The 57,271-nt window shown below is 69.7% G+C and carries 51 protein-coding genes (2 of these 51 cut by a window edge); 31 read left to right on the forward strand and 20 right to left on the reverse strand.

Features of this window, described 5'->3' with window-relative positions; translation table 11 throughout:
* Positions 1-989, forward strand: partial view of a YeeE/YedE family protein gene (locus ABD987_RS26350; protein WP_345399152.1) — the 3' portion only. The gene continues 280 nt to the left of window position 1, outside the view; the window shows 989 of its 1,269 coding nt (coding positions 281-1,269); the start codon falls outside the window, past its left edge; its stop codon occupies positions 987-989.
* Positions 990-1,195: 206 nt separating this feature from the next.
* Entirely contained in the window at positions 1,196-2,740 is a 1,545-nt protein-coding gene (locus tag ABD987_RS26355) for a DHA2 family efflux MFS transporter permease subunit (RefSeq protein ID WP_345399155.1), read from the forward strand.
* Between the two features lie 81 nt (positions 2,741-2,821).
* Here the strand turns inward: ABD987_RS26355 and ABD987_RS26360 are convergent, their stop codons facing one another.
* Entirely contained in the window at positions 2,822-4,042 is a 1,221-nt protein-coding gene (locus tag ABD987_RS26360) for an acetyl-CoA C-acetyltransferase (protein WP_345399158.1), read from the reverse strand.
* Between the two features lie 142 nt (positions 4,043-4,184).
* On the opposite strand from ABD987_RS26360, the gene ABD987_RS26365 reads away from it, so the two are divergent.
* The 7 genes from ABD987_RS26365 (at position 4,185) to ABD987_RS26395 (ending at position 11,802) form a co-directional block, all read left to right on the forward strand.
* Complete coding sequence (locus ABD987_RS26365) at positions 4,185-5,138, forward strand: pentapeptide repeat-containing protein (RefSeq protein ID WP_345399161.1); 954 nt, start codon at positions 4,185-4,187, stop codon at positions 5,136-5,138.
* Between the two features lie 91 nt (positions 5,139-5,229).
* Positions 5,230-6,600 carry a cystathionine beta-synthase gene (locus tag ABD987_RS26370; protein ID WP_345399164.1) on the forward strand — a complete coding sequence of 457 codons (1,371 nt, stop codon included), beginning with the start codon at positions 5,230-5,232 and terminating at the stop codon, positions 6,598-6,600.
* Positions 6,601-6,717: 117 nt separating this feature from the next.
* Complete coding sequence (locus tag ABD987_RS26375; RefSeq protein WP_345399167.1) at positions 6,718-8,148, forward strand: hypothetical protein; 1,431 nt, start codon at positions 6,718-6,720, stop codon at positions 8,146-8,148.
* A gap of 143 nt (positions 8,149-8,291) precedes the next feature.
* Complete coding sequence (locus tag ABD987_RS26380; protein WP_345399170.1) at positions 8,292-8,843, forward strand: hypothetical protein; 552 nt, start codon at positions 8,292-8,294, stop codon at positions 8,841-8,843.
* A gap of 107 nt (positions 8,844-8,950) precedes the next feature.
* Entirely contained in the window at positions 8,951-9,616 is a 666-nt protein-coding gene (locus ABD987_RS26385; RefSeq protein ID WP_345399173.1) for a hypothetical protein, read from the forward strand.
* A 6-nt stretch (positions 9,617-9,622) separates the two neighbouring features.
* Positions 9,623-10,594, forward strand: coding sequence for a hypothetical protein (locus ABD987_RS26390; protein ID WP_345399176.1), 972 nt, complete (start codon positions 9,623-9,625; stop codon positions 10,592-10,594).
* Positions 10,595-10,644: 50 nt separating this feature from the next.
* Positions 10,645-11,802 carry a cystathionine gamma-synthase gene (locus tag ABD987_RS26395; RefSeq protein WP_345399179.1) on the forward strand — a complete coding sequence of 386 codons (1,158 nt, stop codon included), beginning with the start codon at positions 10,645-10,647 and terminating at the stop codon, positions 11,800-11,802.
* A gap of 7 nt (positions 11,803-11,809) precedes the next feature.
* Here the strand turns inward: ABD987_RS26395 and ABD987_RS26400 are convergent, their stop codons facing one another.
* Both ABD987_RS26400 and hppD read right to left on the reverse strand, forming a co-directional pair.
* A complete protein-coding gene (locus ABD987_RS26400; protein WP_345399183.1) occupies positions 11,810-12,097 on the reverse strand; it encodes a hypothetical protein in 288 nt (95 codons plus the stop codon).
* Positions 12,098-12,334: 237 nt separating this feature from the next.
* The gene (hppD, locus tag ABD987_RS26405; RefSeq protein ID WP_345399186.1) at positions 12,335-13,531 is read right to left on the reverse strand and encodes a 4-hydroxyphenylpyruvate dioxygenase; all 1,197 of its coding nucleotides are present in this window, start codon (positions 13,529-13,531) and stop codon (positions 12,335-12,337) included.
* Between the two features lie 121 nt (positions 13,532-13,652).
* Between hppD and ABD987_RS26410 the strand changes: the two genes are divergently transcribed.
* Positions 13,653-14,141, forward strand: coding sequence for an Lrp/AsnC family transcriptional regulator (locus ABD987_RS26410; protein WP_345399189.1), 489 nt, complete (start codon positions 13,653-13,655; stop codon positions 14,139-14,141).
* Here the strand turns inward: ABD987_RS26410 and ABD987_RS26415 are convergent.
* The 3 genes from ABD987_RS26415 to ABD987_RS26425 form a co-directional block, all read right to left on the reverse strand.
* Positions 14,123-14,932 carry an MBL fold metallo-hydrolase gene (locus tag ABD987_RS26415; protein WP_345399192.1) on the reverse strand — a complete coding sequence of 270 codons (810 nt, stop codon included), beginning with the start codon at positions 14,930-14,932 and terminating at the stop codon, positions 14,123-14,125. The two genes, ABD987_RS26410 and ABD987_RS26415, sit on opposite strands and share 19 nt — an antisense overlap.
* 88 nt (positions 14,933-15,020) lie before the next feature.
* Complete coding sequence (greA, locus tag ABD987_RS26420; RefSeq protein WP_345399195.1) at positions 15,021-15,521, reverse strand: transcription elongation factor GreA; 501 nt, start codon at positions 15,519-15,521, stop codon at positions 15,021-15,023.
* Positions 15,522-15,718: 197 nt separating this feature from the next.
* Positions 15,719-16,168 (reverse strand): DUF4307 domain-containing protein, encoded by a 450-nt coding sequence (locus tag ABD987_RS26425; RefSeq protein ID WP_378214407.1) that lies wholly within the window; start codon positions 16,166-16,168, stop codon positions 15,719-15,721.
* Between the two features lie 147 nt (positions 16,169-16,315).
* Here ABD987_RS26425 and mca point away from each other — a divergent pair, with 147 nt between their 5' ends.
* From mca to ABD987_RS26460, 7 genes are all read left to right on the forward strand, one after another.
* Positions 16,316-17,218, forward strand: a complete 903-nt coding sequence (gene mca, locus ABD987_RS26430; RefSeq protein ID WP_345399201.1) for a mycothiol conjugate amidase Mca — start codon at positions 16,316-16,318, stop codon at positions 17,216-17,218.
* Between the two features lie 9 nt (positions 17,219-17,227).
* Positions 17,228-17,569, forward strand: a complete 342-nt coding sequence (locus ABD987_RS26435) for a hypothetical protein (RefSeq protein ID WP_345399204.1) — start codon at positions 17,228-17,230, stop codon at positions 17,567-17,569.
* Between the two features lie 632 nt (positions 17,570-18,201).
* Positions 18,202-19,392: a lipid-transfer protein gene (locus tag ABD987_RS26440; RefSeq protein WP_345399207.1), complete on the forward strand. Its 1,191-nt coding sequence runs from the start codon at positions 18,202-18,204 to the stop codon at positions 19,390-19,392.
* 20 nt (positions 19,393-19,412) lie between these two features.
* A complete protein-coding gene (locus ABD987_RS26445; RefSeq protein ID WP_345399210.1) occupies positions 19,413-19,847 on the forward strand; it encodes a type II toxin-antitoxin system Rv0910 family toxin in 435 nt (144 codons plus the stop codon).
* Entirely contained in the window at positions 19,847-20,716 is an 870-nt protein-coding gene (locus ABD987_RS26450; protein ID WP_345399213.1) for a MaoC/PaaZ C-terminal domain-containing protein, read from the forward strand. Before ABD987_RS26445 ends, ABD987_RS26450 begins: the two co-directional genes overlap by 1 nt.
* A complete protein-coding gene (locus ABD987_RS26455) occupies positions 20,716-21,585 on the forward strand; it encodes an SDR family oxidoreductase (RefSeq protein WP_345399216.1) in 870 nt (289 codons plus the stop codon). The genes ABD987_RS26450 and ABD987_RS26455 overlap by 1 nt, the downstream gene beginning before the upstream one ends.
* A complete protein-coding gene (locus ABD987_RS26460; RefSeq protein ID WP_345399219.1) occupies positions 21,582-22,823 on the forward strand; it encodes an acyl-CoA dehydrogenase family protein in 1,242 nt (413 codons plus the stop codon). The genes ABD987_RS26455 and ABD987_RS26460 overlap by 4 nt, the downstream gene beginning before the upstream one ends.
* A gap of 65 nt (positions 22,824-22,888) precedes the next feature.
* Here the strand turns inward: ABD987_RS26460 and ABD987_RS26465 are convergent, their stop codons facing one another.
* The gene (locus tag ABD987_RS26465) at positions 22,889-25,378 is read right to left on the reverse strand and encodes a DNA gyrase/topoisomerase IV subunit A (protein WP_345399222.1); all 2,490 of its coding nucleotides are present in this window, start codon (positions 25,376-25,378) and stop codon (positions 22,889-22,891) included.
* A gap of 30 nt (positions 25,379-25,408) precedes the next feature.
* Positions 25,409-27,460 (reverse strand): DNA gyrase/topoisomerase IV subunit B, encoded by a 2,052-nt coding sequence (locus ABD987_RS26470; RefSeq protein WP_345399225.1) that lies wholly within the window; start codon positions 27,458-27,460, stop codon positions 25,409-25,411.
* Positions 27,461-28,179: 719 nt separating this feature from the next.
* On the opposite strand from ABD987_RS26470, the gene ABD987_RS26475 reads away from it, so the two are divergent.
* From ABD987_RS26475 to ABD987_RS26505, 7 genes are all read left to right on the forward strand, one after another.
* Positions 28,180-32,103, forward strand: coding sequence for a Pls/PosA family non-ribosomal peptide synthetase (locus tag ABD987_RS26475; RefSeq protein ID WP_345399228.1), 3,924 nt, complete (start codon positions 28,180-28,182; stop codon positions 32,101-32,103).
* Positions 32,100-32,768: a BPL-N domain-containing protein gene (locus ABD987_RS26480; protein WP_345399231.1), complete on the forward strand. Its 669-nt coding sequence runs from the start codon at positions 32,100-32,102 to the stop codon at positions 32,766-32,768. The genes ABD987_RS26475 and ABD987_RS26480 overlap by 4 nt, the downstream gene beginning before the upstream one ends.
* Complete coding sequence (locus tag ABD987_RS26485) at positions 32,765-34,033, forward strand: heparan-alpha-glucosaminide N-acetyltransferase domain-containing protein (protein WP_345399234.1); 1,269 nt, start codon at positions 32,765-32,767, stop codon at positions 34,031-34,033. Before ABD987_RS26480 ends, ABD987_RS26485 begins: the two co-directional genes overlap by 4 nt.
* A gap of 207 nt (positions 34,034-34,240) precedes the next feature.
* Positions 34,241-35,170, forward strand: a complete 930-nt coding sequence (locus ABD987_RS26490) for a hypothetical protein (RefSeq protein WP_345399237.1) — start codon at positions 34,241-34,243, stop codon at positions 35,168-35,170.
* A gap of 112 nt (positions 35,171-35,282) precedes the next feature.
* Positions 35,283-36,374 (forward strand): LLM class flavin-dependent oxidoreductase, encoded by a 1,092-nt coding sequence (locus tag ABD987_RS26495; RefSeq protein WP_345399240.1) that lies wholly within the window; start codon positions 35,283-35,285, stop codon positions 36,372-36,374.
* A gap of 15 nt (positions 36,375-36,389) precedes the next feature.
* Positions 36,390-36,995 carry an FMN reductase gene (locus ABD987_RS26500; RefSeq protein ID WP_345399243.1) on the forward strand — a complete coding sequence of 202 codons (606 nt, stop codon included), beginning with the start codon at positions 36,390-36,392 and terminating at the stop codon, positions 36,993-36,995.
* Between the two features lie 47 nt (positions 36,996-37,042).
* Positions 37,043-37,573: a DinB family protein gene (locus tag ABD987_RS26505; protein WP_345399246.1), complete on the forward strand. Its 531-nt coding sequence runs from the start codon at positions 37,043-37,045 to the stop codon at positions 37,571-37,573.
* 26 nt (positions 37,574-37,599) lie between these two features.
* On the opposite strand, the gene ABD987_RS26510 is transcribed toward ABD987_RS26505, so the two are convergent.
* Together ABD987_RS26510 and ABD987_RS26515 are read right to left on the reverse strand one after the other, a co-directional pair.
* On the reverse strand, positions 37,600-38,460 hold the full coding sequence (locus tag ABD987_RS26510; RefSeq protein ID WP_345399249.1) for a LysR family transcriptional regulator: 861 nt from the start codon (positions 38,458-38,460) through the stop codon (positions 37,600-37,602).
* Positions 38,461-38,516: 56 nt separating this feature from the next.
* Positions 38,517-39,173 (reverse strand): cupin domain-containing protein, encoded by a 657-nt coding sequence (locus tag ABD987_RS26515; RefSeq protein WP_345399252.1) that lies wholly within the window; start codon positions 39,171-39,173, stop codon positions 38,517-38,519.
* A gap of 126 nt (positions 39,174-39,299) precedes the next feature.
* Here ABD987_RS26515 and ABD987_RS26520 point away from each other — a divergent pair, with 126 nt between their 5' ends.
* Genes ABD987_RS26520 through ABD987_RS26535 form a run of 4 tightly spaced genes read left to right on the forward strand, consistent with a single transcriptional unit; the run spans position 39,300 to position 42,409 of the window.
* Positions 39,300-39,713, forward strand: coding sequence for a PGPGW domain-containing protein (locus ABD987_RS26520; protein WP_345399255.1), 414 nt, complete (start codon positions 39,300-39,302; stop codon positions 39,711-39,713).
* Positions 39,710-40,876, forward strand: coding sequence for a sensor histidine kinase (locus ABD987_RS26525; protein ID WP_345399258.1), 1,167 nt, complete (start codon positions 39,710-39,712; stop codon positions 40,874-40,876). Before ABD987_RS26520 ends, ABD987_RS26525 begins: the two co-directional genes overlap by 4 nt.
* Positions 40,873-41,679 (forward strand): response regulator transcription factor, encoded by an 807-nt coding sequence (locus ABD987_RS26530; protein ID WP_345399261.1) that lies wholly within the window; start codon positions 40,873-40,875, stop codon positions 41,677-41,679. The genes ABD987_RS26525 and ABD987_RS26530 overlap by 4 nt, the downstream gene beginning before the upstream one ends.
* A 25-nt stretch (positions 41,680-41,704) precedes the next feature.
* The gene (locus ABD987_RS26535) at positions 41,705-42,409 is read left to right on the forward strand and encodes a class I SAM-dependent methyltransferase (protein ID WP_345399264.1); all 705 of its coding nucleotides are present in this window, start codon (positions 41,705-41,707) and stop codon (positions 42,407-42,409) included.
* Positions 42,410-42,473: 64 nt separating this feature from the next.
* Here the strand turns inward: ABD987_RS26535 and ABD987_RS26540 are convergent, their stop codons facing one another.
* From ABD987_RS26540 to ABD987_RS26560, 5 genes are read right to left on the reverse strand one after another with little or no spacing between them, the layout of a single operon-like run.
* Positions 42,474-44,981 (reverse strand): LamG-like jellyroll fold domain-containing protein, encoded by a 2,508-nt coding sequence (locus tag ABD987_RS26540; RefSeq protein WP_345399267.1) that lies wholly within the window; start codon positions 44,979-44,981, stop codon positions 42,474-42,476.
* Between the two features lie 31 nt (positions 44,982-45,012).
* On the reverse strand, positions 45,013-46,017 hold the full coding sequence (locus ABD987_RS26545) for an ABC transporter permease (RefSeq protein ID WP_345399270.1): 1,005 nt from the start codon (positions 46,015-46,017) through the stop codon (positions 45,013-45,015).
* Entirely contained in the window at positions 46,014-46,964 is a 951-nt protein-coding gene (locus tag ABD987_RS26550; RefSeq protein WP_345399273.1) for an ABC transporter permease, read from the reverse strand. Before ABD987_RS26550 ends, ABD987_RS26545 begins: the two co-directional genes overlap by 4 nt.
* Positions 46,957-48,483 (reverse strand): sugar ABC transporter ATP-binding protein, encoded by a 1,527-nt coding sequence (locus ABD987_RS26555; RefSeq protein ID WP_345399276.1) that lies wholly within the window; start codon positions 48,481-48,483, stop codon positions 46,957-46,959. Before ABD987_RS26555 ends, ABD987_RS26550 begins: the two co-directional genes overlap by 8 nt.
* A complete protein-coding gene (locus tag ABD987_RS26560) occupies positions 48,483-49,559 on the reverse strand; it encodes an ABC transporter substrate-binding protein (RefSeq protein ID WP_345399279.1) in 1,077 nt (358 codons plus the stop codon). The genes ABD987_RS26555 and ABD987_RS26560 overlap by 1 nt, the downstream gene beginning before the upstream one ends.
* A 152-nt stretch (positions 49,560-49,711) precedes the next feature.
* Between ABD987_RS26560 and ABD987_RS26565 the strand changes: the two genes are divergently transcribed.
* A complete protein-coding gene (locus tag ABD987_RS26565; RefSeq protein WP_345399282.1) occupies positions 49,712-50,737 on the forward strand; it encodes a LacI family DNA-binding transcriptional regulator in 1,026 nt (341 codons plus the stop codon).
* Here the strand turns inward: ABD987_RS26565 and erm are convergent.
* The 3 genes from erm to ABD987_RS26580 form a co-directional block, all read right to left on the reverse strand.
* Positions 50,727-51,485: a 23S ribosomal RNA methyltransferase Erm gene (erm, locus tag ABD987_RS26570; protein WP_345399285.1), complete on the reverse strand. Its 759-nt coding sequence runs from the start codon at positions 51,483-51,485 to the stop codon at positions 50,727-50,729. The two genes, ABD987_RS26565 and erm, sit on opposite strands and share 11 nt — an antisense overlap.
* Before the next feature lie 181 nt (positions 51,486-51,666).
* Positions 51,667-52,443 (reverse strand): phosphotransferase family protein, encoded by a 777-nt coding sequence (locus ABD987_RS26575; protein WP_345399288.1) that lies wholly within the window; start codon positions 52,441-52,443, stop codon positions 51,667-51,669.
* Positions 52,444-52,500: 57 nt separating this feature from the next.
* Positions 52,501-53,157: a PH domain-containing protein gene (locus ABD987_RS26580; protein WP_345399291.1), complete on the reverse strand. Its 657-nt coding sequence runs from the start codon at positions 53,155-53,157 to the stop codon at positions 52,501-52,503.
* Between the two features lie 185 nt (positions 53,158-53,342).
* On the opposite strand from ABD987_RS26580, the gene ABD987_RS26585 reads away from it, so the two are divergent.
* Positions 53,343-53,747: a helix-turn-helix domain-containing protein gene (locus ABD987_RS26585; RefSeq protein WP_345399294.1), complete on the forward strand. Its 405-nt coding sequence runs from the start codon at positions 53,343-53,345 to the stop codon at positions 53,745-53,747.
* A gap of 275 nt (positions 53,748-54,022) precedes the next feature.
* Here ABD987_RS26585 and ABD987_RS26590 read toward each other — a convergent pair whose 3' ends face one another.
* A complete protein-coding gene (locus ABD987_RS26590) occupies positions 54,023-55,279 on the reverse strand; it encodes an HNH endonuclease signature motif containing protein (RefSeq protein WP_345399297.1) in 1,257 nt (418 codons plus the stop codon).
* Between the two features lie 612 nt (positions 55,280-55,891).
* Here ABD987_RS26590 and ABD987_RS26595 point away from each other — a divergent pair.
* A complete protein-coding gene (locus ABD987_RS26595) occupies positions 55,892-56,329 on the forward strand; it encodes a nuclear transport factor 2 family protein (protein WP_345399300.1) in 438 nt (145 codons plus the stop codon).
* Between the two features lie 9 nt (positions 56,330-56,338).
* On the opposite strand, the gene ABD987_RS26600 is transcribed toward ABD987_RS26595, so the two are convergent.
* A protein-coding gene (locus ABD987_RS26600) for an AAA family ATPase (protein ID WP_345399303.1) crosses the window boundary here: on the reverse strand, positions 56,339-57,271 show its 3' portion. Its footprint extends 108 nt past the window's final position; only the last 933 of its 1,041 coding nucleotides appear in the window; the start codon falls outside the window, past its right edge; the stop codon is at positions 56,339-56,341.

A 57,271-nucleotide genomic window follows, 5' to 3' on the forward strand; every position in this document is an offset into this window, starting at 1 on the left:
GGCTGCGCGCGCACGCACTCCTGCTCGGCACGGCGGCGACGCTCATCGCGCTGATCGCGGGTACCGGATCCGGGCTGTTCGGCAGCAAGCCGGCGCCGACGGCGGGCGCGCTCGGGCTGTCGCTGTTCGTGGGCGCGACGGTCTTCGCGATCGGCATGCAGCTCGGTGGCGCGTGCGCGTCCGGCACGTTGTTCGCGGTCGGGTCGGGGCAGTCGGCGATCGTGCTGACCCTCGGCGGGTTCATTGCCGGGTCGGTGCTCTACACCTGGGCCTACCCGGTGCTGTCCGGCTGGCCGGAGTTCAAGGGCGTGCTGCTCGCCGACCACGTCGGCTGGGCGGGCTCGTGGCTGATCACGATCGCGGTGCTCGCGCTCATCGTGCTGGCTACCAGGGCGGTGCAGCGGCGGCGCACGCCGCCGCCGACCGACGTGGTGCCGACCGCGCGCGGGTTCGCCAGGGTGTTCCGCGGTTCGTGGCCGATGCTCGTCGGCGCGCTCGTGCTCGGGGTACTGGCCGCCGCGGTGTTCCTCGTCTCCGGCGGGATCTGGGGCGTCACCAGCGCGTTCAGCCTGTGGGGCGCGAAGATCCTCCAGGTGTTCGGGCTGCACCCGGAGCACTGGGAGTTCTGGCGGCTCAAGGCGAACGCGACCTCGTTGAACACCACCGTCTGGAAGGACAAGACCAGCCTCACCGACATCGGCATCATGATCGGCGCCGGGGTGGCCGCGGCCGCGGCGGGCGCGTGGAAGATCCACAGCTCGATCCCGTGGCGGACGGCGCTGGCCGCGGTACTCGGCGGGATCCTGATGGGGGTCGGCGCGCGGATGGCGGGCGGCTGCAACATCGGCGCGTATCTCGGCGGGATTTCCGTCGGCAGCCTGCACGGCTGGCTGTGGGGCGTGTTCGCGCTGGGCGGCACCTGGATCGGGCTCCGGCTGCGGCCGCTGTTCGGGCTGGCGAACCCGGCCCCCGCCGACAGCGTCTGCTGACGTGTCCCGCTGAAACCGTCGCGGAAAGCGAGCACGACAGCACACCGCGTGCGAACGCGCAACGTTATTTCTTGCCGCGGGCGAAACTGGTTGGCAGGAGCAAGTTCCCATCGGTTACCCTCGGTGCCGAGAGCAGGGGGATTCCGGGTCTATGCCGGATTTGTGTCTTCACGGGCACTGACATCAATTGGGGACGGTTCTACCGTATGAGTTCGCAAGCTGGCCCGGCCGCGCCCGGCGCCGTCACCGACAAACTCGACCGCGACGTACTGAAGGTCGCGGTGGTGGTCGTCGCGGGCGCCATCATGGCGATCCTGGACGTCACGGTCGTCAACGTCGCGATGCAGAAGCTGATGCTTCAGTTCAACACCTCGTTCGACACCATCCAGTGGATCGCCACCGGCTACATGCTCGCGCTGGCGACGGTCATCCCGATCACCGGCTGGGCGGCCGACCGCTTCGGCACCAAACGTCTTTATCTGCTGGCGATCGCGTTCTTCCTGATCGGGTCGATGCTCGCCGGGATGGCGTGGAACGTCGAGTCGCTGATCGCCTTCCGGATCGTGCAGGGCTTCGGCGGCGGCATGCTGATGCCCGCCGGGATGACGATGCTGACGCGGGCCGCGGGCCCGCAGCGGATCGGCCGCGTGATGTCCGTGATCAGCGTGCCGATGCTGCTCGGCCCGGTCTGCGGCCCGATCCTCGGCGGCTGGCTGGTCGACGCGGTGAGCTGGCGCTGGATCTTCTACATCAACGTCCCGATCGGCGCGATCGCCATCCTGCTCGCGCTGAAGCTGCTGCCCAAGGACTCGCCGGAGCCCTCGCAGCGGTTCGACTTCCCCGGCCTGCTCATGGTCTCGCCGGGTCTCGCCGCGCTGATCTTCGGGGTTTCCCGCATCCCGGAAGCGGGCGGGGTCACGCACCTCGCGGTGTGGCTGCCCGGTCTCGCCGGTGTGCTGCTCCTGGTCGGGTTCGTGCTGCGGTCGGTGCGGATCGCCAACCCGCTGCTCGACATGAACCTGTTCCGCAACAAGGCGTTCTCGATGTCGATGTTGACCATGGCGGTGTTCTTCATCGGCATGATGGGCTCGATGCTGCTGCTGCCGACCTACCTCCAGGTGGTGCGCGGTGAGTCGGCGCTGCAGTCCGGGCTGCTGATCGCGCCGCAGGCGCTCGGCGTGATGATCACGATGCCGAGGGCGGGCAAGCTGGCCGACAGGATGGGTCCGCGCAAGCTCGTGCTGCCCGGTGTGGTCGTGATGGTGCTCGGCATGATCCCGTTCACCATGGTCACGGCGGACACCTCGTTCTGGGTGCTGCTGCCCGGGCTGTTCGTGATCGGGCTCGGCATGGGCCTCACGATGGTTCCGGTCATGTCGGCCGCGCTGCAGCAGCTGGAACTGAAGGACATGGCGAAGGCGTCGACCGCGACGAACATCCTCCAGCAGACCGCGGGCGCGGTCGGCTCCGCGGTGATGTCGATCATCCTGGCGGCGCTGCTGGCCGGGAAGTTCGGCGTCCCGACCAGCCAGGGGCAGATCGCCGCCACCGTGGCGACGCTGAACCCGGCCACACACGACGCCGCGGCGTCGATGGCCTCCGACGCGTTCGCGACCACCTTCGTGTGGGCGCTGGTGCTGATGGCGGCGAGCATCATCCCGGCGTTCTTCCTGCCGAAGAAGGGCCCGGCCGCCGCCGCACCCGCGCCCGCACCGGGCGAGGACACCGCCCCGCCGGTGGTCGTCCACTAGCGACACCGTCCGAAAGGTCCGTGGGGGCCTCCTTGAGGGACCTAGAGTCCCTCAAGGAGGCCCCCACGGACCGTTACGGGATCAGGAGAGGCGTTCGAGGACCATGGCCATGCCCTGGCCGCCGCCGACGCACATCGTCTCCAGGCCGAACTGCTTGTCGTGGTGCTGCAACGAGTTGATCAGCGTCGAGGCGATGCGCGCGCCGGTCATGCCGAACGGGTGCCCGACCGCGATCGCGCCGCCGTTGACGTTCAGCCGGTCGATGTCGATGCCGAGGTCGCGATAGGACGGGATGACCTGCGCCGCGAACGCCTCGTTGATCTCGACGAGGTCGATGTCGCCGATGGACAGCCCGGCGCGGGACAGCGCCCGCTTCGACGCCTCCACCGGACCGTAGCCCATGATTTCCGGCGACAGCCCGGAAACCCCGGTCGAGACGACCCGCGCGAGCGGCGTGATGCCGAGTTCACGAGCCTTCGTGTCGGACATGACCACGAGCGCGGCGGCCCCGTCGTTGAGCGGGCAGCAGTTACCCGCGGTGACCCGTCCGTCCGGCCGGAACACCGGCTTCAGGCCCGAGACGCCTTCGAGCGTGACGCCCGCGCGCGGGCCGTCGTCCTTCGAGACGACCGTGCCGTCCGGGAGCGTGACCGGGGTGATGTCCTTGGCCCAGAACCCGTCCGCGATGGCCTTCTCGGCGAGGTTCTGCGACCGGACACCGAACTCGTCCATGTCCTCCCGCGTGACGCCCTTGAGCCGCGCGAGGTTCTCCGCGGTCTGGCCCATCGCGATGTAGACGTCCGGGACCTTGCCCTCGGTCCTCGGGTCGGTCCAGCTGTCCGAGCCCTGCTCCGCGGTCGTCTTCGTGCGGGCCTCGGCCTCGGCGAACAGCGGGTTGTGCGTGTCGGGCCACGAGTCCGAGCTGCCCTTGCCGAAGCGGGACACGGTTTCCACACCGGCCGAGACGAAGACGTCGCCCTCACCCGCCTTGATCGCGTGCAGTGCCATGCGGGTGGTCTGCAGGCTGGAGGCGCAGTAGCGGGTGACGGTGCAGCCGGGCAGGTGGTCGTAGCCGAGCTCGACCGCGACCGCGCGGCCCATGTTGAAACCGGACTCACCGCCCGGCAGACCACAGCCCAGCATCAGGTCGTCGATGTCGGCCGGGTCCAGCTGCGGCACCTTGTCCAGCGCGGCGCGCACCATCCGCGCCGCCAGGTCGTCGGGCCGCATGCTGACCAGCGAACCCTTGTTGGCACGTCCGATCGGCGACCGGGCGGCGGAGACAATCACGGCTTCGGGCATCACAGACCTCTTCGTCGAGTACTGAAATAAGCGCTTGTTCACATCTTGGGCGCGTGTGGCGCGGGCGACAAGCCGAGCGCGACGCGGAACACGTCCGGAAAACCCGCACGGGCCCGCGCCGGCCCTGGCACAATGCGCCGCCGTGACGAGCCATCGGGTGCTGTCGACGCGGACCATCCTCCTCTGGGGCGCCGGCCTCCTCGTCCTCGCGACGACGGCGGCGATCACCCTGCTCTCGACCCTCGGCGGTGGCAGACCGGAGGACTCCGCGCGGCTCGACGCGCTGCGCACCGCGGCGAACGTCGTCGTCGGCACCGGCGGCGCGGCGGCGCTCCTGCTCGCCGCGCGGCGTCAGCGTTCCGCCGAACTCGACCTGGTGCAGAAGGACCACGACGCGACCCAGCGCCGGGTGACCGAGATGTACAGCAAGGCCGCCGAACAGCTCGGCAGCGACAAGGCGCCCGTCCGGCTCGCCGGCCTGTACGCGCTGGAACGGCTCGCGCAGGAACACGAGGAACAGCGGCAGACCATCGTCAACGTCCTCTGCGCCTACCTGCGGATGCCCTTCGAACACGTACTCGACGAACATGAGCGCTCCGAAGAGAACCGGCAGGAACTGCAGGTCCGCAAGGCTGCGCAGCGCATTCTCATGCTGCACCTGGGGCCGGCCGCCGAGGGCTCGTTCTGGCCGGGCACCGACTTGGATCTCTCCGATGCCTCGCTGGTCGACTTCACTCTGACGCGTTGCCGGATTCGCTCAGTGGTGTTCGACCGAGCGAAGTTTGCCGGCGTGACCGAATTCAGCGGAGCCGTCTTCCTCAGCAAGGCGAGTTTTGAGGGCGCGAACTTCACGGACTACGTCGACTTTTCGTCAGTGGGGTTCCCGACGCTCGTAGCTGGGCAATTTCCTCCCGCCACGGACTTCTCCGATGCGACCTTCAGCGGTGAAGTCGACTTCAGCAGCACTGACGCACACCTGTCCGGCGCTATGGCTCGTACGGACCGGCCTGTACCAGGAGTGTGGCCGCCCGGCTGGATCGAACGGCCGCTGGGCACTGGTGCTGTGTGGTCGGGTGTATTCCGCCACGACGGCTAGGTCATGCTGGGCACTGGAGCAGTCCGCCGCTCGCGTGACCGGCCCCGCCTTGGCTGGACAACGACCGAACCGCTCTGATTAGGCTGTGCGCGTGGATTACGTCGAGCACATCGCCGACCTCGTGGGCAACACCCCGCTGGTCAAGCTGAACGCACTGGCCGAAGGGCTACAGCCGCTCGTGCTGGCCAAGGTCGAGTACCTCAACCCCGGCGGGAGCGTCAAGGACCGCATCGCGCTGCGCATGATCGAGGCGGCCGAGCGGTCCGGCGAGCTGAAGCCCGGCGGCACGATCGTCGAGCCGACCTCGGGCAACACCGGCGTCGGGCTCGCCATGGTCGCCCAGCGCAAGGGCTACCAGTGCGTGTTCGTCTGCCCGGACAAGGTCAGCGAGGACAAGCGCAACGTGCTCAAGGCGTACGGCGCGCGGGTCGTGGTGTGCCCGACGGCGGTGCCGCCGGAGCATCCCGACTCCTACTACAACGTGTCCGACCGGCTGGTCCGCGAGATCGAAGGCGCCTGGAAGCCCAACCAGTACGCCAACCCGCAGAACCCGGAGAGTCACTACCACTCGACCGGTCCCGAGCTGTGGCGGCAGACCGAGGGGAAGATCACCCACTTCGTCGCGGGCGTCGGCACCGGCGGGACCATCTCCGGCACCGGCCGCTACCTCAAGGAGGTCAGCGACGGCCGTGTGCGGGTGGTCGGCGCCGACCCGGAGGGCTCGGTGTACTCGGGCGGCACCGGACGGCCCTACCTCGTGGAGGGGGTCGGCGAGGACTTCTGGCCGGAGACCTACGACCGGGACATCGCCGACGAGATCATCGCCGTCTCGGACGCGAACTCCTTCGAGACCACCCGGCGCCTCGCCCTGGAAGAGGGCCTGCTGGTCGGCGGCTCGTGCGGCATGGCGGTGGCCGCCGCGCTGAAGCTCGCCGAGCGGCTCGGGCCGGACGACGTCGTCGTGGTGCTGCTGCCCGACGGCGGCCGCGGCTATCTCACCAAGGTGTTCAACGACGCGTGGATGTCGTCCTACGGCTTCCTGCCGCCGGACTCCTCCGGCGCCACGGTCGGCGACGTGCTCACGCGCAAGAGCGGGTCGCTGCCGAGCCTGGTGCACAGTCACCCCAACGAGACCGTCGCCGAGGCGGTCGCGATCTTCTCCGAGTTCGGCGTCAGCCAGATGCCCGTGGTCAGCGCCGAACCGCCGGTGATGGCCGCCGAGGTCGTCGGCGCGGTCAACGAACGGGATCTGCTCGACGCGCTGTTCACCGGGAAGGCCCAGCTGGCCGACCGGCTGGAGACGCACATGTCGCCGCCGCTGCCCACGATCGGTGCCGGTGAGCAGGTCGGATCCGCCATGACGGCGCTGGAGGGCGCGGACGGCGCGCTCGTGCTCATCGACGGTAAACCCGCTGGTGTCGTCACCCGGCACGACCTGCTCAGTTTCCTCGCCGGACGGTAGAAAAGGTCTCATCGCGCGGGCACACCGAGGTGTTACCGGCGGTTGACCCGGGTATCCGATAGCGTGTGGCCTGGTTAGAACTTTTTCGTGTCCTCGTCAAGGGGGTTCAAGACCCAAATGAGTGCTCCGCAGCCACCGAACCAGCCGTGGGGTGGCGGCCAGCCACCGCAGGGCCCACCGAGTGGCCCCCAGCCACAGCAGGACAATCCGTTCGGCTCGCCGGAACCGACCCAGGTGGTCCAGCCGGCCCAGCCGCAACAGCCGCAGGGCGGCCAGTTCGGTGACACGCCGGAGCCGACCCAGGTCGTGCAGCCCGTGTCGCCGGGCGAGGGGGGCCAGCCCGCACAGCAGGGGGACGCGAACGCGACCCAGCTGGTGAACCCGGTCGGGGGCGGCGACGCGCCCGGCGCGGACTCCACCCAGCTGGTGCCCCCGGGCTCGCAGCCGCCGGCCATCCCGTACGCCCCGCCGCCGAGCGCGGCCGACAACCCCGCCGCGGTGGGCGGGTTCGGCCAGCAGCCCGGTTACGGGCAGCCGGGTGCCTACGGGCAGCAGCCCGCGTTCGGCCAGCCCGGCCAGCCGCAGCCGGGGCAGCCCGGTCAGCCGCAGGGCGGCTTCGGCGGTCCCCCGCCGGGCGGTGGCTTCGGCCAGCCCGCGCCGGCGTTCGGCGGCGCGCCCGCCGCCGGTGGCGCCGGTGGCAACCAGCTGTTCGGGTGGATCGCCGCCGGGGTCGCGGGGGTGCTCGGTCTCATCGGCACGATCCTCATGATCACGGTGTTCGTGGACCTGTCCGACGTGCCCAGCAGCAGTGACCTGATCAACCAGTGCACCTCCAGCGGCGTCTCCCGCAGTGTCTGCGAGCGCGCGATGGAGTCGCGGGGCAGCTCGGTCGGCGTCCCTGGCCGGGCGTACTTCTACATCGTCATGATCCTGCTCGGCAGCCTCGCGGCGGTCGGCGGTGGCGTGTTCCTGTTCCTGCGGAACAAGATCGCGACCTGGATCCTGGTCGCGGGCGGCGCGCTGTCGCTGCTCTTCTCGATCATCCTGCTCGCCGACCTCGGCAGCCTGACGCGGGCCGTGTTCACCCTGATCTTCGGTCTCCTGGTGGCCGCCGTCGGTGCCGCGGGCCTGGTGCCCGCGACAGCGCAGTTCGTCGGCCTCGGTGGCGGCGCGGGTGCCGCGCCGGCCCCGGGCGGGCCCGCGCCGTTCGGTACGCCGCAGGGCTTCGGGCAGCAGCCGGGCTACGGTCAGCCGGATCCGTCGAGTGGCGGGTTCGCGCAACCGGGTCAGCAGCCCGGTCCGTACGGTCAGCCGCCGCAGGGCTTCGGCCAGCCGGGTGGACAGGACCCGTCCAGTGGTGGGTTCGCGCAGCCGGGTCAGCAGCCCGGTCCCTACGGCCAGCCGCCGCAGCAGCCCGGGTACGGGCAGCCGGGTCAGCCGCCGCAGCAGCAGCCGGGTTACGGCCAGCCGCCGCAGGGCTACGGGCAGCAGCCCGGTCAGCAGGGCCCGCCGGGCGGAGGCTACGGCCAGCCGCCCCAGCAGTGGTGATCCACTAGCGCATCCGTGATGCCCCCGGCCGCCCGGCCGGGGGCATCACGTCTTCATACCGTCCGTCGTTTCCGGTCCGCGGCGGGTTTTCCCGGGCTAGGGTGAGCGCCGTCCTTTTGCACCGCCTGCCCGACGGGGGAGCCGTGACCGGTCCGTACGGATATCCAGCACCACAACCGGGCCCCGGCTATGGAGTCCCCGCACCACGCCCGACCGCGGCGACGGCGGTCATCGCCGGGCTGTTCGGCCTGCTCGCCGCGGTGGCGTCGGGCTACGTGCCGGTCTCCCTGTTCATCGCCCTCCCGTCCGGGCTGAGCCTCGGCGACCTGCCGCCGCTGGTGCTCGCCGGTCTCGCCGGGTATCTCCTCGCCGGGCTGCTGCTGCTCGTCGGCGCGCTGGCGACGTTCTTCCGTTCCACCGCGGGCGCGGTGCTGCTGATCATCGGCACGGTGCTGGCGATCGTGTCGATCCTGCTCGAGCCGCTCGCCACGTCGAGCTACGCGCACTACTTCACCGCGGTCTTCCGCCTGCGGAACTTCGCCGCCATCGACCGCGTCGCGCTCATGGCGCTCGTGCCGCTGACGTTGCTTTTCGCCGTCCTGCCGCCCACGTTCAAGTACCTGCGGCATCGCCCGCAGGCCGCGATGCCGCCCTACGGCGGGCCGCAGGGCCACTACGCGCCGCGCCAGTGGTGATCCGGAGCTTCCACTGGTGAATAACCCACCGCGAAACACTTCTGGCCGGTACGCTCCGCCGGAGGGCGGCCACCGGTCGTGGGTGGCCTGAGCACGAGGGGACCACCGTGTCGTATCCGCAGTACCCGGGACAGCCACCAGGCCAGGGACAGCCGGGGGTGCCGCCGCAGTACCCGCCCTCGGGCGGATATCCGGTGCCGGGACAGCCGCCCGCGTACGGCCAGCCCTACCCCGCCGCCTACCCGCCGATGCCCGGTTTCGTTCCCCCGCACCAGAAACCCAGTGGTGCCACGGCGATCACCGCCGGCGTGCTCGCGGTACTGGGCAGCCTGTACTTCCTGGTGAACGTCATCCTCCAGCTCATCGCCCTGTTCGCCTACCGCTCCCGTAGCGGGGCGTGGATCCTGTACGTCACGACGGGCATCTACCTCGTTCTCGCCGGCCTGTTGCTGATCGGCGGCATCCTGCTGCTCGCCAAGAAGCCCGCGGGCCGGATGCTCACCATCATCGGCAGCGGGCTCGCGCTCGCGCTGGTGGTCCTCGGGATTGTGCTGAGCCTGGTCGGCATGGACAGCCTCCGGCACCTCAACGGCAGTCTCATCGCCAGGGCGGGCGTCAGCTCGCTCGTGCTGATCGTCATCCCGGCCACCGCGACGCTGGTGCTGTCGCTGGTGCGCTCGACCGCGGCGTGGGCCGGGAAGGGCCGGCCCACTGCGGTGTACCCGCCGGGCGGCGCGTACCCGGGCGGCTACCCGCAGCAGTATCCGCACTGAGCCCCGATGTCCTACCCCTATCCGCCGCGCCCGACCGCGGCGCCGTACGGGCCGCCGCCCCGGCTTTCCACCGGCGTGACCGCGATCGTCACCGCCGTGCTGGGCCTCGCGCTCGGCGGCGCCGTCTTCTCGAAGCCGATCGTCGCGCTCATCACGCTGCCGAAGGGATCCTCCGTCGGGGACCTCAGCGGCGGCTCCCTCGCGGCGCTCGGCCTGTTCCTGCTGTTCGGGATCGTCCTGCTGGTGGGCGGCATCCTGGTCTTCACGCGCACCGCGGGCGGGCTGGTGACACTGGTCGTGGGCACCACGCTCACGATCGCGCTCGGCTGGCTCGAACCGCTCTTCTACGGCACGCCGTACGGCCGCTTCCTCAAGCTGACCTTCCAGTTCAGGATCCCGACCGCGTACGGCACGGTCGCCTGCGTGACCCTCGCGCCGCTGGTGCTCGTGCTCGCCGTGGTGGCACTGGTGCTGCGCTCGATCCGGCGTAGGCGTGCCGCGCGAGCCGCCTCGCCGGTGGCCTCGCCGCTGCGGGAGGAGCCCGGCGTACGGGTGTTGCGCACCGGCGCGGCCGGGGTGTGCGCGCTGCTCGCGGCCCTCGGGATCCTGCTGGCGGCGGTTTCCCCCTCGACCTGGCGGCACGCCGGGGTCTTCTGGCTGATCGTGGTGGTGGGTGCCTGGGCGATCGTGCTCGCCGGTGCCGCCTGCCTGTACTCGGGGAAGCGGGCGGCGGCGCTGCTCGTGCCGGGTGGCGCGGTGCTCGCGTTCGTCGGGGCGCTGGTGGAGGTCGGGTACGGGTGCCGTGCCTGGTGGCTGCTCGTGCTCGGACTGGTGGCCTGCGCCGCCGGTGCCGCGCTCCTGAGTCCATACATCGGGATGCAGATCGGCTTCGCGTCGCCGGTCAGGCTGGGTGGTCACACCCCGCCGCAGTCCCCTCACCAGCAGTATTCGCCACCATTGCCACCTCGCCGGTGGTGAAGTTACTCCCACTTACTGGGAATGTCGATCGAGTCTCGTAGCATGGAGTCATGGTCGATGACTACTCCACGCTGGGATTCGAGACGCGTGCCATCCATGCCGGGCAGCAGCCCGATCCGCGCACGGGTGCCGTCATCGTGCCGATCTACCAGACCTCGACGTACGCGCAGGACGGCGTCGGCGGCACCCGCGAGGGCGACTACGAGTACTCGCGCACCGCGAACCCGACCCGGACGGCGCTCGAACAGGCGCTCGCCGCGCTGGAGGGCGGGCGGCACGCGCTGGCCTTCGCCTCCGGGATGGCCGCGTCGGACGCGGTGCTGCGCACCGTGCTGCGCCCCGGTGACCACCTCGTGCTCGGGAACGACGCCTACGGCGGCACGTTCCGGCTGATCGACAAGGTGCTGAGCCTGTGGGGCATCGAGCACACCGTCGCCGATCTGTCCAAAGTGGACGATGTGCGGGCGGCGATCCGGCCGGAGACCAAGCTCGTCTGGTGCGAGTCGCCCACGAACCCGCTGCTCGGCATCGCTGACATCGCCGCGCTGGCCGGTGTCGCGCACGAGGCGGGCGCCCGGCTGGTCGTGGACAACACCTTCGCGACGCCGTACCTGCAGACGCCGCTCGCCCTCGGCGCGGACATCGTCGTGCACTCGACCACGAAGTACCTCGGCGGCCACTCCGACGTCGTCGGCGGCGCCGTGGTGACCAACGAGGACGAGGTCCGCGAGCAGCTGTTCTTCCTGCGCAACTCGGCGGGCGCGGTGCCCGGCCCGTTCGACGCCTGGCTCACCCTGCGCGGGATCAAGACCCTCGCGCTGCGGATGGAGCGGCACAGCGACAACGCCGAGAAGATCGTCCAGGCGCTGGTGAAGCACCCCAAGGTGGCGAAGGTCTACTACCCCGGCCTGCCGGAGCACCCCGGTCACGAGACAGCGGCCAAGCAGATGCGCCGCTTCGGCGGCATGGTGTCCTTCGAGCACGCGGACGGCGAGCAGGCCGCGCTGGAGGTCGCTTCCCGGACGAAGCTGTTCATCCTGGCCGAATCGCTCGGCGGGATCGAGTCGCTGATCGAGCACCCCGGCCGGATGACCCACGCGAGCACCGCGGGCTCCACGTTGCAGGTGCCCGCCGATCTGCTGCGCCTGTCGGTCGGTATCGAGGACGGCCGCGACCTGGTCGCCGATCTGCTCGCCGCGCTGGGCTGAGCGCGGCCTACGGGCGGTAGTTGCCGGGCTGGGCGTCCCCACCGGACGCCTGGCCCGCCGGAGTGTGCGGTGCGGCGGGCAGTTCTTCGCCGTTCACGCAGCCGCCGACCAGCTCGATGTGGTTGTCGTGGCGGATGTACTGTGCGGGCGCGGTGCATCCCGCGCTGTCGACCGTGAACACCGCCGCGCCGGTCAGCGCCGCCGCGGACAGCACACCGGCGACGAGGGGCAGCACGCTGGCGGAGCGGGTCGCGCGCACCGGTCGAGCGGTGTTCGCGTGGTCACCCGATGCCATGTTCGCTCCCTGATCAGCCGTCGCCGCCGCGTCCAGGGTACTCGTCCCGCCCTCGCCTCAGCCCGCATGTCCGGCAAGTGACATCGCCCGCTGTCACGGCACCCCCTCGCCAGCCTGGCGCCGGATCCGGGAGGCGCCGCGGTCGAGCGCCCCAATGTGGCATTGGGTGCGTTGGACGCAGCGAATGTGGCGTTCGGTGCGTTGGACGCACCGAACGCCACATTGGGCGCGTCGCGGTCAGAGGTTGCCGCGGCGCTCCTGCTCGCGCTCGATCGCCTCGAACAGCGCCTTGAAGTTCCCCTTGCCGAAGCCGAGCGAGCCGTGCCGCTCGATCAGCTCGTAGAACACCGTCGGCCGGTCACCGATCGGCTTGGTGAAGATCTGCAGCAGATAGCCGTCCTCGTCGCGGTCGACCAGGATCCGGTGCTCCTTGAGCGTCTCGATCGGCACGCGGACCTCGCCGATCCGCGCCCGCAGCTCCGGGTCGTCGTAGTAGGAGTCCGGGGTGTCCAGGAACTCGACGCCCGCCGCGCGCATCGCGGTCACGGTGGTCACGATGTCGTTGGTGGCCAGCGCGATGTGCTGGCAGCCCGCGCCGTCGTAGAACTCCAGGTACTCGTCGATCTGCGACTTCTTCTTCGCCACCGCCGGCTCGTTGAGCGGGAACTTGACCCGGTGGTTGCCGTTCGAGACGACCTTGCTCATCAGCGCCGAGTACTCGGTCGCGATGTCGTCGCCGACGAACTCCGCCATGTTCACGAAGCCCATCACGCGGTGGTACCAGTCGACCCAGTAGTCCATCTTGCCGAGCTCGACGTTGCCGACGCAGTGGTCGACGGCCTGGAACAGCCGCTTCGGCGCGCCCTCGGGCCGCTTCACCGAGCTTTCGCGCGGCTCGTAGCCGGGCAGGTAGACACCGTTGTAGCGCGAGCGGTCGACGAGGCTGTGCCGCGTCTCGCCGTAGGTCGCGATCGCGGCCCGGCGGATGGTGCCGTGCTCGTCGGAGACGTCGTGCGGCTCTTCGAGGATCGTCGCGCCCTGCGCGCGGGCGTGCTCGACGCACTTGTCGACGTCCTCGGTCTCCAGCGCCAGGTCGATGACGCCGTCGCCGTGCTTGCGGTGGTGATCCAGCAGCGGGGAGTCCGGCTTGACCCCGCCGGTGATCACGAACCGCGCCGAGCCGGACTTCAGCACGAAGGACTTGCGGTCGAAGTCGCCGGTCTCCGGGCCGGAGTAGGCGACCAGCCGCATCCCGAAGGCGACCTGGTAGAACCAGGCCGTCTGGGTGGCGTTGCCGGCGATGAACACCACCGCGTCCATGGACTTGACCGGGAACGGGTCGGTCGACGCGTCGTGGTCGACGAGACCGACGAGCTGGCGGAGCTGGTCGTAGGAAACGTCGTCGAGGGCACCGGGGGAATCGACTGTGGTCATGGTCGAAGCATCCGATCACACGGCAAGATGTGCAATGGTTGCTGTTTTGAGTGGACAATCTGCCTAGTTGCCTCGGGTGACCTGGTGACATCTTGGACAACCTGCGCAGGAGGAAAGTGCGATGCCGGAAAACCTCGACGCACTCGACGCGCGGCTGCTGCTCCTGCTCACCGACGCCCCCCGCCTCGGCGTGCTCGAATGCGCGCGGCGGCTCGGCGTCGCGCGCGGGACGGTGCAGGCGCGGCTCGACCGGCTGACCGAGCGCGGCATCCTCGGCGGGTTCCCGCCCGAGGTCGACCTCGCCGCGATGGGCTACGGACTCACCGCGTTCGCCGTGCTGGAGATCGCACAGGGCAAGCGCGGCGGGGTGGCCGAGGCGCTCGCCGCGATCGACGAGGTCTGTGAGGTGCACGCCACCACCGGACAGGGCGATCTGTTCGTCCGGATGGTGGCGCGCGGCAACGACGATCTGCAACGCGTCATCGACGAGGTGGTCAGCGTGCCCGACGTGCTGCGTACCTCGACGTCGATCGCCCTGTCGACGCCGGTCGCGCCACGGGTGCGTCCCTTGCTGGAACGCACCGCGCGGAGTCAGGATTCGAGCGCGTAGGCGAGATAACGCTTCGCCGAGCGCTGCACGACCTCGTGGCCGTCGGACCGGACGATCGCGTCCCACCACGCCCCGTAGATCGCCTCGAACGCGTAGGGCTCCAGCAGTTCCGCGGCGCGCCGGACGACGCTGGGCCGCTCCGGGATCAGGTTCGGGTAGCTGTACATGAAACCGACGTGGGTGCGGTCCGGCACGACCTGGACGATGTCGCCGGACAGCAGCGCGCCCCGGCCGTGCTCGCCCTCGGGCCAGTGCAGCACCGTGCCGCCCGCGAAGTGCACCCCGAGGTTGATCAGCGTCAGCCCCGGCGCGACCTCGAACGTCGTGCCCGACCACAGGTGGATCGCCGGGTCGGGCCGCCCGATCCACTGCCGGTCCTTCTCGTGCAGGTGGATCGGCGCGTCGAAGGCGCGGGACCACTCGACCATGGTCGTGTAGTAGTGCGGGTGGCTGATCGCGATGCCGGTGAGGCCGCCGAGCGCCTCGACCTGCCAGATCAGCTCGTCGTCGAGATATCCGGCACAGTCCCACAGGAAGTTGCCGGAGGCGGCCCGCACCAGCAGCGCGCGTTCGCCGATCGCGAAGTTCGGGGTCGAGCCGACACCGACGAGCCCGGGTCCCTGCTCCTCGATCCGCGGCACGTACTGCCCGCTCGCGCGCAGGGTCTCCAGATCGGTCCAGCGCTGGCCCGTCGCGGGGACGTACTGCCGTTCGTCCTGGCAGATCGGGCACTCGTCACGGGGCCGCGCGTACTGCGTCCCGCAGGTGGCGCACATCGGTTCGGTACTCACAGTGATGTCCTCCCAGAAAGCTTTCCGGGAGGACAGTAACCGCATTCATGCGCGTCCGGCCATGACCGAACCGGACGCGCATGAAGGCTCAGCTCTCGCTGTAGGGCACGGCCTTCACCAGGGTGACCTTCATGGTCTTGCCGTTGGGCAGCTCGTACTCGCGCTCCTCGCCCTCCTTGGCGCCGAGCAGTGCCTTGCCCAGCGGCGACTCGGGGGAGTACACGTCGAGATCGCCTTCGGCGCCCTCTTCGCGGGTCGCGAGCAGGAACTTCTCCAGCTCGTCGTCGCCGTCGTAACGCACGGTCAGCACCTTGCCGGGACCGGCGGTGCCGTCGTTGGCGGGCGCCTCGCCCACCTTCGCCGAACGCAGCAGCTCCTGCAGGTGGCGGATGCGGGCCTCGGCCTGCCCCTGCTCCTCGCGCGCCGCGTGGTACCCGCCGTTCTCCTTGAGGTCGCCCTCTTCACGGCTGTCGTTGATACGCGCTGCGATGACCGGACGATTCTCGATCATTTCGTCGAGCTCGTGCTTGAGCCTGTCGTAGGCATCCTGGGTCAGCCAGGTCACCTTCGTGTCACTCACGGTCACCATCTCCTCGTTGGGCCTGCCAGGCTTGGGTGTACAAGCCGGCCACCACGCGGAATTCCACTTGCCGCGTGGCTGAGATAAAGGAAAAACACGGCCCGTCCGGGGCCGTGCTGGTGGTTCAGCGTATCACGGCATGACGAGCCGACGCCGGGTTTTCCACGCAGCGCGGGCGTTGAACGCGCGGTTCACTCCGTTGGCCGCTAGGGGCTTGACAGATAGCGTGGTATGTCGTACGAGCAGCCGTAGACGTCCGCGGTGACCGGCGCCCCGATGCTCTTCACCTCGGTGGTGATCCTGCTGTGCTTGGCCCCGGCCTCGACCAGGACTTCCTTACGGCCGCTCTCGGCACCGGACCTGTCGCGGACCCGCACGATGCAGACCCCCGCGCGGTTGTCGTCGTCACGGGTCACGTTGACGGTGATCTCCGCGCTCTCCGGCTTCAGGACGAACCCGATCCGCTCGGCGTCGATCGGCGCGGCGCCGAGGTTGGTGTACGCCACATACGCGACTCCGGCGCCGACGACCAGCGCGATCGCGAGGTACAGCCAGCGGCGCCACGGCCTGGTCTCGCCGCTGCGGGACTTGCCGTAGCGGTCGGGGGGAGGTGTCACGGCGCTCGCGGTGCCGTCCGTTACCTCGCCAGTGCGCAAAACCCGGGCCTCCGGTCGATCCTGTCGTACCCGCGGGGACAATGGAGAGGCGGCCGCGGGCGCGTCCTGCGGTCGAGTATCCGCGCACCGTTCCCGGCGCGCGGAACCGGGGGCAGGAATAAGCGATGATGGAGGGTCGTTCGGAGCATGGTGCGAGCTGACGAACTGACAGACAACGGTCGTAAGCCACGCCTGCGCCTGATGGCGGTGCACGCCCACCCGGACGACGAGTCCAGCAAGGGTGCGGCGACGCTGGCGAGATACTCCGCCGAGGGGCACGACGTCATGGTCGTGACCTGCACCGGGGGCGAGGCGGGCAGCATTCTCAACTCGGCGATGGACCGGCCGGAGGTGCTGGCCAACATGGCCGAGGTCCGGCGCGACGAGATGGCCCGCGCGGCCAAGATCCTCGGGGTGAGCCACCGCTGGCTCGGCTTCGTCGACTCCGGCCTGCCCGAGGGCGACCCGCTCCCGCCGGTGCCCGAGGGGTCCTTCGCGGTGATCCCGCTGGAGGAGTCGACCAGGGCGCTGGTGGAGGTCGTGCGCGAATTCCGCCCGCACGTCGTGATCACCTACGACGAGAACGGCGGCTACCCGCACCCCGACCACATCCGCACGCACGAGATCTCGATGGCGGCCTTCGACGCGGCGGGCGACGCGGCGCGCTTCCCCGACGCGGGCGAGCCGTGGCAGCCGCTCAAGCTCTACTACGTGCACGGGTTCTCCCGCGCCCGGATGCTGGCCTTCCACGCCGCGCTGGAGGAGGCGGGGCTGGAGTCGCCCTACACCGAGTGGCTCAAGTCGTGGGACCCGGACAAGGCGGACGTCATGGAACGCGTCACCACCCGGGTCGAATGCGCCGAGTACTTCGAGCAGCGTGACGAAGCGCTCAAGGCCCACGCGACGCAGATCGACCCGACCAGCCGCTGGTTCGCCGTCCCGCTGGAGCTGCAGCGGGAGATCTGGCCGACCGAGGAGTACGAGCTGGTCAAGTCGCTGGTGGACAGCACACTGCCGGAGGACGATCTGTTCGCGGGGGTCACGGAGTAGAGTGGGCCTATGAGTTTTTTGCTGCCGGCGGTGGCCGTCGCCCCGACGACGGCACTGGTGCTGGCACAGCAGCCCGCCGACGGTGACAAGGGCGGTCAGGGCGAGGACTTCGGCAAGTCGTCCCCGCTCGGCCTGCTGGTGCTGATCCTGTTCCTGATCGCGGTGGCCCTGCTGGTGCGGTCGATGACCAAGCACCTCAAGCGCCTCCCGAAGAGCTTCGACGAGCCCGCCGAGGGCGAGGCCGAATCCGGGACGCCCGAGGCGAAGGACGAAGCGCCCGCCGCGGAGGCGGAAGCCGCTCCCGTCGAGGAGCAGCGCAAGGTCCCCGACAAGGCCGCGAAGGCCGACTGACCCAGGTGAACGGGGCCGACGAGGCTCCCTCCAAAGCTGTCGCACGCTGCCAACGGCCCGTTCGGGACATTCAGCGTCGCGAGCGGGCCGTTTGCGACGATTAGCGGTGCTGTCGCTGAGTTTCGGCGGCCGGATGTGCTGAAGGACGCCTTCGGTGCGCTCAATGCACTGAAGGCGTCCTTCAGCGCGTCCAACGCACTAAAAGCGTCCTTCAGCACCCGGCCCGCCCCGAACAGGCCAACAGCATCGGTCACCATTCCCCTCGCGTCGTTCGGGACGTCCCGCACAGTGCGGGAGCACGAGTCGATCGATCCCGGGGACGCCTTCGGTGCACTCACCGCACCGAGGGACGCCCCTGTCGCACCCAACGCACCAAGGGCGTCCCTCGGCACACCGGCCGCCCGCGCAAGTACTGCCCACCGCGTCGCACAGGCTGGAAAAGCGCTGTGAAGGGGTCCTTCACGGCATTCGACCAGGAGATTACATGCGTGCAGGGATGTATGTAAATCTTGGTGCGCTGACCTGCTGAAACAGCCTCTTCAAGGTCAGGTTCACCGCTGAGAGGGTTGATAAATACAGTCAGGCTTGTATCTTCTGGGTGTCGGTCACGTCCAGGTCGAGGGAGTGCTGCGGTGGCGAACAGGGTCTACGTCGTCGGCGTCGGGATGACGAAGTTCGAGAAACCGGGCCGCCGCGAGGGCTGGGACTACCCGCAGATGGCCAGGGAGTCGGGCACGAAGGCCCTCGAAGACGCGGGTATCGGCTACGAGCGGGTCCAGCAGGCCTACGTCGGATACGTCTACGGCGAGTCGACGTCGGGGCAGCGCGCGGTCTACGAGCTGGGCATGACCGGGATCCCGGTGCTCAACGTGAACAACAACTGCTCCACCGGCTCGACCGCGCTCTTCCTCGCCGCCGAGTCGATCCGGGGCGGCCGCGCGGACTGCGTGCTCGCGCTCGGCTTCGAGAAGATGCAGCCCGGTTCGCTCGGGTCGACCTACGACGACCGCGAGCAGCCGATGGGCAGGCACCTCCAGGCCCTCGCCGAGATCTCCGAGGTGCTGTTCCCGCCCGCGCCGTGGATGTTCGGCGCGGCGGGCCGCGAGCACATGAAGACCCACGGCACGACCGCCGAGCACTTCGCCAAGATCGGCGAGAAGAACCACCGGCACTCGGCGAACAACCCCTACGCGCAGTTCCAGGATGTCTATACGCTGCAAGATATTCTCGACTCGCGGATGATCTACGACCCGCTCACCAAGCTCCAGTGCTCGCCGACCTCGGACGGTTCGGGCGCCGCGATCCTCGCCAGTGAGTCCTTTGTGGAGGAACACGGGCTGGCGGGCCGGGCGGTGGAGATCGTCGGGCAGGCGATGACCACCGACTTCCGGTCCACTTTCGACGGTACGGCGAAGAACATCATCGGCTACGACATGAACGTCCGGGCCGCCCGCCAGGTGTACGAGCAGGCCGGGCTCGGCGCGGCGGACTTCCAGGTCATCGAGCTGCACGACTGCTTCTCCGCCAACGAACTCCTGCTCTACGAAGCCCTCGGGCTGTGTGCCGAGGGCGAGGCGGGCGGGCTCGTCGACGCCGGGGCCACCACCTACGGCGGCAAGTGGGTGGTCAACCCGTCCGGCGGCCTGATCTCCAAGGGACATCCGCTCGGCGCGACCGGGCTCGCCCAGTGCGCCGAGCTGACCTGGCAGCTGCGCGGCGACGCGGAGCGGCGTCAGGTCGAGCACGTCACCGCCGCCCTCCAGCACAACATCGGGCTCGGCGGCGCCGCCGTCGTCACCGCCTACCAGCGCGCCGAGCGCTGAAACTCAAGGGAGAAAACAGCATGGGCCAGATCAGCGCGTCGGTCGAACTCCCCGCCACCCCGGACAAGGTGTGGGCGGAGTTCTCCAACCCGAACAACTTCGAGAAGTGGCTGACCATCCACACCAAGTGGAAGGGGGAGGTCCCCGCCGCGTTCTCGAAGGGCGCGCAGGCGTCCGAGGTGGTCACCATGCTCGGGATGCCGAACACCATCACCTGGACCGTCGACGAGTTCGAGGCACCGGTCAAACTGGTCATCTCCGGCACCGGCATGGCCGGGGTCAAGGTGAGTTTCCGGCTGTCGGTCGAGGCTGCCGGCACGGGCTCGAAGGCGGCCATCGACGCGGAGTTCAGCGGACAGATGATCGTCGGGGCGCTCGGCAAGGCCGTCGAGAAGGACGGCAAGAAGAATCTCGACGAGTCGCTGGAGAAGTTCAAGGCACTGGTCGGCGCCTGATGGCGGACGGACTGCGCTTCGATCCGTCCGGTTTGGACAAATGGACCGAGGAGAACCGGTTCGAGGTCACCCGGGAGCGGCTGGCCGAGTACGCGAGGGCGACCAACGACCCGATCGAGCGGCATCTGGCCGGTGACGTCGCGAGCCCGGTGTTCGCGATCGTCCCGGTGTTCCAGTCGCTGCTGGAACCCGCGCTGGAGGTCGTGCCGCCCTCGTTGTTCGGCAGCGTCCTGCACGGGGAGCAGGACTTCCGGTTCCACCGCCCGATCCGGCCGGGGGACAAGCTGGTCTCGCGCGGCAGGATGACCGGTTACCAGGGCCTGCCGAAGGGGACCAGGGCCACGGTCTACCTCGAAACCCGCGACGAGGACGGCGAACTCGTCAACGAGCAGTACGTCATGTTCTTCGTCCGCGGCTTCGACACCGGCGAGGAACGCGGCGAGCCGGCGCCGGAGCACAAGTTCGACGAGACGCTGCGCGCGGATGCCCCGGTGGGCGAGGTCGGCCAGCACGTCGACGACGACCAGACGTTCCGCTACGGTCCCGCCGCGGGCGACCCGATGCCGATCCACCTCGACGAGGAGATCGCGAAGGCCTCCGGGCTGCCCGGGATCATCGCGCACGGGCTGTGCACCATGGCGTTCACCTCGTGGGCGCTGCTGACCGAGGTCGGATCGTCCGAAGTGGACAGACTGCGGCGGCTCGCCGTGCGGTTCGCGAAACCGGTGCTGCCCGGCCAGGACCTGAACACGACGATCTGGCGTGCCGGATCCGCGGACGGCGTCACCAGCTACGCGTACGAAACCAGGGTCGGGGACACCGTGGTGATCTCCGACGGGCTGGCCGAGATCTCCGAAGGGACAAGCTGATGGGAACGCTGGACGGGCGGGTCGCCGTCATCACCGGCGCGGGCCGGGGCATCGGCCGTGAGCACGCGCTGCTGTTCGCCGCCGAGGGCGCGAGCGTCGTGGTCAACGATCTCGGCGGCGGCAACGACGGCAGCGGCACGGACGCCGGGCCCGCACACGAGGTCGTCGAAGAAATCCGCGCCGCGGGTGGGAAGGCCGTCGCCAACACCTCGAGCGTGGCCGACTGGAAGGGTGCCGCCGAGTTGGTCGGCCAGGCCGTCGACGAGTTCGGCAGGCTGGACGTGGTGGTGAACAACGCGGGCATCCTGCGTGACGCGTTCGTGGCGAACATCGAGGAAGCGCAGTGGGACGCGGTGATCGCGGTGCACCTCAAGGGGCACGCGGCGGTGCTGCACCACGTGGCGGCGTACTGGAAGGCCGCGAGCAAGGCGGGCGAGCCGGTGGCCGGGTCGGTGATCAACACCGCGTCGGCGTCCGGGACGACGTTGCCCAACGCGGGACAGCTCAACTACGGGGCCGCCAAGGCGGGCATCGCGGCGATGACGCTGGTCGCGGCCGAGGAGCTGGAACGCTACGGCGTGCGCGCCAACGCGATCGCGCCGATCGCGCGGACGCGGCTCACCCTGGCGACGCCGGGGATGGGCGCGATCTTCGCCCAGGAAGTCGAGGAGGGCGAGTTCGACGCGTTCTCCCCGGCCAACATCTCGCCGCTGGTGGCGTACCTGGCCACCGAGAAGTGCCCGATCACCGGCAAGGTGTTCGCGGTGCAGGGCGGCGCGATCTCGGAGCTGGCGGGCTGGCACGACGTCAAGACCATCGAGACCGAAGGTCCCTGGCGCATCGACGACATCGCCGCGCGGTTGCCATGATCGAGTGGTCCGAGACGGAACTGCTGATCCGGGACGCGATCCGCGAGTTCGTCGACAAGGAGATCCGGCCCGTGTCCGCGGAGCTGGAGAGCGGTGAGTTGCCGCCCTACGACCTGATCCGGAAGTTCTTCGCCTCCTTCGGGGTCGGCGCGATGGCCGCCGAGGCGCTGGAGAAACAGCTCGCCAGGGCACGGGCGAAGGCTTCGGGCGAGGCGCCGGAGAAGGACTCCGGTGCGGGTGGTGGGCTCGGTGGTCAGGAGTCTCTGGCCCTGATCGCCGCGACCGAACTGGCCAGGGTGAGTCTCGGGCTCGTCGCGTCGATGGGCGTGAGCATCGGGCTCACCGCGCAGACCATCCAGGCGAAGGGCACTCTGACCCAGCAGGAACGCTGGCTGCCAGGGCTGGTCACCTTCGAGAAGGTGGGCGCGTGGGCGATCACCGAACCGGACTCCGGCTCGGACGCGTTCGGCGGGATGAAGACCCACGTCCGTCGCGACGGCGACGGGTATGTCCTCAATGGACAGAAGACGTTCATCACGAACGGGCCGTACGCGGACGTCATCGTCGTCTACGCGAAGCTGGACGAGGGCGACGGCGCCGATTCGAGGGATCGCAAGGTACTCACCTTCGTCCTTGAGTCCGGAATGGACGGTCTGACGCAGGGCAAGCCGTTCAAGAAGATGGGCATGATGTCCTCGCCCACCGGTGAGCTGTTCTTCGACAATGTCAAGCTAGGCCCGGACCGGCTGCTCGGCGAGTTCGAGGAGAGCAGGGGTGGCGACGGGCGGGACAGCGCGCGGGCGAGTTTCACGGCCGAGCGGATCGGGGTCGCGGCGCTGTCGCTCGGGATCATCGAGGAATGTCATCGGCTGTGTCTCGGCTACGCGAAGAGCCGGAGGCTGTGGGGCCAGGAGATCGGGCGGTTCCAGCTGATCCAGCTGAAGCTGGCGAAGATGGAGGTCGCCAGGATCAACGTGCGGAACATGGTGTTCCAGGCGATCGAGGCGGCACGCGCGGGCAAGCCGCCGACGCTCGCGGAGGCCTCGGCGATGAAGCTCTACTCGTCCGAGGCCGCCACCGAGGTCGCGATGGAGGCGGTGCAGCTGTTCGGCGGCAACGGGTACATGGCCGAGTACCAGGTGGAACGGCTGGCCAGGGACGCGAAGTCGCTGATGATCTACGCCGGCAGCAACGAGATCCAGGTGACCCACATCGCCAAGGCGCTACTCGGGGCCTGAAGGTCCAAGTCTCTGAAGGCCACCTTGAGGGCGTTCAAGTTCCTCAAGGTGGCCTTCAGAGCACGTCAGTCGCGTTCGATGAGGTGGCCGACGACGTCCGGGCCGGGGTGGGCGTGGCCGGAGCCGTCGCGGCGCAGGTCGACCTCGGGCAGCTCGACCGGGTCGCCGTTCTTCGCCGCGCCCGCCGGGCGCGGGCCGACCCAGCCCACGGTCAGCCCGGTCTCGCCCTTGAGGAACCGCTGTGCGCGGACACCCGCCGTCGCGCGGCCCTTCGCCGGGTACTCGCTGAACGGCGTCACCTTCACGCTCGCGCCGGTGGCCGTGATGACCATCGGTTCGCCGTGTTCGTCGTCGTCGGTGCGGACGGCGCCGAAGAACACCACCACCGCGCCCTTCGTGCCGAGGTTGATCCCGGCCATACCGCCGCCCTTGATGCCCTGCGGGCGCACGAGCGAGGCCGGGTACTTCAGCAGCGCGGCGTCCGAGGACATGAACGCCAGCGTCTCGTTGCCGTCGGTGAGCCAGGTGGCGCCGACGATCTCGTCGCCGTCCTTGAGCGTGATGAGGTCGAACTCGTCGGACCGCACGGGCCATTCCGGCGCGCACACCTTGACCACGCCGAGCCGCGTGCCGACCGCGAGCCCCGGCGATCCGGCCGCCTGCTCGCCCAGCGGGGCGATGCCGACCACCCGCTCGCCCTTCTCCAGCGGGACCAGTTCGCGCGCGGCCATCCCGCCGCGCAGCGACACCGTGCCCGCCTGCTCCGGGAGCACCGGCAGCGGCAGCACGTCGGTCTTGAACGCCCGGCCCCTGCTCGTGACGAGCAGGACCTGACCGCGGGCGGTGGTATGGACCACCGCGGCCACCGCGTCGTGCTTGACCCGGCCGTTGCGCCGCCGGGCCTCCGAGGACTCCTCGGACTCGGCCGCGGTGCGCGCGACCAGCCCGGTGGCGGACAGGATCACCTGGCACGGGTCGTCGCTGATCTCCAGCGGGCCGGACGGCTTCGAGGCGGCCAGCACCTCCTTGAGGTCACCGTCGATCAGCGCCGTACGGCGCTCGGTCGGGAAATCCTTGGCGACCTTGGCCAGCTCGGTGGACACGACCTTCCGCAGCACCGTCTCGTCGTCGAGGATCTTGGACAGCTCGGCGATCTCCTCGCGCAGCTTGTCCTGCTCCGACTCCAGCTCCAGCCGGTCGTACTTGGTGAGCCGCCGCAGCGGAGTGTCCAAAATGTACTGCGCCTGGATCTCGGAGAGCTTGAACCGCTTCATCAGGCCGTCCTTCGCGGCCTGCGCGTTCTCGCTCTCCCGGATCAGCCGGATCACCTTGTCGATGTTCAGCAGCGCGACGAGCAGGCCGTCGACCAGGTGCAGCCGCTCCTCGCGCTTGCGGCGCCGGTAGCGGGTGCGGCGGGTGACGACCTCGTAGCGGTGCCGCAGGAAGACCTCCAGCAGCGCCTTGAGCCCCAGCGTCCGCGGCTGGCCGTCGACGAGCACGAGGTTGTTGATGCCGAAGGACTGCTCCAGCGGCGTGAGCCGGTACAGGTCGGCGAGCAGCGCCTGCGGGTTGACCCCGACCTTGCACTCGATCACCAGCCGGGTGCCGTTCTCGCGGTCGGTCAGGTCCTTGACGTCGGCGATGCCGGTGAGCCGCTTGGACTTGTTGACCTCGTCGGTGATCTTCTCGATCACCTTCTCCGGCCCGACGCCGTAGGGCAGTTCGGTGACGGTGATGGCCTGCCTGCCGCGGCTGCCCTCCAGGGGGCCGGTCTCGCAGCGGGCGCGCATCCGCACCACGCCGCGGCCGGTCTCGTACGCCTTGCGCACCTCGTCCAGGCCCAGCAGCGTGCCGCCGGTGGGCAGATCGGGGCCGGGGATGAACTCCATCAGCTTGTCGAGGTCGGCGTTCGGATGCGTGATCAGCCAGCGCGCCGCCGCGATGACCTCGCCCATGTTGTGCGGGATCATGTTGGTCGCCATGCCGACCGCGATCCCGGACGTGCCGTTGACCAGCAGGTTCGGGAAGGCCGCCGGCAGCACCGACGGCTCTTCCAGCGATCCGTCGTAGTTGGGCCGGAAGTCGACGGTGTCCTCGCCCAGCTCGCCGACCAGCAGCATGGCCTGCGGCGAGAGCCGCGCCTCGGTGTATCGCGAGGCGGCCGGGCCGTCGTCCGGGGAGCCGAAGTTCCCGTGCCCGTCGACCAGGGGGACGTTGAGCGAGAAGTCCTGGGCGAGACGGACCATCGCGTCGTAGATCGCGGTGTCGCCGTGCGGGTGGTACTTGCCCATCACGTCGCCGACGACGCGGGACGACTTCACGTACGCGTGGGTGGGCCGGTAGCCGTTCTCCTGCATCGAGAACATGATCCGGCGGTGCACCGGCTTGAGGCCGTCCCGCGCGTCCGGCAGCGCACGCGCGTGGATGACCGAGTACGCGTATTCGAGGTACGAATCCTCGATCTCGGTCTTCAGCGGGTTGTCGAAGACCTGTGCGCCCGGCTGGTCGAACGCGGCCGGATCGACGCGGGTGGTGGGAGCCTTGCGGCGTGCCATTAATCAGAACTCCTTGGTAGCACTGGCGAATCAGGCGTCGATGGCTTCGCGGTCGACTCGGTCGGACGACTCGACCAGCCAGTTCCGGCGGGGTTCGACCTTCTCGCCCATGAGCAGTTCCAGGGCCTTCTCGGCTGCTTCGACGTCGTCGAGGGTGATCCGGCGGACCGCGCGGGTGGCCGGGTTCATCGTGGTCTCCCACAGCTCGTCGGCGTCCATCTCGCCGAGGCCCTTGAACCGGGGCACCGGCGTGACGATCTGCTTGCCCGCCGCTTCCAGCTCGGCGTACTTCGTCTCCATCTCCCGCTGGGTGAAGGTGAAGATCGTCTCGGCGTTGCGGCCCTTGGTGACCAGCTTGTGCAGCGGCGGCATCGCCGCGTACAGTCTGCCGTCCTCGATCACCGGCCGCATGTACTTGGCGAACAACGTGATCAGCAGCGTCCTGATGTGGGAGCCGTCGACGTCCGCGTCGGCCATCAGGATGACGCGGCCGTAGCGCATCGTGCTCAGGTCGAAGGTGCGGCCGCTGCCGGCGCCGAGCACCTGGACGATCGACGCGATCTCGGCGTTCTTCAGCGTGTCGCCCAGGCTCGCCTTCTGCACGTTGAGGATCTTGCCGCGCAGCGGCAGCAGCGCCTGGTATTCCGAGACACGAGCCATCCGCGCCGAGCCGAGGGCGGAATCCCCTTCCACGAGAAATATCTCACTTCGCGAGACACCGGTGGTGCGGCAGTCGACCAGCTTGGGCGGCATGGCCGCGCCCTCCAGCGCGGTCTTGCGGCGGGCGGCGTCCTTCTGCTGCTTCTGGGTGAGCCGGACGCGGGCGGCGTCGACGACCTTCTGCAGGACGATCTTGGCCTCGGACTTGGTCTTGCGGTCCTCGGTCCACGCCCTGAGGTGCTTGTCGACGATGCCCTGGATGACGCGGGTGATCCCGGCGGTGGACAGCTCGTCCTTGGTCTGCGAGGTGAACTGCGGTTCGGGCAGCCGGACGTGGATCACCGCGGTCATGCCCTCCAGCACGTCCTCGATGGTCGGCATGTCCTCCTTGGGCTTGAGCAGCCCCCTGGTCTTGCCGATCGCGTCCTGCAGGGCCTTGAGCGCCGCCCGGTCGAACCCGCGCCGGTGGGTACCGCCGTGCACGTTGCGGATGGTGTTGGTGAAGCACTCCACCGTGCGCTCGTAGCCGGTGCCCCAGCGCAGCGCGACCTCGATCTCGGCCTGGCGCTCCACATTGGACTGCATGACGCCGCTGGCGTCGGCGGCGTTCTCCTTGTAGGTGCCTTCGCCGCTGATCAGCAGGGTCCCGCAGACCGGTTTGTCCCCGGCGGGGGCGAGGAAGTCGACCATGTCCTTGACCCCGTTGGGGAAGTGGAAGGTCTCCTCGCTGATCGAGTCGTCCACCGCGGTGCGCAGCACGTAGGTCACGCCGGGGACGAGGAAGGCGGTGTTGCGCAGCTTCGCGCGCACGGCCTCGACGTCGAGCGCGGCACCGGACTCGAAGTAGCGGGCGTCGTACCAGTAACGGATCGAGGTGCCGCTCCGCTCGCCGCGCTTCATCTTGCCCGTGACGGTCAGGCCGGAGCGGCGGGTGAACTTCGCCTTCGGCCCCGGCCCGTCGAAGGTGCCGGGCACGCCGTGCGCGAACGACATCTGGTGGACCTTGCCGTTCTGCTTCACAGTGACGTCGAAGCGGTGCGACAGGGCGTTGACCGCCGACGCGCCGACGCCGTGCAGGCCGCCGGAGGTCTTGTACCCGGATCCGCCGAACTTGCCGCCGGCGTGCAGCCGGGTCAGCACCAGTTCGACACCGGACAGACCGGACTTCGCGTGCGTCCCGGTAGGGATGCCGCGCCCGTCGTCGTCCACCTGCACGCTGCCGTCGGCGTGCAGGGTCACCACGACGCGGGCGGCGTGCCCGGCCACACCCTCGTCGGTGGAGTTGTCCACCACCTCGGAAAACAGGTGGTTGATACCGCGGCTGTCGGTGGAGCCGATGTACATCCCCGGACGCTTGCGGACCGCTTCCAGTCCTTCGAGATGCGTGAGGTCGTCGGCCCCGTACAAGGTCTCAGCAGTCACAGGGGTCGCTCTCCCGGATCGTGGCTCGCGAACGTTGTTCGGGGTGTGGTGTCCAGCGGGACACCGTAACGCAGGATATCCGGCGACCCCGACAGCTTTCGCGCACTCGGTCCCTGGAGTGGCGCGGGACCCGGGGGCGGCCCGCGCCCGGCGGGCGGGCGGCGGCGCGCCGGGAGGGGTGCCGAGGGGGCGCGGGCACACTCGGCCCGACCATCGTCCGGAATTGATCAAGAAGGTGTTACGAAACTTGTTCATGTTCGCTTGAACGGGTCTATCAGTGCTTTCGTGTGAATTTCACAGACACTCTCGGGTGACGCTTCGTAGTTCGGTAAACAGCGGCCAAAAGGGTGATCTCGGGCGGTTAGGGGTCGCCGGGTATGGGGATTGACCGAAAGGCGCGGATCCAGCGAGTTCTTGCTGTACAGGGAAGTTACGAGATGCCAACAGCGCCCCGTGCAAGTTGGTTCTCGCAGTTTGAGAAGAGTTAGCCTGGCGAGCTTGGCTGCCGGGCGAGAGCTGTGGTTACCTGACTGTAACGCCTTCGTATGAAATGGACGACATGCGTGTAGTCAATCCGATGAAGGCGCCTTGACTTGGCTAAAGGGGATTTTCGTGCGCTATTTCTGTGAGTTTCCTGTGGGCGTGGCGTGACGACACTGGAGACTACGGTCCGGGTGTGCGGCGACGCCGCTCCGGCACCGGGAAGACGTCTGCATCACGTGTTCGAGACCACCGCGGAGCGGGTACCTGGCGCGATCGCTGTCGAGCACGAGGAGGATGCGCTGAGTTACGCCGGGCTCGACGTCCGAGCGAACCGGCTCGCCCATGTGCTGCGCGCGCGGGGCGTCGCGGGCGGCCGCCGGGTGGCGATCCTGCTGCGGAGGGGCTTCGACACCTACGCGGCACTGCTCGCGGTCGGCAAGGCGGGCGCGGCGTTCGTGCCGATCGATCCGGCCTCGCCGCCGGACCGGGTGGCCTACATCGCCGGTGACGCGGCGGTGGACCTGCTGATCACCTCGTCGGAACTGGCGCCGAACGCCGGGGAGGCCGCGGCGGCGGGCACCGAGCTGCTCGTGCTCGACCTCGTCGCCGGCGAGCTGGCCGCCGCCCCGGACACCCGCCCGCCGCCCGATCCGGCGGAGGACCCGGCCGCGTATGTGATCTACACCTCCGGCTCCAGCGGGCGGCCGAAGGGGGTGGAGGTCGGCCAGTCGAGCATCTGCAACTTCCTCGACGTCGTCCCCGAGGTGTACGACGTGCGGCCGGAAGACCGCGTGTACCAGGGCATGACGATCTCCTTCGACTTCTCCATCGAGGAGATCTGGCCGACCTGGGCCGTCGGCGCGACGCTGGTGGCGGGCCCGACGGACTCGCGCCGGCTCGGCGCGGAGCTCGCGGACTTCCTGGAGGACAAGCGGATCACGACGCTCTACTGCGTCCCGACGCTGCTGGCGACGTTGCCGCGGGAGCTGCCGGGCATCCGGAATCTGCTGGTCGGCGGCGAGGCCTGCCCGCAGCAACTCGTCGAGCGCTGGGCCAAGCCCTACCGCCGGATCCTCAACACCTACGGCCCCACCGAGGCCACCGTGACCGCGACCTGGGGCGAGCTGCTGCCGGGGCGGCCGGTGACGATCGGGAAGCCGCTGCCCACCTACTCGGCGCTGATCCTCGACGAGGAACGGAATCCGGTCCCGTTCGGGGAGGTCGGCGAGATCTGCCTCGGCGGTCCTGGCGTCGCCCGCGGCTACGTGGGGCGTCCCGAGCTGACCGCCGACAAGTTCTTCCGGCATCCGCTCGCCCGCGACGGCGGCAGGCTGTACCGCACCGGCGACCTCGGCCGTTATACCGAAGACGGGGAAATCGAATACCTGGGCCGCGCCGACGCCGAGGTCAAGATCCGGGGTTACCGCGTCGATCTCGGCGAGATCGAGAGCGTGCTGCTCGCCGATCCCGCCGTCGCCGAGGCGGTGGTCGCGCTGATCGCCCCGCCGGAACCGGCCGACGCCGCCAAGGAACTGGTCGCCTACATCGTGCGCGCCGATGCCGAGGAGCCGCGCGACGAGCTGGTCCACCGGCTGCACGAGGAGCTGCGGAAGCGGGTGCCCGCCTACATGGTGCCCGCCTACCTCGACGAACTGCCCGCGCTCCCGATGATGCCCAGCGGCAAGGTCGACCGGCCCAAGCTGCCGTTCCCCGCCGGCAAACGGCTCACCGTCGCCACCGGCCCGGTGGTCGAGGCCGAGGGCGAGCTGGAGACCCGGGTCCGCGCGGCATGGGCCGCGGTGTTCGGGCTGGAACCCGAGCAGCTGTCGGTGACGGCGGACTTCTTCGCCGACCTCGGCGGGCATTCGCTGCTGGCCGCCCAGGTCGTCTCGAAGCTGCGGGAGCTCGACGCCGGTGCTTCGGTCGCCGTGCGCGACCTGTACGCGAACCCGACCGTGCGCGCGCTGTCCGCGCGGCTGGGGGAAGCGGGCGGGAAACCCGTGACGGCCGCGCCGCGCCCGGCCCCGATCCGGCACAGCGCCCGCCGGATCGCCGCGGCGGGCGGTGCCCAGCTCGTCGCGATCTACCTGCTCCTGCTGGTCATCTGCCTTCCGGTGTCCTATGTGTACACCCAGAACGACGGCCAGGTCTCGGTGCGGGTACTGGTGCAGCTGCTGGTCGCCATCCTGGTCAGCTACCTCGGCGTGCGCTGGATCGTGCCGCCGCTGGTGGCGCGTCCGCTGTCGCTGGGGATCAGGCCCGGCCGGTACCGGTTGTGGGGGCCCACCTACCTGCGGCTGTGGACGCTGGACATGCTGCTGGCGATCGGTCCGCTCCCGGTGCTGTCCGGCTCCCCGATGATGACGCTCTACCTGCGGGTACTCGGCGCGCGCGTCGGCAGGCACAGCACCATCGCGACGAGTTCGATCAGCCTGCCCTCGATGGTCCACATCGGACACGACGTCTCCCTCGGCTACGGCGCGGTGCTGCGGCCGTGGCGGGTGGAGGACGGCTGGGTGACCGTCGCCCCGATCACCGTCGCCGACGGCGCCTTCGTCGGCGCGAACGTGGTGCTGGAACCGGGCACCACCGTCGGCGAATGGGCCGCGGTCGGGGAACAGTCGGTGCTGGGGCAGGAGGAGATCGTCCCGGCGGGCGATCGCTGGTCCGGGTCGCCCGCGCAGCCGGCGACGGCGCTGGAGCCTGCCGCCGAGGTGATGCTCGACGCGCGTGGCGAGCCGGGCCGCTGGAAGCCGAGGCACCTCGCTGCCGCGCTGGCCGGGCTGGTCTGGCTGGAGTTCCTGGCGATCGCGATGATCGTGCCGGGTGTCGCGCTGGTGTGGTGGGCGCTGCTCGGCTGGGGCGTGCTCGCCGGGGTCCTCGCGACGATCTTCGCGGGCCCGGTGTTCGTGCTGACCGTGTGCGTGGTCGTCGCGCTGGGCAAACGGATGGTGCTGCGGCAGGCGCCGGTCGGGGTGTTCCCGGTGCGTTCGGCGCTCGGCGTGCGGAAGTGGGTTTCGGACAAGCTGCTGGAAATGAGCCTGACGTTCACGAACTCGCTGTACGCCACGCTCTACACGGTGCCGTGGCTTCGGCTGCTCGGTGCCAAGGTCGGCAGCCGCGCCGAGGTCTCGACCGCCGGGCACATCGACCCGGACCTGCTGACACTGGGCAAGGAGAGCTTCGTCGCGGACATGGCGAGCGTCGGCTGCGCGACCTTCGCCAACGGCCGGATCGCCCTGCTGCCCACCGAGATCGGCAGCCGCGCGTTCGTCGGCAACGCGGCGTTCGTGCCCGCCGGGTCGAGCATGGGCGACGGCTCACTGGTCGGCGTCAGCACGGTGCCGCCCTACGAAGGCGTCCCGGAGGACACCTCGTGGCTGGGCTCGCCCGCGATCCACCTGCCGCAACGGCAGGACAGCGGGGACTTCGCCGAGGAGCAGACGTTCGCGCCGCCGCGCCGGGTGGTGGCCCACCGGCTGATGATCGAGTTCTTCCGCGCGACGCTGCCCGCGTCCGTGCTCGGCCTGAGTTTCTACCTCTACCTGACGATCCTGTCGGATCTGGCGCAGGGCAACTACCTCTACCTGCCCGCGCTGGTCTCGCCGCTGGTCGCGATCGCGGTCGGGCTGGCGACGATCGGGTACTGCGCGGCGACGAAGCGGAACCTGGTCGGCGCGTACCGGCCGCGGGTCGAGCCGCTGTGGAGCCGGTTCGTGCGCTACGCCGAGTTCACCACCGGGCTGTACGAGGCGGCCGCGGTGCCCGCCGGGGTCGGCATGCTCGTCGGAACCCCGTTCCTGCCGCCGATCCTGCGCTGGTTCGGCGCGGACATCGGCCGCCGCACCTGGATCGGGACGACCTACCTCACCGAGTTCGACCTGGTCCGCGTCCGCGACGACGCGACCGTCGGCACGGAAAGTTCGCTCCAGACACATCTTTTCGAGGATCGGGTGATGAAGATGTCGTACGTGACCGTGGAGGCCGGTGCGACCGTCGGGACCCGCGCGATCGTGCTGTACGACGCCGTCGTGGGCAAGGAGACCTCGCTGGGTTCCCTGTCCCTGCTGATGAAGGGTGAGCAGTTGCCGGACGGGACGCGATGGCGGGGAATCCCGGCGCAGGGAGTCGTCACGATGGCGAAGGCGGGTGTCTCGTGAGCAAGCCACTGGCGCTGGTCTACCGCGGTCCGGCGACGACGAAGGGCTGCCCGGAGGCGGTCGCGGAGCTGCTGCGGTCGAGCAGGCACGGGTTCCGGGTCCAGTACGTCGGGCCCGGCGGGGACGTCCCGCTGAAGCGCAAGTCGCTGGAGGCGGCGGCGCTCTACGCCCAGCCGGGCGGCGGGACGCTGGAGGACTCCTACCCGCACCTGAAGAACCGGCGCGAGGAGATCCGCGACTTCGTCTCCGGGGGCGGAGCGTACCTCGGGTTCTGCCTCGGCGGTTACCTCGCCGGCGCGACCCCGGGTTTCGGCCTGCTGCCCGGCGACACCGACCAGTACATCGAAAGCGACGGCGCGACCGTGGACCACGACGGCAACACGCTGGTGAAGGTGCGCTGGGGGCTGCTGCGGCGTCGCAAGCTGTTCTTCCAGGACGGGCCGTACTTCTGGCTCAAGGAGGGCGCGAAGGCCGACGTCGTCGCCCGGTATTCGAACGGCGAGATCGCGGCGGTCGTGACGCCGTTCGGTTCGGGCACGGTCGGCGTCGTCGGCCCGCACCCGGAGGCGACCCGTGACTGGTTCACCGACGCCGGGCTTTCGGTGCCGTGGCGGTCCGGGACGAAACTCGGGCTGGCGCTCGTCGACGCGGTGATGTCGCGGTGACGGAGAAGCGGCGGCTGGTCGCGATCGACGCGACCCGCGGGATCGCGCTCGTCGGGATGATGGCCGTGCACTCGCTGTACGAATCGACGGAGGCGGGCGCGCCGACGTTGTCGTTCACGATGTTCGGCGGCCGGGCCGCGGCGGCGTTCGCGGTGCTGGCCGGCGTGACGATCGCGTTCCTGACCGGGCGTCGCCGGGTGGGCAGGGCGGACGCGCGCGGCCAGATCGTGGCGCTCGCGACGCGCGCGCTGGCGATCGCGGTCATCGGGCTGACGCTCGGCTACACCGACGCGTCGATCGCCGCGGTGATCCTGCCCTACTACGGCGTCATGTTCCTGCTCGCGATCCCGCTGGTGTTCCTGCCGACGTGGCTGGTCGCCGTCGCCGCCGCGGCGCTCGCGGGCGGGGTGCCGGTGCTGATGCACTTCTGGCTGCCGCACCTGCCGAAGCCGACGTTGCTGAACCCGACGTGGAGCTACCTGTTCCACCATCCGCTTTCGCTGCTTTCCGAACTCACGGTCACCGGCGAGTACCCGGCGCTGCCGTGGCTGGTGTACCTGGCCGTGGGGATCGTGATCGGCAGGCTGAAACTGTCCAGCGTCAAGGTCGCGGCCGGGCTGCTGGTGTCCGGGGTGGTGCTGGCGGTCGGCGCCGCGGTGACCTCGTCGCTGCTGCTCGACCGCTGGGGCGGGACGCTGCACATCTGGCTGGCACAGAAGGAAAGCTTCCTGACCACGGCGGAGACCGCGGACGTGCTGCGCTTCGGCGCGGACGGCACGGTGCCGACGGAGACCTGGTGGTGGCTCGCGGTCGACGCCCCGCACACCAGCACGCCGCCGGACCTGGTCGGCACGACGGGCACGGCGGTCGCGCTGCTCGGCGCGCTGCTGCTGCTCGGGCACGTCACGCAGCGGCACGTGCGGCGCGTGGTGCGGATCGTGCTGGCGCCGCTGGCCGCGGCGGGGAGCATGACGCTGACGCTCTACACCGTGCACCTCATGTTCATCAACTCCGACTACGACACCTACGACGCCGTGCTCGGGTACTGCCTCCAGGTGTGCGCGGTGCTGCTGATCGGGCTCGCCTGGCGGGCCACGGCGGGCAAGGGTCCGTTGGAAGCGCTCGTGTCGTTCCTGTGCGTCCGCGCGCGGCGGCTGGTCACCCGCTCATCCGTTCCCCGCGTGCCCGACGGCCCGCCCCCGCCGATCGGCGCGATGGCGACCGTCCTGCGTGTCCCCGCACCGGCCCGCTCCGCCGATCGGTAGTGGTCCGTGAATGCCACATTGAGGGACTCAGAGTCCCTCAATGTGGCATTCACGGACCATCGCACCGGGCCGGGGCGAACGGGATGTTATGGCGAAATGGGATTGGGCGGCGGGGTGTGGCGGTCCATACGCTCCTGGTGACGACGACGAGAGCGGCGCCGGTCGTGCCCTGCCCACCGGGCGGCCGCTCGGAAACCGAGGTCCCCCGTGAGCCGCATCCGCGTCCTGTCCATGGTGACCGTGCTCCTCGCGCTGGCGCCGATGGCGGGCACCGCAGCAGCAACGCCAGCCCCGAGACCCGCCGCGCCGTACTGCTACGAGGAACCGTCGAATCCCACCGCGGACGTGAGTGACCTCAAGGCGCGCTTCACCGGCTCGAACTGGTTGCCGACCCTGCAGGCCATGTACGAGCGACGCTGGCCGAGCGGACGCGGGCTGGCCGTGGCGCAGGCCAACGACCAGTACTTCGACCAGTTCGTGCAGAAGAACAGTTTCGAGGCGATGGCCGAGTCGATGATGGTGGCCATCCACGAGGAGACCCACATGTGGGACCTCGACGGGTCGCGGACCTCGTGGAACCAGTACACCTCGGCGTGGATCACCGCCGCCCGCCAGGACCTGAAGATCCCGCTGCACGACGGCTTTCCGCGCCGGGAGATCCTGCCGCTGATCAAGGATCGGCTCAGCGACTCCATGGACGGCATCTACCTGCGCGACCAGACCCAGGGCGGCTATCACCTCCAGGGCGTGACGGCGGAGCTGAACGCCGGGCTGATGGGCCTGCCCGCGGTGACGGTGGTGCAGGAGTACATCAAGGGCATCGGCGCCAGCAACGCCCGCGACATCGCCGCCACCAACCTGCGTTACCTGCTGCTCTACCTGCGGGTGGCCAAGAGCAACCACGCCGCTTACTGGGCACAGATCAAGAACGAGCCGAAGCTGCGCGAGTTCGTGCTGACCGAGTTCCTGCGCACGGCCTACTGGCTGGAGAAGTCGGCGCCCTTCAAGGGCAAGCTGGGCAGCCCGGACGCCGACCGGATCACCGCGACCAACTACGCCCCGGAGAACCTCGCCATCCTCCAGGAGTTCACCGGCAGGCAGGTCCGCACCGACACCCAGAAGAACTGCACCACCTGACCCGCGCCGCCCGGGTGTGACGCCGGTCATCCCGGGCCCGGGAGGGGCCCGCTCCGGAATATCTCTTGCGCGATTACAGTTGAGCGCTCAAGTAGATGGAAAGGAGCGGGTCATGCAGTTCGGGATCTTCACGGTGGGCGACGTCACGACCGACCCGACCACCGGCACCACACCCTCGGAGCACGAGCGGATCAAGGCGATGGTCCGTATCGCGCTCAAGGCCGAAGAGGTCGGCCTCGACGTGTTCGCCACCGGTGAGCACCACAATCCGCCGTTCGTGCCGTCCTCGCCGACGACCATGCTCGGGTACGTCGCGGCGCGCACCGAAAAGCTCATCCTGTCCACCTCGACCACGCTGATCACCACGAACGACCCGGTGAAGATCGCCGAGGACTTCGCGATGCTCCAGCACCTCGCCGAGGGCCGCGTCGACCTGATGATGGGCCGCGGCAACACCGGCCCGGTGTATCCGTGGTTCGGGCAGGACATCCGACAGGGCATTCCGCTCGCGATCGAGAACTACCACCTGCTGCACCGGTTGTGGCGCGAGGACGTCGTCGACTGGTCCGGCAAGTTCCGCACCCCGTTGCAGGGCTTCACCTCGACGCCGCGCCCGCTCGACGAGGTGCCGCCGTTCGTCTGGCACGGGTCGATCCGCAGCCCGGAGATCGCCGAGCAGGCCGCCTACTACGGCGACGGTTTCTTCGCCAACCACATCTTCTGGCCCAAGGAGCACTTCCAGCGCCTGATCGAGCTCTACCGCGAGCGGTACGAGCACTACGGGCACGGCAAGGCCGACCAGGCGATCGTCGGGCTCGGCGGGCAGCTGTTCCTGCGGCCCAACTCCCAGGACGCGGTGCGCGAGTTCCGGCCGTACTTCGACAACGCGCCGGTGTACGGGCACGGGCCGTCGCTGGAGGAGTTCACCGAGCAGACGCCGCTGACCGTCGGCAGCCCGCAGCAGGTGATCGACAAGACGCTGAGCTTCCGCGAGCACTTCGGCGACTACCAGCGCCAGCTGTTCCTGATGGACCACGCCGGCCTGCCGCTCAAGACCGTGCTGGAACAGCTCGACCTGCTCGGCGAGCACGTGCTCCCGGTGCTGCGCGAGGAGTTCGACGCCAAGCGGCCCGCGCACGTCCCCGAGGCGCCGACGCACGCTTCGCTCAAGGCAGCCCACGAGGCCGAAAAGGCACTGGCTTAAGAAAGAGGTCGAGTCATGACACGCACACTCGCCGTGGTCACCGCCGGGCTCAGCCAGCCCTCGTCGAGCAGGTTGCTCGCCGACCGGCTGGCCGCGGCCACCGTGGCCGCGCTCGGGGACGCGGGCGTCGAGGTGATCGAGCTGCGCGACCTCGCCGTCGACGTCACCAACAACCTGCTCACCGGCTTTCCCGCCCCGAAGCTGCGTGCGGCGATCGACGCCGTGGAAAAGGCCGACGGGCTGATCGTGGTCACGCCGGTGTTCACCGCGTCCTACAGCGGACTGTTCAAGTCCTTCTTCGACGTGCTCGATCAGGGCGTGCTCGAAGGGAAGCCGGTGCTGCTCGGCGCGACCGGGGGCACCGAACGGCATTCGCTGGTGCTCGATCTCCAGCTGCGGCCGTTGTTCGGCTACCTGCGGGCGAATCCGGTGCCGACCGGGGTCTACGCGGCGTCGTCGGACTGGGGCGGCGGGGACGCGCTCGGCGCGTTGCAGAAGCGTGTCGAACGCGCGGGCGGGGAGCTCGCGGCGCTGGTGGCCGGGCGCCCGGCCACCGGGGGCCCGGTACAGGAGCCGTTCGTGTCCTTCGAACAACTGCTCGCGGGCACGGACGGGCAGTAGCGGGAAACAGGTGGCGCGGCTCGCCGCGGTCGCCGAGGATGGCGGGTATGTCCGCCAGGTCTTCCGACGCCGACGAGGATCCCCGGATCGTTCCGCCGCCGAGGGGCGATGAGCGCGCCACACTCGTCGGGTTTCTACGCAAGCAACGGGAAACCTTCGAGCTGAAGTGTGCCGGTCTCGAAGCCGCCGCGCTGGCGAGCCGGGCCGTTCCGCCTTCCTCGCTGTCGCTGCTCGGGATGATCCGCCACCTGGCCGAGGTGGAACGCGGCTGGTTCCGGTGGGTGATGGCGGGACAGGAGACGCCGCGACTGTTCGATACCGACGACGACCTCGGGTTCGCCGGTGCCGAGGCGGATCCCGCGCTTGTCGCCGAGGCGTGGGAGTGCTGGCGGGCGGAGGTCGCCTTCGTCGAGCGGTTCGTCGCGGAGGCGTCCGATCTCGATGTCACCGGAAACTCTCCGCGACTCGGGGCGGTTTCCCTACGCTGGGTGCTGACGCACCTGATCGAGGAATACGCCCGGCACAACGGTCACGCCGACCTGCTGCGTGAACGGATCGACGGTACGGTGGGCGAGTAAGTGTCCACAAGGGACGTCCACTGTGGTCAGTGGACGGGTTCCGGCCGGGCCGCCCACGGATGCGAGCGGATCAGGTCGGACAGCGCGGCGATCGGCCCGTGGGTGAGCGGGCGGCGGCCGGCCAGCCCGAACACCACCTCGCCGGGATCCGGGAGGTGTGTCGGCGGTGCGGCCAGGCCGGGCGGCACCATCGAGGTCGCGAAGAGGCCGACGCCGAGCCCGGCGAGCAGCGCGGCGCGCAGCCCGTTGAGATGCGTGCAGGTGCACGCGACGCGCCAGCGGAACCCGTTGCGCCGCAAGGTTTCCAGCGCCCGTGCGCGGGTGATGCTCGGCTCCGGGTAGACCACGAGCGGCACGGGTTCGGCCGGATCGAGGCAGAGCCCGGGCGCACCGGCCCAGGACAGGGTGTCCGTCCACACCGGCAGGCCGCCTTCGTCGGGGCCGCGCTTGGCGAAGATCAGGTCCAGCTTCCCCTCGGCGAGCCGCTCGTGGAGGACCCCGCTGAGTTCCACGGTCAGTTCGAGATCGATCAGCGGGTGCCCGCGCCGGAACCGGCGGAGCAGCTCCGGCAGCCGGGAGAGCACGAGGTCCTCGCAGACCCCGAGCCGGACCCGGCCCCTCGGTTCCGGCCGGGCGAAGTACCGGATCGCCCGATCCTGCCGTTCCAGGAGATCACGGGCGAAACCGGTCATCACCTCGCCGTCGCCGGTGAGAGCGACCCGGTGCGTGTCGCGGACGAACAGTTCGCGGCCCAGCAGCGACTCCAGCCGCCGCACGTGCTGGCTGACCGTGGACTGGCCCAGCCCCAGCCTGCGCGCCGCCTCGCTGAAGCCGCCGGAATCCGCGACGGCGAGGAAGGTCCTCAACAGCACCGGATCGATCACCATTCCGGCTTACCACCATCGGTGTCCGACCGGACACGAAGTGTGCTGGGAGCCACTGCCTACTTGCGCTTGGTGATCACGATCGGTTCGATCTTCTTCGGGACCCCCTGGAACGCCGATTCGGGCACACCGAACGTCGCCGCGAGCACGTCGCGCGGGAGCGAGTTCAGCGCGCCGACGATGCCGATGTCGTCGGCGGGCTCACCGACGCTGGTGTTGAAGACGGCCAGCACGTCGAGCCCCTGTGTCTTGCTGCCGTTCTCGAAGTAGTGAAAGAAACCCTGCGGCGCGAAAACCAGATCGCCCTGGTGGGCGACGAATTCGGAGTTGTGGTAGTGCTTGTCCCCGTGTGTGCCCAGAATCGTCCATTTCGCCGTACCGGAAATGACGTAGTTCAGTTCCCAGGCGGTGGGGTGCCAGTGTGGCTCGCGAATTCCGCCGACGTCGAGATGGATCAGGAAGACCGATCCCTTCTGGTCCTCGGTGAGTACCGGGAAGGTGTCCTTGTCGGCGCCACGGAGGGTGCCGCCGTTGAAGACCGTGGGCGCGCTCTTGTTCAGCGAGAACAGGAACGGCGACGCGGCGCCGCCCGCCGGTGGCAGCGCGCCGCTCGCCGGGGTGCTCGCCCGCGCGACGCCGCCCGTCGCGGCCAGCCCGGCGGCGGCCACCGCGGCGGCCCCCGCGCCCAGTGCGCCACGCCTGCTGATTTCCGACATTTGTTCCTGCCTTTCACCTGCGAATTCCTCGGTTATCGGTACTTACGATTTTCCGCGCCGTGGGTGAACCGGCAAGATAGTTGGGCGGATAACTGTTATCGTGATCGGCGATGGGCAGGTGATCGGGTGAAACGGATACTGGTGGCGATCGTCGGCACCGTCCTGGTCGTGGTCGGGGTGGTGCTGCTCGTGCTGCCGGGGCCGGGCCTGTTGCTCGTGCTGGCCGGGCTGCTCACGCTGGCCACCGAGTTCCCCGCGCTGAAGCGGTACATCGAGCCGGTGCGCACCCGGGCGATGAAGGCGGCCGAGGACAGCGTGTCCAGCCCCCTGCGCATCGCCGGTTCGGTGCTCGCCGGGCTGGCGCTCCTCGGCGCGGGTGTCGCGTGGGGACTCCTGCCGTGGTTGCCGGTGCACGGCTGGAGCGTCGGGGCGAGCCTGATCCTGTCCGGGATCATCCTGTTCGTCCTGCTGGGCTGGAGCTACCGGCGCGTGCGGGTGCGGCGGGAATCCGAGGGCCACGGGGTAGCGTCGGAGTCGTGAAGGCACTGCGGGGGTCGCTGCGCTCGGCGACCGCGCTGGAACTCCTGGTCTGGCTGGTCGCCGCCGTCGTCGTGGTGACGACCTGGCGCAGCCTCGCCGTGAGTGGGGCCGTGCCCGTCCCGCTCCAGATCCTCTACACGGTGGTGTTCGCCGCGCCGCTGTTCGTCATCGTCCGCGCGCCGCTCACCGCGTGGGCGCTCACCCTCGCCGGCTGGGTGCTGGCGGTGCTGGCCCACCCGTGGGGGCCTGCCGACGGCATGCCGTGGCCGCTGCCGCAACAGGTCCTGCTGCTGCTCACGGTCGTGGTGGTGGCCGCGCGGGTCCGGCCGCGCACGGCGTGGCTGGCGTGGGCCAGCTCGGTCGTCGTCGCCGTCGGCCTGATCCTGACCGCCGTCCCGTCGGCGATGAACGAGTCCTCGCCGTTCCTCGCCTACGTGGTGTGGTCGGTGCCACTGGTGACCGCGGTGCTCATCCACTCGCGGGCCCGCGGACAGCGCGAGCTCGCCGACCGGGAGCGGTTGGCCGAGGTCGAGGCGGCCCGGCTCGCGGTGCTGGAGGAACGCGCGCGGATCGCGCGGGAGATGCACGACGTCGTCGCGCACCGGATGTCGATGATCGCGGTCACCGCCGAGACCTCGCCGTACCGGCTGGCCGAGCTGCCCGACGACAACCGCGCGGTGCTCGCCGGGATCGCCACCGACGCGCGGGCGGCGCTGGCCGAGATGCGGGTGCTGCTCGGCGCGCTGCGCGGGGACGGCGACGAGCCCGTGTTCGCGCCGCAGCCGGGCTGGGCGGAGCTGGACGAGCTGGTGGCCGACGCCCGCGAGCGGGGTGTCGAGGTCCGTCATCGCCGCGAAGGGGACACCACACCCCCGGAGACGACCGGCCTCGCCGCGTACCGGATCCTGCAGGAGGCGCTGAGCAACGCCGTGCGGCACGCGCCGGGCGCGCCGGTCGAGGTCGGGGTGAGCGCCGAGCCGGACCTGGTTCGCCTGCGGGTGTACAACCCGGTGGCACACGGCGCCGGAACGGGGAAGGGACACGGCGTGCTCGGGATGCGGGAACGCGCCGCGGCGGTCGGAGGCCGCTGCACCGCGGGCGGGACCGGCGAGGGCTGGCTGGTGCGGGCCGAGCTGCCGGTGAACAGGGATGGGCGGGCATGACACGGAGGCAGGCACGAGCCACAATGGCGGAGCCGCTCGTGGCGGCCGACCGGCAGAGTTCATGCGGGACACCCGCACCCGAGGGTGTGTCCCGCAAAACACTGCGGGTACTCGTGGCCGACGACCACGCGGTGGTGCGCGAGGGGTTCGCCGCGCTGCTGGCCGCGCAACCGGACTTCGAGGTCGTCGGGCAGGCCGAGGACGGGGTCCTCGCCGAGCGGCTCGCCGTCGAGCTGCGGCCCGACGTGGTGCTGATGGACATCCGGATGCCGCGGCAGGACGGGGTGACCGCGACCAGGCGGCTCCTGCGCGAGACCCCGGACACCCGGGTGCTGATCCTGACCACGTTCGACCTCGACGCCTACGTTTACGAGGCGCTCCGTGCCGGGGCGAGCGGTTTCCTGCTCAAGGACAGCACCGCGGACCAGGTGGTCGAGGGTGTCCGTGTCGTCGCCGCGGGTGACGCGCTGCTCGCGCCGTCGGTGACCCGCAGGCTGATCGCCGAGTTCGCCGCGCGCCCGGTCGCGGCCGGGGGAAAGCGGCTGGCCGAGCTCACCGCGCGGGAGTCCGAGGTGCTCGTGCTCGTCGCGCGTGGACTGTCCAATGTGGAGATAGCGGCGGCGCTGACGGTCACCGAGCACACGGTGAAGACGCATGTCAGCAGGCTGCTGGGCAAGCTCGGGCTGCGGGACAGGGCACAGGCGGTCGCGGTGGCCTACGAGAGCGGGCTCGTCAGTCCGGGGAACGACGTGTCACTCCCGGGAGTGACCGCGAAGAGCCATCCGCGGAGTGACGACCGCTGAGGCCGGGATCCCTAGCTTGGGGGCCATGCGTCCCGTACTGGAATCCCTCGACGTCGAGTTCGTCCGCGAGCTGTACCGCGCCCACGCGGCGGACCTGAAGAACGTTCGCGTGGCACAGCGGTCGATCCTCGGCGTGCCCGCGATGAAGGCCAAACTGGACGACGTCGAGGCCGAGCTGACCTACCTGCTGATCCGGCACTTCCGCCCCGAGCTGGTCACCGAGGTCGGCACCTTCCACGGCTGGTCGACCACCTGGATCCTGCAGGCACTGCGGGACAACGGGACCGGGCGCCTGGCCAGTTACGACCTGATCGACAACGCCGTCCGCGCGGTCCCGCGCGAGCTGGCCGGGGACCGCTGGGACTTCCACCACGGCGACGTGCGCCGCCGGGACGACGACTGGGCGGCGAAGACGGACTACCTGTTCATCGACGCCGCGCACACCGCGTCGTTCGCCCGCTGGTACCTGGCGAACCTGCTGCCCGCGGTGCCGTCCGGGATCCCGGTGAGCGTGCACGACGTGTTCCACCGGCGTCGTCCGCTCCCGTTCACCGAGGGTGTCGAGGTGCTGCGCTGGCTGAAGGAGCACGACATCGAGTACTTCACCGCGGCCCCGGCCCACGCCCGCGAGGTGTATCGGCGGCTGACGGAGGTGCGCGCCGAGCTGGGACTCACCGAGCCGGTGCACACCGGGACCGACAACCCGATGCTGTACTTCATCAAGGGGTGACCCGGCTCTGAAGGCCACCTTGAGGGACTCGGAGTCCCTCAAGGTGGCCTTCAGAGACCTTGTCTCAGCTCCCGCTCTTGTACAGGGCCGCGACGTCGGCGTCGGACAACGCCCGGTCGAAGAACCGCACCTGGTCGATCGCGCCGTTGACGAAGTCGACCGGGTTGCCGCCGTACCGGCCGCGTCCGATCGCCGCGGTGCCGCCGGACGACTCGCCGAGGCAGACGCCCTTCGACGCCACCGGCTGACCGTCCACATACAGCTTCAGCTGCCCGCTGCCCGCGTCCCGGACGCCGACCAGGTGGTACCAGCGGCCGGGTTCCGGCGACGTCGGCGCCAGCGCGCGGGTGCCGAGCGTGCTGAACGACAGCCTCCGGTCCTGCCCGGAGTACTGCAGGTAGAAGGCACTGTGATCACCGGCGTCCTGGCTCACCACGGTCTGGAAGGCGCCGCCGACCGTGCCGTCGCCCGCCGCGTTGAACTTCACCCACGCCGAGACGCTGTAGTTCCCCGCTGTGTCCACAAGGGACACTCCGGGATCGGCGGACTGCCCGTTGCCGTTGACCGCCAGTGCCGAGCCGGAGTGCCCGGCCGTCCAGCCCGCGCCGCCCCGCAGTGTCGCGTCGTGCTTGCCGACGACGTCCTTCGCGACCGTCCCGGAGTTCTCGTCGAACGGATAGGCGTCGATGCCCTCCAGCCCGGCCTTGCCCGGCGGGAGCGGTGGGGCGGCGCCGCCGAGTGGCGCGTTGATCACCGCGAGGTTCGCCGTGCGCGCCGCCGAGAAGTCCATTTTGGCCACTTGCCGGTCGTAGGTGTAGAAGCCGTTGACCTCCTTCTCGACGTCGGTGGTCTGGGTGTAGACCCCCGCCGAGACGCCGCATCGTTGCTTGGCGACGATCAGGCGTTGCTGGAGTTCGCCGTAGCGCCGGGTCAGCGTCGCGCTGTCCGGTTCCATCTCGTAGGCGAAGCTGCCGTTCGGATCGAACTCGTGCCCGGCCACCTTCAGCCCGAGCCCGCCGTACTCACCGTCCACAGTGGCCCGTTTCGGATCGGGTACCGGGGTGCCCGGCCCGGTGTAGGTGTGGTCGTCGTAGACGTCGCCCTTCCCACTGTCCGGTTCGGACCGGCAGCAGTTGACGCCGGACTCGGCGTTGACGAGCCGGGAGGGATCCCAGGACTTGACGGTGTCGGCGATCCGGCCGACCTCGTAGTCGCCCCAGCCCTCGTTGAACGGCACCCACATGACGATCGACGGGAAGCTGCGGTGCTGGTCGACCATCCGGTGCATCTCGGACTCGAAGGTGACGCGTGAGGCCGGCGTCGGCTCGATGTCGTCCTTCATCGCGGGCATGTCCTGCCACACCAGCAGCCCGAGCTTGTCGGCGTGGTAGTACCAGCGGTCCGGTTCGACCTTGATGTGCTTGCGCACCATGTTGAACCCGAGCGCCTTTTCGGTCTGCAGGTCGAACTTCAGCGCCGCGTCGGTCGGCGCGGTGTAGATCCCGTCCGGCCAGAAACCCTGGTCGAGCGGGCCGAGCTGGGTCACCGCCTTGCCGTTGAGCAGCATCCGCGTCTTGCCGTCGTCGGTCTTGCCGAGTGCGATCGACCGCATGCCGAAGTACGAGCCGACCTCGTCGCCGTTCTGCCCGAGCAGCCGCACCTTGAGGTCGTAGAGGTGTGGATCGTCCGGGGACCACAGATGTGCGTTCGGCACCGGCAGCTTCAGTGGTCTGTTCGCCTCGCCGACGACCCGGCCGACGACCTTGCCGCCGTCGTAGGCCAGCGCCTCGACCCGCTGCCGCACCGGGCCGCCGACGCGCGCGGTGAGCGTCAGGGAGCTGCCGGGCAGGTCCGGGGTCAGGTCGAGCCGGTCGATCCGCGCGGACGCCACCGGTTCCATCCACACCGTCTGCCAGATCCCGGACGACGGCGTGTAGAAGATCCCGTCACCCGGTTTGCGCTGTTTGCCGATCGGCTGGCCGCCCTGGTCGTTCGGATCGGCGACGCCGACGACGAGTTCCTGGTCGCGTTCCGGGGTCAGCGCGTCGGTGACGTCCACGGAGAACGAGTCGTACCCGCCGGTGTGCCAGGTCACCTGTTTGCCGTTGACCAGGACCGTCGCGTCCCAGTCCACCGCCTGGAAGTGCAGCAGCAGCCGCTGGCCGGCGTGCCCGACCCGCCAGTCCTTCGGCACCGAAAACGCGCGCCGGTACCACATCTGCGTTTCGTGGCGCATGATCCCGGACAGCGCCGATTCCACCGGGTAGGGGACGAGGACGCGTTCGGCGAGGCTCTTCCCGACCGGCGGCGCCTCACCCGGCGTGGCCTTCGCGAACTCCCAGACGCCGTTGAGGTTCTGCCATCTGTCGCGGGTCAGCTGCGGGCGCGGGTACTCCGGCAGCGCGTTCGAGGGGGAGACGTCCTTGGTCCACGGCGTGGTCAGCGGCGGCGTCAGCCGTTTCCAGCCTGGTGGTGCCGCCGCCGAAGCGGCCGGTACGGTGCCGAGGCCGGTGACGACTACGGCGAGCGCGGCCCCCAGTACGGCCAGGCGAGTGCGGAGTTGTCGATACATCGGCGTACACACTCCTTATCCCGAAACAGGATCACCGGCGGGCGCGGGCGAGCAGCCGCTGGATCACCACGACGACCAGCAGGAAGGCCCCGCTGACCACGGACTGGTAGTTGGAGTCGAGCGTCCCGATCTGGTTGATCACGTTCTGGATCACCGTGCGCAGCAGCACACCGACGAGCGTGCCGATGATCGTGCCCGCGCCGCCGGTGAGCAGCGTGCCGCCGATGACGACCACCGCGATCGCGTCGAGCTCGGTGCCGACGCCGAGCACCGTGACCCCGGACTGGAGGTACGCCGCGGTCATCGCACCGGCGAACCCGGCGAGCAGCCCGCTCAGCGTGTACACCGAGATCTTGGTACGGGCGACCGGCAGTCCCATCAGCAGCGCCGAGTTCTCCGCGCCGCCGATCGCGAACACCGACTGGCCGAACCGCGTCCGTCGCAACAGGACACCGCCGAGCGCGAACAGGATCAACGTGACGTAGACCGGCACGCCGATGCCGAAGATCGTCCCGCGTCCCAACTGGAGGAACGCGGAGTCCGGCCGGATCTGGTAGGTCGTCGAGCCCTCGGTGGTGATCGCGAGCAGCAGGCCGCGCGCGAACAGCAGCGAGGCCAGCGTCACGATGAACGGCGCCATCCCGGTGCGGGCGATGAGCACGCCGTTGATCAGCCCGATCAGCGAGCACACCGCGAGCGGCAGCACGAGCGCGCCGAGCACACCCCACTGCGAGCCGTACGCGGCGAGGACGCCGCCCAGCGCGTACACCGAGCCGACCGACAGGTCGATCCCGCCCGAGATGATCACGAACGTCATGCCGAGCGCGATCACCGCGAGGAACGAGCTCTGCAGCGCGAGATCGCGCAGGTTGTCCGCGGAACCGAAGCGGGGGAAGGAAAACCACGCGACGACGACCCCGAGCACCAGGACCACCGCCGCGCCCTGCCGCTGCGCGAGACCGGCCAGCAGCGCGCCCCGCGTCGTCGCGGGCGTGCCGGGATCGCTGTTGGTGGGCGGCGAAGTCGTGGCGGTCATCGGCGACTCCGTTCCCGCGCGACGTACACCGCGACCACGATGATCGCGGCCTGCACCATCTGCGCGGCCGAGTCCGGCAGATCGTGCTTGATGAGCGTGGCGTGCACGAGCTGCATCAGCAGCGCGCCCATGACCGTGCCGAGGACGCGGACCTTTCCGCCGGTCAGCGGGGTCCCGCCGACCACGACGGCGGTGATCGCGGACAGCTCCATCAGCAGCCCGACGTCCGCCGGGTCGCTGGCACCGAGCCGGGCGGTGGCGAGCACACCCGCGATGGCGGCGAGCACACCGCTGATCGCGTACACCCCGACCAGCACGCGTTTCACCGGCAGCCCGGCGAGCGTACTGGCGGTGCGGTTCCCGCCGACGGCCACCAGCCGCCGCCCGAACGCCGTCCGCCGCACCAGCAGGCCCGTGCACGCGGCGAGCATGGCCGCGACCAGCACCATGACCGGGATGCCCGCGACGTCGCCGGTGCCCAGCGCCAGGAAGGCAGGGGCGCGCAGCTGGACGAGCTGGCCGTGCGCGATCACCAGCGCCAGCCCGCGCCCGCCGACGAGCAACGCCAGCGTCGCGATGATCGGCTGGATCCCCAGCCGTGCCACCAGGAATCCGCTGAACAGCCCGGCGACGAGCCCGGCGGCGAGTGCGACGCCGACCGCCGCGGCCGGGCCGTACCCGAGGTAGAGCGGGACGAGCGCGGCCGCGACCGACATCACCGAACCGACCGACAGGTCGATGCCCTCGGTGCCGATCACCAGCGCCATCCCGAGCGCCACGACGCACACCGGCGCTGCCTGCACCAGCTGGGTCCGGAAGTTGGCCAGTGACAGGAAGTTCTCGGTGAACGCGAGGTTGAACAGCAGCAGGACCACCACGGCCAGGTAGACGCCGTAGTTCTGCAGCCAGGCGGCGACCCGCGCACGATCGACGGTCACGCTAGTCATCGGCGTCCTCCCCGGCGGCGGCGATCGCGGCGAGCACGGCCTCCTCGGTGACGTTCCCGCCGGAGAGCTCGCCCGCGACGGCCCCGTCCCGCAACACGATCACCCGGTCGGCGCCGTCGATCAGTTCGTCCATTTCGGACGAGATCAGCAGCACCCCGAGCCCTTCGCCGGCCAGCTCGTCGATGAGGGCCTGCACCTCGGCCTTGGCGCCGACGTCGATACCGCGGGTCGGCTCGTCGAGCAGCAGCACCTTCGGCTGCGTGCACAGCCAGCGGGCGAGCAGCACCTTCTGCTGGTTGCCGCCGGACAGCTCGGCCACCTTCTGGTCGGGGCTGGAGGCCTTGATACGCAGGCGTTTCATGAAGACGTCCACCACGCGGTCCTGTTTCGCGCGGCTGACCAGGCCGAACGGGGAGAGCCGCGGCAGCGCCGCGAGCACGATGTTCTCGCGGACGGACAGGCTCGGGATGATCCCGTCGGTCTTGCGGTCCTCGGCCAGCAGGCTGATCCCCGCGCGGACCGCGGCGGCGACGTTGCCCGGCGGCACCCTGCGCCCGCCCAGCCACACCGTGCCACCGTCCAGCGGGAGCGCGCCGACGATGGCCCGCGCCGTTTCGCTGCGCCCGGACCCCAGCAGCCCGGCGAGCCCGACGACCTCGCCGGGCCGGATGGCTACCGAGACGTCGTCGATGGCGTGCTTGCTGCTCAGGTTTTCCGCGCGCAGCAACGGTTCCGCCTCGGTGTGGTGATCCTCGCCGAAACTCGTGACGCCGTGCTCGCGGATGTCGCGGATCTCCCGGCCGAGCATCATCGACACCAGCTCGATCCTGGGCAGATCGGCCAATGGTCCACTGTGGACGTTCCGGCCGTCCCGCAGGACGGTCACCCGGTCGCAGACCCGGTACAGCTCGTCCATCCGGTGACTGACGTACACCACGGCGATACCGCGCTCGTGGAGTCCGTTGAGGACCTCGAAGAGCGTCTCCACCTCGCGAGGCTCCAAAGAGGACGTCGGCTCGTCCATGATGACCACGCGGGCGTCGGTGGAGACCGCGCGGGCCAGCGCCACCATCTGCTGCGCGCCGACGCCGAGGCTCGCCAGCGGCCTCCGGACGTCGGTGTGGATCCCGTAGCCCGCCAGCAGTTCCGCCGCTTCGGCGTGGATCCGGCGCCAGTCGACCAGGCCCCCCTTGGAGTGTGGCTCCCGGCCGAGGAAGACGTTCCCGGCGATGCTCATCAGCGGGACGAGGTTGACCTCCTGGTAGATCGTGGAGATGCCCGCCCGCTGCGCCTCGATCGGCCGCCTGAACACGACCGGCTCGCCGAGGTGCCGCAGCTGCCCGCCGTCGGGCTGGTACACGCCGGTCAGCACCTTGATGAGCGTCGACTTCCCCGCGCCGTTCTCGCCGACCAGCGCGTGCACCTCACCCGGCCGGACCGCGAACGAAACGTGGTCCAGCGCGGTCGTCCCGGGAAAGTGCTTCGAGACCTCGCGCACCTCGAGGACGGGCTCGGCCATCAGTACGCGTTCCCGACCTTCTGGGCGGCGTTGGTCTCGTCGTACTGGTCGTCCTGGATCACCACGGTCGCCGGGATCGACTGCCCGTCGGCGAACTGCTTGAGCGTGTCGAAGACGAGCTTGCCGAAACGTGGGTTCGACTCGATGACCGCGTTGTAGCTGCCGTCGGCGATCAGCTGGACGGCGTTGCGGGTACCGTCGACCGACACCACCTTGACGTCCTTGCCGGGGTTGCGGCCCGCGGTCTTCAGCGCGTTCACCGCGCCGATGCCCATCTCGTCGTTCTCCGCGTAGACCGCGGTGATGTCGGGGTGGCTCTGGACGAGCTGCTCGGTCACCGTCTGGCCCTTGGAGCGGTCGAACTCGCCGGTCTGCTCGGCCACAATGGACAGTCCGGAGCTCTTGGCGAGCTGGTCCTTGAACCCCTGCGTGCGGTCGGTGGTGACGTTGTTGCCCGAGGAGCCGAGCAGGATCGCGACCTTGCCCTTGCCGCCGGTGACCCGCACGAGCTCGTCGGCGGCGCGTTTGCCCTGTTCGACGAAGTTCGAGCCGATGAAGGTCAGGTAGTCGGTGCACGGCGTGGAGTTCACCTTGCGGTCGATCGTGACCACCGGGACCTTCTTGGCCTTCGCGGCGTCGAAGGCGGGCTGCAGGCCGTCGGAGTTGAGCGGCGCGACGACGAGCAGCTGGGCACCGCGATCGAGCAGCGACTTGATGTCACTGATCTGCTTGTTGAGGTCGCTCTGCGCGTTGGTCACCAGGAGCTTGTCGGCCGGGATGCCGAGTTTGGCGGCCTCGTCCCGGATGGACTGTGTCTCGGCGATCCGGAACGGGTTCGCCTCCTTCTCCGACTGGGAGAACCCGACGATCGCGGTCTTCGGGTCGAGCTGCGGATACCCCGTCTGCGTGCGGGAACAGCCGGGGCCGCCGGGCGCGCTCGACGCCGCCGACGCGGCGGGGCCGGCGTTGCTCGACGCCGCCGAGGGGCCCGCCTCGCGGCTCGTGCACGCGCTCAGCGCGAGCGTGGCGGTGGCACCGGTGGCCACCAGGATCAGGGCGGTGCGGGAAGGGGGCACGACGACTCCTCCGGACGCGACGGCGACGACGCTCGCCAGGGTGACTCAGCTCACCCCAGCCGCATGAGGTACTTTTTACATCGTTGGAACAACGTTGTAAATGGGCATATCGACGAGACAATGCGTGTCAGCCGTTCGAGAGGGGTCTGTCCGTGGCCGTGACGCTCAAGGATGTCGCCACGCTCGCCGGGGTTTCGGTGAAGACGGTGTCGAACGTGGTGAACGGCTACGCGTTCGTGAAGCCGGAAAACCGGCGACGGGTCGAGGAGGCGCTCGCCGCGACCGGCTACCGGCCGAACGTCGGCGCCCGCAACCTGCGCCGCGGCCGGACCGGTTTTCTCGCGCTGATGGTGCCCGAGCTGAGCATCCCGTACTTCGGTGAGCTGGCCGGCCTGGTGATCACCGCCGCGCAGCGGCGCGGCTGGAGCGTCCTGATCGAACAGACCCAGGGCACCCGCGACCGGGAGCGGGCGACGCTGGCCTCGCTCGGCCCGCACCTGGTCGACGGCGCGCTGGTGCACCCCGAGGCGCTGGAGTCCGCGGACTTCCCGGACTCGGTGGGCGGCATTCCGCTGGTACTGCTGGGAGAACACGCCGTCGAGGTGGACATCGACCACGTCGCGATAGACAACGTGCTGGCCGCGCGCACCGCGGTCCTGCACCTCGCCGGGCTCGGCCGCCGCCGGATCGCCGCCATCGGCGCGAACTCGCGGCGGGGGACCAGCGAGCTGCGCCTGGCGGGCTACCGCACGGCGCTGGCCGAGGCCGGACTGTCCTATGAGGACTCGCTGGTCGCGCCGGTCGAAAAGTACCACCGCACCTCCGGCGCGTCGGCGATGAAGCAGTTGCTCGCGCTGCCCGAACGGCCGGACGCGGTGTTCTGCTTCAACGACCTGCTCGCCGTCGGCGCGCTCCGCGTCGCGGCCGAACAGGGCCTGCGCGTGCCCGAGGACATCGCGATCGCCGGCTTCGACAACAACGAGGAGGGCTCGTTCAGCCTGCCCTCGCTGACCACGATCTCCCCGGACAAGACCGCGCTCGCCGAAGCCGCCGTGGAACTGATCCACCGGCGGATCTCCGGCGAGGCCGCGGCCGCGCCGCAGGACGTGCAAACCCCGTTTTCGCTGGAGGTAAGGGAAAGCACGACCGGCTACGACCGCGACATCGTCAGGACGTGAGCCGCCACAGCGCCGCCCAGCCGGCGGCGTCGAGGTCCTTCGGCAACGTCCGCGGTGTCACGCGCTGCTCACGCAGCCACCGCTGTACCCGGTTGTCGAGATATCCTGATTTCCGCAGTATTTCCGGGATCCCGTTCCCCTTTCCGGTGAAGACGTCCTTGACGAACCGCTGGTAGCCCGCGCGATCGGTCACCAGCGGTTCGGCGCGGCGGGTCATGGTGAGCAGGCCGCCGTCGACCGAGGGTTTCGGCCGGAACGCGCGGGCCGGGACCCGGCTGTGCAGCGCGAACTCGTACCACGGCCACCAGCTCGCCGTCAGCATGCTCGCACCGCCGATCCCGGCGCGCCGCCGCGCGACCTCCCACTGCACCAGCAGGATCGCGGTGTGCCAGTGCCCGGTGGTGAGGATTCGCCGGAGGATCCCGGTGGTGAGGTGGAAGGGCAGGTTCCCCACGATCACGTGTGGTTCACGGGGAAAGCGGTATTTCAGGACGTCTTCGTTGACGACCGTGACGTGCGCGGGTGCCCGGCGGCTGAGCCGTCGCGCGAGCCGGGGATCGACCTCGACCGCGGTGATGTCCCGGCCGGTCCGGCCGATCGACCGGGTGACGGCACCGTCGCCGGGCCCGATTTCGACGATCGGGCCCCGGGTATGGGCGACGAGCCTGCCGATTTCGGTGATCACGGCGTGATCGACGAGGAAGTTCTGGCCGAGTTCGTGGGCTCCGCCCGGGTAGGGGGAAGGCATGGATGAGTGCTCCGCGAGGGTTCGATGGAGAACCGGGCGGCGTCGGAGGCCGCACCGGTCACGGACCGCTGCGCGGCGGAGCTGGCGCGTGAGGAGGTCAGCCCGCCGCTAGGCGTGACGAAGCCTCATGAAGAAAATTGCGTAACAAGCACCCATGGGCCGCACTGTAGGACGGCGGTGATCAACCGGACAACCGAATATCGGTCAGCCTCGTTACGACGCCGTCGAGGCCGTCCCGCACGGTGTCCGGGTCTTCGGTGTCCAGGCCGTGGGTGACCTCGTGCCATGGCCCGAGCCGATGCCAGCGCGACGCGCGCTCGCGGAGCGCGTCGGTGATGCCGTAGGCGGCAGTCAGCGCGGTGGCGAACTCCTTCGGCGTGCCGTATGTCGTCCAGGCCAGATCGATCGCCGCGTCCCCCGCGTGGGTGTCACCGAAGTCGATCACCCCGGTGATTCCGCCTTCGTCACCGAGTACGTGCTCCGGCCCGAGATCGCCGTGTACCACGGTGTCACCCGGCGGATTCCGCATCGCGTCGAGCAGTGAGACGGCGGCGGGCCGGAGCCCGGCGGGCAGCATCGGGACGACCTCGGCGTGGAACCGGTCGAGCGTCGCCAGGTGCTGTACCGCGGCTTCTCGGGCCGTCGGGAGCCCGTGCCGGATCGCCTCGTCCACCGGGCAGTCGTGGAGCGCGCGAAGGAAGAGACCGAGCCGGCGCCCCGCCTCGGCGTCCGGCCGTTCCAGCGGTTCCCCCGGGACGAGTTCGTGCCGGATGACCAGTGGCTCGTCGGAGACGAGGTGCGGCACCGGCACGGGGAGTGGCAGGCGGGGTGCGAGCCACGGCATCAGCCGGACCTCGGTACGCAGTTGCCCGGCCACTTCGGGACGGCGCGGCCGCCGCTCCACCCACCGGCCGTCGACGAGTGTCGCCGCGCTGTCCCAGCCACCCGAGAAGTCCACGGCCGCGAGCGTAGATCATCTCGCCGGACGCGGCGCCTGGATATTTTCGTTTCGCGTCTAGGGATTCCGCTCGACCGCGGTCCGGATCTGCCGGGCGAGGTGCACGGCGTCCTCGGTGAGGGCGGTGAAGGTGAGCTTCTTCCCGTCGGCGAGGTGGAGGGTACAGGTGAAGGTGCCACCCGCCCACCGGGTCAGCGCGGTGTTCCGGCCGCTGCCGGTGGTCACGCGCCGCACCTGCGCCCAGGGGACGCTCCGCGTGCGACCGCCGCGCGAGTGCCGCAGGCCGTTGTCGTGGAGCTCGAAGAACTCACCGCGGTGGGTGAAGGAGTGGACGCCCCACCAGCCGCCCATCAGCAGCATTCCGAGGCCGAGCCCCACGGCGACGCTCGGCAACCACAGCGGGTCGGCGCCGGTGGACGGGAGTTTCCCGCTGACGTGGTCGAGAAACACCCAGAACGCCACGGCGAACGCGGTGAACGGGAGGCCGGCGGCGAGCAGGATCACCGCGGCCCAGCCGCGACGCCGGTTGTCGGTGGGATACCTTCCCCGTACCGCGCCCAGATCGGTGTTCGGAGGTTGCGGGCTCACCCGGGAAAGTCTGGCCTCGGTGGTCCGGGACCCCTCCCCGCCGATACGCACCTCGACGGTCACGTCGGTGAAACCGTTGTCCAGCAAGAGATTCCGGTATCGGCGGGCGACCCGTGGCTGGGGCATCCGATCTGCGCGGGCGTGGACGAGCCTGCCGCGGCGGGCCAGTATCCGGCGGGCCTCGCGGACGGCCTGTCCGGGTTCGGCGAGGCCGTGCAGGAGCTTGTCGGCGCGGTAGCCGGTGACCGAGCCGTCGCCGAGGGGGGGTAACCAATGTGGACATCGCCGTCAGTGTGCGACCTAATGTCGACATGAAGTCAATCGGTGAGGCGGCGGCCCGGTTCGGGCTGTCGGCGCACGTGCTGCGCCACTGGGAGGCGGAAGGACCGTTGACACCGGCCCGCGACGGCAACCGCCGGCGCTACACCGACGCGGGCCTGGACCGGGTGGCGGCGATCCTGATCTCGAAGGAAGCGGGCTTCGCGCTCGCGGACATCCGGGCGATGCTGGCCGTGCAGCCCGCACCGGCCCGCCGCGAGATTGTGGACCGTCACCGGGAGCGGCTGCGGGCGCGGATCGCCAGGGCACAGGCCGCGCTCGACCTGTTCGAAGGCGGCCCGTGCCCGCACGACGACCTGATGACGTGCCCGCACTTCCGGGGGCTCGCGGCCGACCGGATCCCTGCCGCGCACCGGACTCGGCGGCCGCCAGGGTGACACCCGTGCGATCGCCGCAGTTGACGTTCCGGATCGACCGCTCTGCCTTCGCTTCCCGAACCCGGCATCGCCTGATGCCCTGCGCGGGCGTCGTCGCCGGGCAGCGGCAGGGCGAGGATCCGGCGATCCTCGGCGTGCGGATTCTCGGCCGCCCGCGCTCGGACCGGCCGTGCTCGACATCATGGGTACCTCCTCTCTGTCCAAACAGGACCCTGGTCGGAAGTGGTCTTCCGGGTTTGACCTCTTGCGAGCGCCCGGTGGGTTGGCTGGCGACCTCACGCGGCGACGGGTTGGTTGAGGTTGTTGCGTCTGGCTCTGCGTAAGGGATCCACGTAGTCGGGCGGGATGAAGGTGGGTATCCCGTCTTCGGCGATGTGGACTGTCCATGGTGAGCTGTGCAGTAGTCGGTGGTGGGCGGTGCAGAGCAGTACGAGGTTGCGGAGGACTGTGTGTCCGCCGTGTGCCCACTCGATCACGTGGTGGGCGTCGCAGTGTCTCGGCTTTCGGTGGCAGCCGGGAAAAGCGCATCCTCGGTCCCGGATGATCAGTGCTTTGCGTAGTGCCGGGGTGACCAAACGCTTGGCTCTGCCCAGGTCGAGTGGTTCACCTTTCGATCCGAGTACCGCCGGAATGATCTGGCAGTCGCAGGCCAGCATCCGTGTCTCGGTGGCGGTGAGTTGGGAGACCATGTCCAGACATGCCGTCCCCAGCTTGGTCTTGAGGTCATTCAGGCCGACGGTGACCACCAGGTGGGCGCGGTCGCCGCCGGGCATGTCCGGGACATTGGCCAGCATCGCGATCGCTTCACCGAACGCTTCCCCGTACCGCTGGGACGTGGTCCGTAGGTCCGGCCACTTGTCCTCCCCTGCAGGCCGAGGAGTTGCCAGTGGGTCGAGGATCGTGCTCAGCCGAGTCCCGGTGATGGGATCGAGCTGGCCGTCGATATCGAACCAGCCGTCCTTCCGTTGCCGCATCCGCAGTTCGGGTTTGCGTTCGGAGGGGTCTGGGTCCTTCGGTTCCTTTCCGTCCTGGTCCATCCGGGCCAGGATCTCGTCGGCGGCTTTGTCGACCTCGTGTGGTGTCGCCTGACGTGCCAGCTCCACCAGGATCTTCTCCGCGTTGTTTCTGTCCTCTTCGGACACACCTACTGGGATCTTCTTCAGGAAAAGGAGAACCCGGTTGGTGTGGTGTGGTCCGATCTCTCCGGCGAGTGCGGCTGCTCCGGTTGCTGGCGCGGCGGCGGGTGTTTCGGTACCGTCGACGTGACGACCAGGATTCACCCCACGCGCACGATCAAGATGCTTCTTGGCTTCACCGCGCGACATCCGTCCCATGTGTGCGAACCATGCCGCGGTGGATCCGTAGCCGTACAGCTCGGACACCCCGCGAGAATCAACCTCCACCAGTAGCTGGCCGAGTTCGGCGTCCAGGCGCCACAAGGCTTCCAGTCGCACACGCACCTCATCGGCGAGTTCGCGACCGGACAACCGCCACAGTGGTGGCGGTTCCTGGGGGGACAGGTTCCTGGACACGCCTCCATCCTGCCGCAGACACTCGCACATACGTTCGACACGAATGAGTGAATAACTGGTCAGGGGCCTGGATGCGGTGATGGGGCTTGTGGATGATCTCGTTGTGGGAAAGGTGTTCGCCTTTCCCGAGACGAGTTGGTAGCGCAGGCGATGGAGCTTGCGGGTGCTCGAGGGGGAGATCGCGCGGTTGCGGTGTGAGGTGGCTGGGCTGAAGCGTCGGCTGGAGGGCAAACTCGGGGTAATTGGTCGTTGCCTCCCTCGCCGCACCCGGAGGTAAACCAGGCAAGCCCGCCGCCCGCCGATACGTCTGCGCGAGTACCAACACCGAACCTCCACCTGCCGGAAACGGCATACGAAGTGGTGGATGTCAGCGGAGCGAGCGCGATCGAAGGCGTCGGCTCTCCTGGGTAAAGCGGAGGCTGCCTGGGCGGAAGCAGGCCACACGGGCCAGGTCCTGGCACATGGTCCTGTCCGGAGCCGAACAGGTGGCCCTGGGAATAGCAGCTGGGGACATGTCTCGTTTGACCGGCGCCGGGAACTCGCCGACCGTCGCTGTGGTCCAGGACCGATTTCCGCCGGAAGATCCGTCGGGGATCGGTCACGATGACCGGCATGACGACCGCATCGACAACGGACGCCGAAGCCGTGCTCAAGGGGATGTACGCGGCGGAGGCCGAATATCTCGCCGCGGGCGGGCCCGGCACCGCCTCCTTCGCGCCGCTCGCTCCCTTCTTCTCCCCGGATGTGGTGTTGCGCCAGGCGGAATCCCTGCCCTACGGGGGAGATTGGCGTGGCCACGCCGGCCTGGAACGGTTCTTCCTCGCCATGAGCGCGACGTGGGAATCCTTCGACATGGTCGAGCAGTCCTTCCTGAGCCGCGACAACCCGCTCGTCGTACTGACCAGGGTGCGGGCACGGGCCAGGGGAACCGGCCGCGAGCTGGACTTCCCCATCCTGCAGACGATCACCGTCGAGGACGGCCGGATCGCCGAGGTGTGCCCGTTCTACTGGGACACCGCCGCGATCGCGGCGGCCTGCGCGCCGCACTGACCGCGGCGCTCAGCGTTTCGGCCAGTGCCACGACGGACGGTCCAGGGGGCCCTGTCCACTGAGGACTGTCTGCCCGAACTCCTTCTCGAGCGCGAGGGTGGTCGCTTCTATTCCCAGCCCGGCCGACACCGACTCCAGCTCGTGGATCAGTGGCCGTGCGTGGGAGACGACGATCAGCTGGGCCGTTTTCGCCGCCTTCGCGATGAGCGCGGCGAGCGCGGGCAGCAGATCCGGATGCAGGCTCGTTTCGGGTTCGTTGAGCACCAGCAGCTCCGGTGGCCGCGGGGTGAGCAGCGCGGCCACCCACAGCAGGTAGCGCAGCGTGCCGTCGGACAGTTCCGCCGCGTCCAGCGGACGCAGGAGCCCGTGCTGCCGGAAGCGCAGGGCGAACCGGCCCTCGACGTCGCCGATCTCCAGTGTGGAGCCGGGAAAGGCGTGCTCGATCGCGCCGCGCAGCGCCTCGTCGTCGCCGGATTCGCGGATCGTCTGGAGCGCGGCGGCGAGGTCACCGCCCTCGTGGCCGAGGACGGGGGTGCGGGTGCCGATCCGGGGAACCCGCGCGGGCGCCGCCGCGTCGGTGCGGAAGTGGTCGTAGAAACGCCATGAGCGGATCCGTTCGCGGACCATCAGCAGTTCGGGCGCGCGCCGGGGATCGGCGAACTCGCTGAGCATGCTGTCAGTCAGCCGGATCTCGTGCTTGTCCTCGGACCAGGAACCCCCGGCCTCGCGCGTGCGCACCACCGGCCCCGCGCGATCGGCGAGCAGCCTGGCCGGCCGCAGCACCGGGCCGCTCCACACACATTCCCGTTTGAACTCCGGATCGAGACCGAACGCGGTCTCCGCCGGAACGGGCAGGCCGAAGTCGAGCGCGTAGCCGAACTCGTCACCGGCGAAGGCGCCGCCCCGCGAGGCGTCGGCGAGCAGCCGCAACGCCCGGTACAG

It is taken from the genome of Amycolatopsis samaneae, from assembly GCF_039541975.1.
Classification (GTDB): Bacteria; Actinomycetota; Actinomycetes; order Mycobacteriales; family Pseudonocardiaceae; genus Amycolatopsis; species Amycolatopsis samaneae.

What these genes read in the sequence shown, in the direction of transcription:
- ABD987_RS26355 (WP_345399155.1), top strand. Translation starts at nt 1,196, where the DNA reads ATGAGTTCGCAAGCTGGCCCGGCCGCGCCCGGCGCCGTCACCGACAAA.
- ABD987_RS26360 (WP_345399158.1), bottom strand. Translation starts at nt 4,042, where the DNA reads ATGCCCGAAGCCGTGATTGTCTCCGCCGCCCGGTCGCCGATCGGACGT.
- ABD987_RS26375 (WP_345399167.1), top strand. Translation starts at nt 6,718, where the DNA reads ATGAGTGCTCCGCAGCCACCGAACCAGCCGTGGGGTGGCGGCCAGCCA.
- ABD987_RS26390 (WP_345399176.1), top strand. Translation starts at nt 9,623, where the DNA reads ATGTCCTACCCCTATCCGCCGCGCCCGACCGCGGCGCCGTACGGGCCG.
- ABD987_RS26395 (WP_345399179.1), top strand. Translation starts at nt 10,645, where the DNA reads ATGGTCGATGACTACTCCACGCTGGGATTCGAGACGCGTGCCATCCAT.
- ABD987_RS26400 (WP_345399183.1), bottom strand. Translation starts at nt 12,097, where the DNA reads ATGGCATCGGGTGACCACGCGAACACCGCTCGACCGGTGCGCGCGACC.
- hppD (WP_345399186.1), bottom strand. Translation starts at nt 13,531, where the DNA reads ATGACCACAGTCGATTCCCCCGGTGCCCTCGACGACGTTTCCTACGAC.
- ABD987_RS26410 (WP_345399189.1), top strand. Translation starts at nt 13,653, where the DNA reads ATGCCGGAAAACCTCGACGCACTCGACGCGCGGCTGCTGCTCCTGCTC.
- greA (WP_345399195.1), bottom strand. Translation starts at nt 15,521, where the DNA reads ATGGTGACCGTGAGTGACACGAAGGTGACCTGGCTGACCCAGGATGCC.
- mca (WP_345399201.1), top strand. Translation starts at nt 16,316, where the DNA reads ATGGTGCGAGCTGACGAACTGACAGACAACGGTCGTAAGCCACGCCTG.
- ABD987_RS26435 (WP_345399204.1), top strand. Translation starts at nt 17,228, where the DNA reads ATGAGTTTTTTGCTGCCGGCGGTGGCCGTCGCCCCGACGACGGCACTG.
- ABD987_RS26445 (WP_345399210.1), top strand. Translation starts at nt 19,413, where the DNA reads ATGGGCCAGATCAGCGCGTCGGTCGAACTCCCCGCCACCCCGGACAAG.
- ABD987_RS26450 (WP_345399213.1), top strand. Translation starts at nt 19,847, where the DNA reads ATGGCGGACGGACTGCGCTTCGATCCGTCCGGTTTGGACAAATGGACC.
- ABD987_RS26455 (WP_345399216.1), top strand. Translation starts at nt 20,716, where the DNA reads ATGGGAACGCTGGACGGGCGGGTCGCCGTCATCACCGGCGCGGGCCGG.
- ABD987_RS26460 (WP_345399219.1), top strand. Translation starts at nt 21,582, where the DNA reads ATGATCGAGTGGTCCGAGACGGAACTGCTGATCCGGGACGCGATCCGC.
- ABD987_RS26465 (WP_345399222.1), bottom strand. Translation starts at nt 25,378, where the DNA reads ATGGCACGCCGCAAGGCTCCCACCACCCGCGTCGATCCGGCCGCGTTC.
- ABD987_RS26495 (WP_345399240.1), top strand. Translation starts at nt 35,283, where the DNA reads ATGCAGTTCGGGATCTTCACGGTGGGCGACGTCACGACCGACCCGACC.
- ABD987_RS26500 (WP_345399243.1), top strand. Translation starts at nt 36,390, where the DNA reads ATGACACGCACACTCGCCGTGGTCACCGCCGGGCTCAGCCAGCCCTCG.
- ABD987_RS26505 (WP_345399246.1), top strand. Translation starts at nt 37,043, where the DNA reads ATGTCCGCCAGGTCTTCCGACGCCGACGAGGATCCCCGGATCGTTCCG.
- ABD987_RS26510 (WP_345399249.1), bottom strand. Translation starts at nt 38,460, where the DNA reads ATGGTGATCGATCCGGTGCTGTTGAGGACCTTCCTCGCCGTCGCGGAT.
- ABD987_RS26515 (WP_345399252.1), bottom strand. Translation starts at nt 39,173, where the DNA reads ATGTCGGAAATCAGCAGGCGTGGCGCACTGGGCGCGGGGGCCGCCGCG.
- ABD987_RS26530 (WP_345399261.1), top strand. Translation starts at nt 40,873, where the DNA reads ATGACACGGAGGCAGGCACGAGCCACAATGGCGGAGCCGCTCGTGGCG.
- ABD987_RS26535 (WP_345399264.1), top strand. Translation starts at nt 41,705, where the DNA reads ATGCGTCCCGTACTGGAATCCCTCGACGTCGAGTTCGTCCGCGAGCTG.
- ABD987_RS26540 (WP_345399267.1), bottom strand. Translation starts at nt 44,981, where the DNA reads ATGTATCGACAACTCCGCACTCGCCTGGCCGTACTGGGGGCCGCGCTC.
- ABD987_RS26545 (WP_345399270.1), bottom strand. Translation starts at nt 46,017, where the DNA reads ATGACCGCCACGACTTCGCCGCCCACCAACAGCGATCCCGGCACGCCC.
- ABD987_RS26550 (WP_345399273.1), bottom strand. Translation starts at nt 46,964, where the DNA reads ATGACTAGCGTGACCGTCGATCGTGCGCGGGTCGCCGCCTGGCTGCAG.
- ABD987_RS26555 (WP_345399276.1), bottom strand. Translation starts at nt 48,483, where the DNA reads ATGGCCGAGCCCGTCCTCGAGGTGCGCGAGGTCTCGAAGCACTTTCCC.
- erm (WP_345399285.1), bottom strand. Translation starts at nt 51,485, where the DNA reads ATGCCTTCCCCCTACCCGGGCGGAGCCCACGAACTCGGCCAGAACTTC.
- ABD987_RS26580 (WP_345399291.1), bottom strand. Translation starts at nt 53,157, where the DNA reads ATGCCCCAGCCACGGGTCGCCCGCCGATACCGGAATCTCTTGCTGGAC.
- ABD987_RS26585 (WP_345399294.1), top strand. Translation starts at nt 53,343, where the DNA reads ATGAAGTCAATCGGTGAGGCGGCGGCCCGGTTCGGGCTGTCGGCGCAC.
- ABD987_RS26595 (WP_345399300.1), top strand. Translation starts at nt 55,892, where the DNA reads ATGACGACCGCATCGACAACGGACGCCGAAGCCGTGCTCAAGGGGATG.